The following is a 55,610-nucleotide window of genomic DNA, read 5'->3' as shown; positions in this document are numbered from 1 at the left end:
CTGCGCGTCGCCCGGCTCCACCGGCAAGCCGCCGCAGCGCATGCCGTCGTGGTCCACCACGGTCAGCGCCACCTGCTTGATGCCCAGGCCGGTCAGGCCGATGCGGTCGGCCGCGGCGCGGCTCAGGTCGATCACGCGGCCCATCGCATAGGGGCCGCGATCGTTGATGCGCACCAGCACCTCGCTGCCGTTGACGAGGCTGCGCACGCACACGCGCGTGTTGAAGGGCAGTGTCTTGTGGGCGGCCGTCATGGCGGTCATGTCGAAGCGTTCGCCGCTGGCCGTCTTGCGCTGGTGGAACTGGATGCCGTACCAGGAGGCGCCACCGCGCTCGAAGATGTCTCGCGGGCCGTCGTCGCCGGGCACGCCGTCATCCGGTGTCAGTTCGCCCGTGCCGGACACGGCCAGGTCATAGCGCACCGAGGGCACGCTCGAACGCGCCGCGGCACCGGGCGGCACCGCCAGCGCCTGCGGCAGGGGTTTCAGGCTGCCGCCGCCTTCGGCATCGGTGGCGGGCGGCATGGCGCAGCCCACGAGGGCGCAGGTCGCGGCCACGAGGGCCGCGTGCAGCGCCCCTCGCAGCGACGCTGCCGTCGCTCCGGCCGCGCGCCCTCTCAATCGAGGCGCTCCAGCAGAGCCAGCGTCGCGGTCGACTGGTTCATCGTGTAGAAGTGCATCGCCGGCGCGCCGCCCTCGGCCAGTCGCGCGCACAGGTCCGTGACCACGTCGAGGCCGAACGATTTGATCGACGCCGTGTCGTCGCCGAAGCCCTGCAGGCGCAGGCGGATCCAGCGCGGGATCTCGGCGCCGCAGGCATCCGAGAAGCGCATGAGCTGCGTCGAGCTGGTGATCGGCATGATGCCCGGCACGATGGGCGTGTCGAGCCCCAGCCTGCGCGCGTCGTCGACGAAGCGGAAGTACGCATCGGGGCTGAAGAAGTACTGCGTGATCGCCGAATCGGCGCCCGCCTTCACCTTGGCGGCGAAGGCCTGCAGGTCGGCTTCGGGCGAGCGGGCCTGCGGATGGATCTCGGGGTAGCAGGCCACCTCGATGTGGAAGTCGCGGCCGGTCTCCTCGCGGATGAAGGCGACCAGGTCGCTCGCATACTGGAACTCGCCGCCGATGCCGTAGCCGCTCGGCAGGTCGCCGCGCAGCGCCACCAGGCGCTTGACGCCCATGGCCTTGAGCTCGGCGAGCTGCTCGCGCACCGTGGCGCGCGTGGCGCCGATGCACGAGAAGTGGCTCGCCGCGTCCACGCCCTCGGACAGGATCTCCTGCACCGCACCGAAGGTGCCCTGGTGCGTGGAACCGCCCGCGCCGTAGGTGACCGAGCAGAACTGCGGCTTGCGCGCATACAGCTGCTGGCGCACGGCGCGCAGCTTGACCGCGCCTTCGGGCGTCTTGGTCGGGAAGAATTCGAAACTCAGCGGAAGGCGCACCTGCGTCTCCTTAGGAGCCGTTCGCGTGAACAGCGCGCACGGCGTGAATGAAAAACTCGCGGTTGCCGTCGCCGCCGGCGATCGGGCTGTCGAACCACTGCAGCACGCGCAGGCCGAGGGCCTCGCAGGCGTCGCGCAGGCGCTTCTCGACCACCGCATACATGGCTTCGTCGCGCACGATGCCGCCCTTGCCGACCTGGCCCGGCTGCAGTTCGAACTGCGGCTTGACCAGCATCAGCAGGCGGCCGTCGTCCGCCAGGAACTCGACCACCGCCGGCAGCACCAGCGTGAGCGAGATGAACGACAGGTCGCCCACGATCAGGTCGAAGCGCGACTCGCCTTCTTCCCCGAGGTCGTCGGGCGACAGCGCGCGCGCATTGACACCCTCGATGGGCACCACGCGCTCGTCCTCGCGCAGCTTCGCATGCAGCTGCCCGTGGCCGACGTCGACACCCACCACTTTCGTGGCGCCGCGCTGCAGCAGGCAGTCCGTGAAGCCGCCGGTCGACTGGCCCACGTCGAGGCACAGCTTGCCGGCCGGATCGACACCGCTCGCGGCCAGCGCGCCTTCGAGCTTGAGGCCGCCGCGCGACACATAGCGCGCCTCGGCCGCGTCGACCAGCTCGAGCTCGGCCGACTCGGGCACTTCGTCCTTGTTCTTGGCGACGTTGCGCCACGCGTCGCTCGTGCCCGCGTCGCGCCAGCGCATGCCGCCGGCGATGAGCCGCACGGCCTGCGAACGCGACGCGGCCAGGCCGCGCTCCACCAACAGTTGATCGGCGCGCATGCGCTGTCGATCAGTAGCGGTACGTGTCCGGCTTGTACGGACCGTTCTTGCTCACGCCGATGTAGGCGGCCTGCGCGTCGGTCAGCTCGGTGAGCATGGCGCCGACCTTCTTCAGGTGCAGGCGCGCGACCTTCTCGTCGAGGTGCTTGGGCAGCACGTAGACCTTGCCGGCCTCGTAGGCGTCGGGCTTGGTGAACAGCTCGATCTGGGCGATGGTCTGGTTCGCGAACGACGACGACATCACGAAGCTCGGGTGGCCCGTGCCGCAGCCCAGGTTCACGAGGCGGCCCTTGGCCAGCAGGATGATCTTCTTGCCGTCCGGGAAGGTGATGTGGTCGACCTGCGGCTTGATTTCTTCCCACTCGTACTTCTCGATCGAAGCGACGTCGATCTCGTTGTCGAAGTGGCCGATGTTGCAGACGATGGCCTGGTCCTTCATCTTGACCATGGTGTCGTGCGTGATCACGTCCTTGTTACCCGTGGTCGTCACGAAGATGTCGGCCTTGTCGGCTGCGTACTCCATCGTCACGACCTTGTAGCCTTCCATCGCGGCCTGCAGGGCGTTGATCGGGTCGATCTCGGTGACCCACACTTGCGCCGACAGCGCGCGCAGCGCCTGTGCCGAGCCCTTGCCCACGTCGCCGTAGCCGGCCACGCAAGCCACCTTGCCGGCGATCATCACGTCGGTCGCGCGCTTGATGCCGTCCACCAGGGACTCGCGGCAGCCGTACAGGTTGTCGAACTTGCTCTTGGTGACCGAGTCGTTCACGTTGATGGCGCGGAACAGCAGCGTGCCCTTGGCCGACATTTCGTTCAGGCGGTGCACGCCGGTGGTCGTTTCCTCGGTCACGCCGATGATTTCGGCGGACTTGCGGGTGTACCAGGTCGAATCGACGGCCAGCTTGGCCTTGATGGCTGCATACAGGATGCGCTCTTCTTCGCTGGTCGGGTTGGCCAGCACGCTCTGGTCCTTCTCGGCACGCTGGCCCAGGTGCATCAGCAGCGTGGCGTCGCCGCCGTCGTCCAGGATCATGTTCGGGCCTTCGCCCTTCGAGCCCTTGGGGCCGAAGTCGAAGATGGCGTGGGTGTAGTCCCAGTAGTCCTTCAGCGACTCGCCCTTGATGGCGAACACCGGCGTGCCCTTTTCGGCGATGGCGGCGGCGGCGTGGTCCTGCGTCGAGAAGATGTTGCACGAGGCCCAGCGCACTTCGGCGCCCAGGGCCTGCAGCGTCTCGATCAGCACGGCCGTCTGGATGGTCATGTGCAGCGAGCCCGTGATGCGCGCGCCCTTCAGCGGCTGCGCCTTCGAGAACTCTTCGCGGATGGCCATCAGGCCGGGCATTTCGGTTTCCGCGATGCGGATTTCCTTGCGGCCCCAGGCAGCGAGGGACAGGTCGGCGATCGCCTGGTCGGCGGTCGAAACGGGGGTGGGCTTGAGAACAGCGCTCATGAGAACTCCAACAAAACTGGTTTGAAAGATGCCACTGCGTTCGGGGAAAAGGACTCACCGCGAGAACAGCGGGTGAGCGTGGTTGCGATGTGGATCCGAGCCTCACGCCTGGCGGCGCTGCAACGCTCCTCGGGACGGGGCATTGTAGACGGGGCGAGCGGCCGCGCCAACCTCGGGGATTTGCACCAATTTCGACCATCTTCTGCCGTCTTCGGCTGACATTTGCCAGCCTCAACGTTAAAGCCCCCTCTTTTTACGATTTGCTCAGGTTCGGTTCAGTAGCCAGCCGGCTCGCTGCCGGGCCCATCAGACAAAGAAGAGGGCTCAACATGAGGATGACGAGATATCTCGCGGGTTGTGGACTGGCCGCCTTGCTGGCGGCCTGCGGGGGCGGAGGCAGCAGTGGTGGCGGCGCGGGCGGCGGCCTGCCGCTGGCGGGCCTGGATGCCGGGCAGCAGGCGCAGGCCCCGGCGGCAGCGCCCGAGTCCGCGCCGGCGGCCAGGGCAAGCAAGGCCGCACTGGCCGGCGCCGACGCGCGCAGCGGCACCTACCGCGTCTATGCATCCAACGGCACCCAGCAGCAGCTGGCGCTCGACTTCGACGCCGGCAGCTACACGATGACGGACAACCTCGGCGCGGCCGAGTCCGGCACCTTCGCCGAAGACTTCACCGAGCCCGGCACCTACGTCTTCGCCAGCAGCCGCATCACCACGGCCGCCAACACGGCGCGCTTTCGCGTGGCGGCGGACGTGGTCGTCGGCGCGTTCCCGTTCCAGACGGCGTACTCGAGCCCCGCGGCCTACGCCGCGCAGCCTTTCGTGGCGGCGCGCGACTTCGTCAACACCGCGGCGCTGCTGGACGGCACCTACAACCGCTTCAGCGTGACGCGCAGCCCCGGCGGCGCGCAGGACTCGACGTTGCTGGCCATGCGCCTCTCGGGCAGCGGCACGGTGCTGGAGATGTGCAACGACGCGATCATCTACAAGATCGATCTCTGCCCGGCAGCCTCGAAGCGCACCTATGCGGTAGCGGCCGGCGCCGACGACACCTGGGTCGGCACCAACGTCACCAACAGCAGCGACGTCGCCAACTTCCGCATGGCGCGAATCGGCGGCCAGAACGTCTATCTCGCCGGGGGCGTCAACCTGGCGCCGGCCATGCAGTTCATGCGCATCGCCCTGCCCGAGTCCTCCAGCTGGCCCACCACCCGCGGTGTCGGCGCGTCGACCACGGGCAGCTGGGGCAGCAACCTGATCGACACCGCGAACTCGGTGCGCACGTCCACCGGCACGGACGGCACCTACGGCAGCCTGACGATGCCGGTGGGCGGCACGTTTGCGCAGCAGCCCGAAGGCATCCGGCTCGTCAACGGCAGCGGCACGAGCAAGTACTTCGCCATGCAGAACGGCCTGCTCTCGGTGCTCGTCGGCGCGCGCAACCCGAACACGCAGGGCTACCTGCAGCTCAACCTGATCGACACCGGCGCGGCGCCCGATGCGCGCAACGGCCGCTACAAGGTCTACGCCACCAACGGCACGCGGCAGACGCTGGCGCTGAACCTCGACAGCAAGCGCTACGAGATGACCGACGAAACCGGCACCGTCGCCTCGGGCAGCTTCGCCGAAGACACGGCCGAGGCCGGCAGCTTCGTGTTCGACAGCAGCCGCATCACGAGCCCGGTGAACACGGCGCGCTTCCGGCTGGCCGCGGACACGGTGGTCGGATCGTTCCCGTTCGCGGTTGCGCAGGTCACGCCGGCGAGCTACGGCGTGCGGCCCTTCGTGGCATCGCGCGCGCTGGTGAAGACGCAGGCAGCGCTCGACGGCGTCTACAACCGGCTGGGCATCAACCTGACGGCGACCACCGGCGATTCGTCGATCACGCAGATCCAGGTTGCCAACAGCGGCACCACGCTCTACCTGTGCAACAACGCCACGATCTACCGCATCGACACCTGCCCCTCGGCAACGCTGCTGACCTACACGGTGTCGCCCGGCGCCACCGTCGACACCTGGAACATCGTGAACGTGGCGAATCCGTCGGACCACGGCAGCTTCGCGATCGCAAGGGTGGGCAACGAGAACATCTACCTCTCCGCCGGCATCGTGCCCTCGACGCCCACCACGTCGGTGTTCCGCATCGGCCTGCCCGAACGCGCGGCCTGGCCCACGGTCACCGCGCGCGGCGGCGCCGCCAACGGCGGCTGGGGCAGCACGGCCGTCGACGCATCGAGCTATGCGCGCACCCGTGTGCTTCCCGACGGCACGGCGGGCACGCTGAACGCCACGCTGGGCTCCATGGGCGTCGCCGGCCCGATCAACATGCGCGCGGCGGGGTTCCCCAACTCGACCTTCCATTTCTCGAGCCAGAGCAGCAAGCTGTTCGCGATGGTCGGCGCGCGCAGCCCGGCCACCGGCGGCGCGCTTGAAATCGGCCTGATCGACTGACGCGCCAGCGCGTCGCCCGTCCCGGGGCCGCATGCCGCAACACCGGCATGCGGCCCTTGCTCATTCAGGCCTAAGTCGGCCGCCAGCAGATTCCGGCGCCGCGGCGTACATTGCCCCGACTCCCACTCCGCCGAAAGCACCCATGCCGATCTTCCTGTCCCACAACCGCCGGGCGCTGCTCGCCGCCGCGATCCTCAGCCTGGGCTTCGCCGCGCTGCCGACCGGCGCATCCGCCCAGACCTCCGACCCCGTGCGCATCCGCGGCACCATCGTCCGCGTCGACGCGAAGACGCTCGTCGTGCAGGACCGCGGCGGCGAAGTCGTCTCGCTCGCGCGGCCGGCGGACATGCCGGTGTCGGAGGTCTATCGCATCAAGCTGTCCGACATCAAGCGCGGCAGCTTCGTCGGCACGGCCGCCATGCCGCAGGCCGACGGCACGCAGAAGGCGATCGAAGTGGTGGTGTTTCCCGAGGCCGCGCGCGGCACCGGCGAAGGCCACCGCCCCTGGGACCTGCTGCCAGAGAGCACCATGACCAACGCCACCGTCGCCGACCTGGCCGCGGCGCCGAAGTCCGTGCGCGGCGGCCAGCAGATGCGGCTGACCTACAAGGGCGGCGAAAAGACCGTCATCGTGCCGCCCAACGTGCCGGTGGTCACGTTCCGGCCCGGCACCGAGGCGCTGCTGGTGCCCGGCGCCAAGGTGATGGTGAACGCGCAGGAAAAGAACGGCACGCCCACGGCGCTGCGCGTGACCGCGGGCCGAAACGGCTTCGCGCCGCCGATGTAAGCCATCCAAGGGAAATCCCGCAGGCATTTTTTTCGCGGCGGCATGCCGGTGCGGCGTATCGTGGCGATGGACTTTTGCCGTCCGGCCGGTCCTCGCCATCCATCCGTTCACCGTCACAGGAGATTCCGCACCATGGCCACAGCCAAGAAAGCCGCCGCCAAGAAGACCACCGCCAGCAGTAGCAGCAGCGACAGCACCGCCAGCGCGAAGAAGGCGGCACCGACTGCCGCGGACATGCTCAATCCGCTGAAGGGCATGGCCGACCGGCTGCAGAACCTCAACCTGACCGGTGGCGCCGGCAAGCTGCTGGAAAGCGGCCGCAAGGACCTGGCGGCGCTGATGCAGGCAAACGAGAAGTCCTACCAGGGCCTGCAGACCGTGGTGCAGCGGCAGACCGAGATGATCAAGCACGCCATCACCGAATGGCAGACCGCCGCCAAGGAAATGCCGGGCAAGGATCCGAAGGAAAACCTCGCCAGGCTCGACGAGCTCGGGCGCCAGTCGTTCCAGCGCGCCATCGACGACATCAAGGAGCTGGCCAACCTCGCCGCCAAGTCGCAGGCCGACGCCTTCGACTTGGTGCGCCAGCGCATCCAGTCCAACGTGGATGAAGTCACGAAGATGCTGCAGCGCAAGTAAGTAGCAAGCCCGGCCGGCTCATGACCACCGTATCGCCACCCGTCGAGCGGCGCACGCCCGCCAACGGCGTCGAAATCGCCTGGAACAGCTTCGGCGACCCCGGCGCGCCGCCGCTGCTGCTGGTCATGGGCCTCGGCGCCCAGATGGTCGCGTGGGACGACGCCTTCTGCGCCCGCCTTGCCGAGGCCGGCGGGCACCGCGTGATCCGCTTCGACAACCGCGACATCGGCCATTCGACGCACCTGTCGTACCTGGGCGTGCCCGACATCCAGTCGCTGATGGTGCAGGCCATGGCCGGCCAGCCGCTGCAGGTGCCCTACACGCTGCGCGACATGGCGGACGACTGCATCGCCCTGCTCGACGCGCTGCGCATCGAGCGGGCGCACATCGTCGGCGCCTCGATGGGCGGCGCCATCGGGCAGGAGCTGGCCATTCACTATCCGCGGCGGATGCGCTCGCTCACCAGCATCATGTCGACCACCGGCAACCCGGCGCTGCCGCCGCCCACGGCGGAAGCGATGGCGGTGCTGTTCTCGCCCGCGCCGACCACCTTCGACGCCTACATGGCGCACCACGCGAAGGTGTGGCGCGTGCTGCGCGGGCCGTCGTCCTTTCCACTCGACGAGGCGCGCGACGCGGAACGCGCCCAGCTGGTCTTCCTGCGCGGGCTCAACCCGCCCGGCGTGGCGCGCCAGCTCGCGGCCATCCTCGCGTCGGGCAACCGCAAGCCCGCGCTGCGCGACGTGCGCATGCCGACGCTGGTGATCCACGGCGACGCCGACCCGCTGGTGCCGGTGGCCTGCGGGGTCGACGTGGCCGACGCGATTGCGGGCGCTTCCCTGCTGCGCATACCGCGCATGGGCCATGCGCTGCCGATGGAAATGTGGCCGCAGATCATCGACGCCATCGCGGCGCACACGGCCCGCCACCAGAACGACTGACGATCCACTCGACCAAGGGAGCGCACAAATGACCAGGTTCTCCCCGCTCGACCCGATGGCCATGTGGCGCGAACTCACGGCCCAGTGGGAGAAAAGCACCAACGAGTTCGCCAACGAGACCATGGCCTCGGACCCGTTCCGCCAGGGCATGCACGGCGGCATGAACGCCTCGCTCACGGCGCAGAAGGCGCTGGGCGACCTGATGGCGCGCTACCTCACCATGCTGAACCTGCCGACGCGCGCCGACATCCAGGCGCTGGGCGATCAGCTGCAGCGCATCGACGACCACCTGGCGCGCATCGCCCGCGCGACCGAAGGCGCGCAGGGCCCGATCCCGCCGCCCCGGGCCGACGCGACGCCCCGGCCGCGCCGCACAAGGCAACCACCGGCCGCCACGCCCACGCCCCCGAAGAAGGCCGCTGCCCGAAAGCGCGCCCCATGATGCCCACCACCGAGACGCTCGCCCTGCCCGACATCGGCGCCGAAATAGAGCGCGCGATCCAGCGCAACATCAAGGGACTCGAGTTCCTCGCCTCGGCCGCACCTGCCGTCGGCCAGACGCCGAAGGACGAGATCCACCGGCGCGGCACGCTGAGCCTGTACCACTACCGCCCGCTGGTCGACGAGATCTACCGCGTGCCGGTGCTCATGGTCATGGCCACCACCAACCGCGCCTACATCTTCGACCTGGCGCCGGGCCAGAGCATGGTCGAGTACCTGCTGCTGAAGGGCTACGACGTCTACGTGATGGACTGGAACGCGCCGCGCCCGGACGAGAAGCGCCTGCGCATCGAGGACTACGTGCTCGACTTCATTCCCGATTCGGTGCGCCGCGTGCAGGAAGACTCGGGCGAGGAAGACGTCACCATCGCCGGCTACTGCATGGGCGGCGTGCTTTCCACGCTCTACGCGGCACTGCACCCCGACGGTCCTATGAAGAACCTCGCGCTCTTCACCACGCCCGTCGACTTCAGCCGCATGAAGCTGTTCCATGCATGGTCGGACCGCCGCTTCTTCGACGTCGACCGGCTGATCGACGCCGTGGGCAACGTGCCGCCCGAGATGCTGTTCGCCTCCTTCGACATGCTGCGCCCCGCGGGCCGCGGCGCGGGCGTGGTGCAGCTGTGGGACAACATGGACAACGACGAGTTCGTCAAGTCGTACCGCATGTTCGACCGCTGGGGCGCCGAGATGCTGCCGCTGGCCGGCGAATACTTCCGCCAGACCGTGAAAGAGCTCATGTGGGACAACAAGCTCCACAAGGGCGAACTGGTGCTCGGCGGCCGCAAGGTGCGGCTGGAGAACATCAAGGTGCCGGTGCTGCATGCGCTCGCGCAGCACGACCACATCGTGCCGTACGAGGCGGGGCAGCCGCTCATTGCCGGCATCAGCTCGGCCGACAAGGAAGAAGTGGTGCTCAAGGGCGGCCACGTCAGCCTTGCCGCCGGCCCCAACGCGGTGCGCAGGCTTTGGCCCAAACTCGACGACTGGCTGGGAGTGCGATCGACATGACCATCACCGCCGTTTCCGATTCTTTTTCGCGGACCTATCCGCGCACGGTGACGAGCAGCGAAGGCAACATCGTCCTGCGCCTGATGACCGCGGACGACGCGCCCGCCGTGCTGGCCTTCGCACACGCCCTGCCCGCGCACGACCTGCTCTTTTTGCCGCGCGACATCACCCAGCCCAAGGTGATGAACGCCTGGGTCCGTGCCATCGAGCGCGGCGACATCGACAGCGTGCTCGCCGTGCGCGACGCCGCGGTGCTCGGCTGTGCAGCGGTGATCCGCGATCCGCACTCGTGGTCCAGCCACGTGGCCGAGCTGCGCGTGCTGGCCGCGCCCGAGCAGCGCGGCAGCGGCCTGGGCCAGCGGCTCGCGCGGGAGGCCTGCGCGCTGGCCATCGAGCGCGGAGCGGAAAAACTCGTCGCCCGCATGACCGTCGACCAGCGCAGCGCCATCGCCGTCTTCCAGGCCCTGGGCTTTCGCCCCGAGGCGCTGCTGAGCAAGCACGTGAAGGACTGGCAGGGCGTGACGCATGACCTCGTGGTGCTGAGCCACGACGTGGCGCGGTTCGAGGCGCAGATGCGGGCGTATGGGATGAACGAAGCGCTCGGAGCCTGAGAGAAGCAGGCGTCCGCGGGGGTGCTTCGCCGGGGCCAGACGGGGCGCAAACCGCCGCCCTTCTAAAATCGCGGCATTCCCCTGCCCGATTGCCCATCTTGTCTTTTGTTGCCGAAACCCGCCGCCGTCGCACCTTCGCGATCATTTCCCACCCTGACGCCGGCAAGACCACGCTGACCGAAAAGCTGCTGCTTTTCTCGGGCGCGATCCAGATCGCCGGCTCGGTGAAGGCGCGCAAGGCCTCGCGCCATGCCACCTCCGACTGGATGGAAATCGAAAAGCAGCGCGGCATCTCGGTGGCCTCGTCGGTCATGCAGATGCTGTACCGCGACCACGTCATCAACCTGCTCGACACGCCCGGCCACAAGGACTTCTCGGAAGACACCTACCGCGTGCTCACCGCCGTCGACTCGGCGCTGATGGTGATCGACGCGGCCAACGGCGTGGAAGCGCAGACGCGGCGGCTGATCGAGGTCTGCCGCCAGCGCGACACGCCCATCATCACCTTCGTCAACAAGATGGACCGTGAAGTGCGCGAGCCGCTGGACATCCTGGACGAGGTGGAGCGCGAACTCGGCATGCCCTGCGTGCCCATGACCTGGCCCGTGGGCCAGGGCAAGACTTTCCGCGGGATCATGAACCTGCGCACGCAGGCCATGACGGTGTTCGAGTCGGGCAGCGAGCGGCTGCCGCAAGACTTCGAGACCATTCCGCTGAGCGAGCGCGACACGCTCGCCAAGCGCTTCGGCGCCGACTTCGAGACCGCCATGGAAAGCATGGAACTGGCCACCGGCGCATCGCCCACCTGGGACCGCGAGGCCTTCCTGGCCGGCAAGCAGACGCCCGTGTTCTTCGGCTCCGGCGTGAACAACTTCGGCGTGATGGAAGTGCTCGACGCGCTGGTCGACCTGGCGCCTTCGCCGCAGTCGCGCACCAGCACCACCATGGTCAACCGCCAGCCGGTGGTGAAAGAGATCCAGCCCGAGGACAAGGACTTCGCGGGCGTGGTCTTCAAGGTGCAGGCCAACATGGATGCCAACCACCGCGACCGCATCGCCTTCGTGCGCATGGCCTCTGGCAAGTACACGCCCGGCATGAAGCTCAAGGTGCAGCGCACCGCCAAGGAACTGCGCCCCACCAGCGTCGTGACCTTCATGAGCCAGCGCCGCGAGGCGGTCGAAGAGGCCTACGCGGGCGACATCGTGGGCTTCACCACCCACGGCGGCGTGCAGCTGGGAGACACCATCACCGACGGCGCGAGCCTGCAGTTCACCGGCCTGCCCTTCTTCGCGCCCGAGCTGTTCATGACCGTGATCCTGAAGAACCCGCTGCGTACCAAGCAGCTCCAGCAGGGCCTGGCCCAGCTCGGCGAAGAGGGCGCCATCCAGGTGTTCCGCCCAGAGATCGGCGGCCCGATGCTGCTGGGCGCCGTCGGCCAGCTGCAGTTCGAAGTGGTGCAGCATCGCCTGAAGGCCGAGTACGACGCCGACGTGCGGCTCGAAGGCTGCCAGTACACCGGCGCGCGCTGGATCACCGCCGACACCCCGGCCGAGCTGCGCGAGTTCGTCAACGCCTATCCGCAGCGCATGGCCAAGGACGCGGCGGACACGCTGGCTTTCTTGTGCACGTCGCCGTACGACGTGCGGCTGGCGCAGGAGCGCTTTCCGAAGATCCACTTCCATCCGCTGCGCGAGCATGCGGGGTTGGCGCTGCAGAGCGCGGGCTAGCAAATGCAGGGCACATTCTTGCTGCGTCTCTGTCTGGCGGCGACACTAGCTTTGCCAACTGCGTGGGCGCAAGACCCTGCCGGCGACAGCGAGAAGCCCCGGCAGCTCGCCGCGCAAATTGCAGCTATCGAGGCCAATGCAAAACTGGTCCAGGATCGGATCGGCGCAACTTCTGGCGTTGACTTCGACTTCACGCCGGAATCCGTGAAATGGCTCGATGGATTCATTGAGAGAACGCGTACCGGCGTAACGAATCCTGCAGGGCTCACGCAGGTCTTAGGCTCTTACCTCGGAGAGGCGATCCGCAGAAAGTACAACTGCACCTGGATGCAGGGTGGATCGCTCCAATGCGATACCGGATTCTTCGTGCATCCTTTTGGCAAGGTAGCCAAGCAGCTGGCCAACGGCAGCGAGGACTCCATCTACTCGTTTTACGAAGTTATTCCCGTGCTACTTGCAAAGCATCGGGACGAGAACGCCGCTACCAAGAAGCAGTGAGCTGAGCGCCCCGCCCTTCCTGACGGATCAGCTCCCGGTCGACGCATAGTGGCGCAACCCGAAGCGCCACACGCCGAAAGCCGCCGCGAGGAACACAAAGCCCGCGAGCGGTGACACGAGCCCCATCCACGCGGGCGCCCCGAGCGGATCGGGCTTGCCCAGGATCGCCAGCGCCGGGTAGTACGCCACGCAGGCCAGCGGCACGATGAATGTCAGCACGCGCCGGAACCACTGCGCATACAGCGCCAGCGGGTACTGCGCCGCCTGCACGCCGCCGTAGGTCAGCACGTTGGCGATCTCCAGGCTTTCGACGGTCCAGAACGACAGCGTGCCCTGCAGCACCAGGATGCCGAGGAACAGCGCCGCGCCTCCGGCCAGTGCGAACAGCGCGATGCCCACGGCGGACGGCGTCCACGAGATGTTGGCCTGCACCGTCGCGAACACCAGCACCAGAATGCCTTGCAGCAGGCGGCCCGCGCGGCTGATGCGGAAGTCGTGCCCCATCAGTTGCAATGCCACTGGGCGCGGGCGGAGCAGCAAACGATCGAAGGCGCCAGTGCGCAGGAACTCGGTGCCGAGCGTGTCGAAGCCGCGCCCCAGCGCGTCGGCCACGGCGAACATGCAGTTCACGAGCCCGTAGAACAGCGCAACTTCGCCGAGATGCCAGCCCTGCACTTCACCGAAGCGATGGAACAGTGCCCAGACGGCGATGACCTCGATGCCTGTGCCGAGGAACTGTCCCGTGGTCAGCATCAGCGCGGAGGCTGGATAGCGTGCCTGGCCGCTGAGGGAGGCTGCGATGAGCCTTATGAGGAGGCGGAGCGATCCCATTTGTTCAGTGGCTCCGAATTGCTTTGCGTGTGTTCTGGGTGCGTGCGCAGGCCACCGGGTAGCTCCCTCCGCGAATGTCCCCCGCCCTTCGGGCTCCTCCTTTATTTCGCTGCGGGAGCCACCCGGCGCCCTGCGCACAATGGACGCTGCCGTCGTGCTCGCCGATCAACCAGTGCTCTGAACGATCGCGCCGGCTGGGTGCTCTGCGCAGCGAAATAAAGGAGGAGGCCGCAGGCCGGGGGACATTCGCGGAGCAGAGTACCCAGGCGGCGTGATCGCGCCACGAAAGCATCGAACACACAGCCAAGAACTCAACCACCCTGCACCTCCAGCCGCCGCATCGTCCGCTGCATCGCCATGCGGCCGAACACGACCAGCACCACGATCCAGAACGACTGCAGCCCCAACCCAGCCATGGCCTGCCAGCCGCTCATCAACCCGAAATAGATCCGCGCGGGAATGTCGACCACACCCGCGAACGGCTGCAGCAGCAGCGCCGTCTGCCATGCGTCCGGCAACAGCACCAGCGGCAGCAGGTTTCCAGAGAACACGATGACCACAGGCCCCGCCAGCGCGTTGATGCCACGCTCGTTGAGCGCCGCGGTCGCCGCGATGTTGAGCAGCATGACCATCGACGTGGACAGCAGCAGCGCCAGCACCGCGGACGCGAGAAATGCGACAGCCGCCGAAAAGCTCGCCGGCGGCTGCCAGGCCCAATCGCCCAGTCCGACCAGCGGCAGCGCGATGCCCGCGAAGGCCGCCATCAACGCCACGCGCGGCAACACGCGCGCCGCGATCCAGCCCGCGCTGCGCGCGAACCACAGCGCATAGGCATCGACCGGCCTCAGGCGGTCATAGGCCACCGCGCCGGTGCGCACGGCCTGGGCCACCTCAGGGTCGCCGAGCCACGGCACCAGCACCAGCAAGCCCTGCGAGAGCCAGCTGTAGGTGATCGCCTGCGTCAACGACATCGGCGTACCCACCATCGACGAGCCGCTGTAGAAGGCGGCCAGCACCATCACCTTGATGCCGCCCCACCAGCACTGCGTGCCGAAACCCGCGAGCGCGGCCGTGCGGTACTGCAGCATCTGCAGGAAGCGCGAAGCGAATGCCGCGACATAGGGGCGCGCGAGTTCGCGCAGGGCCGTCGTCACGCTTCGGCCGCTCCGTGCATCGCGTAGAAGCGTGCGATGACGGCCTCGATGGCCAGGCCTTCGAGGCGGATGTCTTCCACCGCATGCCCGGCCGCGATGCGGGCGATCAGCGCGGGCGCCGTCGTCACCGCCGGGTCGAAGTCCAGCACCAGCGTCTGGCCGTCGCGCGAATGCACCCTGGCGCCTTCCACCTGTGCGGGCAGCGCCGCGTCCTGCGCAAAGTCGACCACCAGCCGGCGCTCGGCCATCACCTGCGCGCGCAGCGCCTCGACCGGGCTGTCGGCCAGCACGCGGCCGTGGCCGATGATGATCACGCGCTGCGCCAGCGCCTCGATGTCATGCATGTCGTGCGTGGTCAGCAGCACGGTGGTGCCGCGCTCCTTGTTGGCGCGGCGCACGAAGTCGCGCACCGCCAGCTTCGACGGCGCGTCGAGGCCGATGGTCGGCTCGTCGAGGAACAGGATGTCGGGCTCGTGCAGCAGCGCCGCCGCGATCTCCGCGCGCATGCGCTGGCCCAGCGACAGCTGCCGCACCGGCTGGTCGAGCACGCGTTCCAGGTGCAGCAGCGCGACCAGCTCGTCGCGCGTGCGGCGGTAGCGCACGGGGTCCACGCGGTAGATGTCGCGCAGCAGGTCGAAGCCGTCTCCCACCGGCAGGTCCCACCACAGCTGCGTGCGCTGGCCGAAGACCACGCCGATGCGTCCCACGTGCCGCTCGCGGTCGGCGAAGGGGTCGCGCCCGTCGATCTCCACGCGCCCGCCGTCTGCCCGCAGGATGCCCGCGAGGATCTTGATGGTGGTCGACTTGCCCGCGCCGTTGGGCCCGATGAAGCCCAGCAGCTCGCCGCGCTCGAGCGAGAACGACACGCCCGACAGCGCCTCCACCGTGCGATGGCGGCGGTGCACGAGCCCGCGCAGCGCGCCCATCACGCCGGGGTCGCGCTCGGAGATGCGGTAGGTCTTGAGGAGGTTGTCGACGAGGATGTGAGGCATGAAGGGCGCCGCGCCGGGCCCGATGCGCGGCGGGGGCGGGATGCTACACGAAAAGCGCCGCTACGATCACGCCTCCCCTCATCCTCATCAGCCCTCTCTTGCACGCCATGTCCGCGCCGTCTTCCCTGCCCGCTTCGCCGAACCACCTGCTGCCGCTGACCCGTTGGGAGGCATCGGCGCGCGGCGCGCTGGTGGGCGTCTTCACGGACATCGACGACACGCTGACCAGCGAGGGCGCGATCACGCCGGACGCCCTGCAGGCGCTGGCCGACCTCAAGGCCGCGGGCCTCTCGGTGGTTGCCATCACGGGCCGGCCGGTGGGCTGGAGCCTGCCTTTCGTCAATGCCTGGCCGGTGGATGCCATCGTGGCCGAGAACGGCGCGGTGGCGCTGCTGCCGGCCGACGGCGGCGAGGTCGAGAAGCGCTACCAGCAGGATGCAGCCACGCGCGCCGCCAACTTCGCGCGCATGCAGGCCGTGCTGGCGCGCATCGAGCGCGAGATCCCGGGCGCCGCGCGCGCCACCGACTCGCCGGGCCGCGAGACCGACATCGCCATCGACCACAGCGAGTTCGTCCAGCTCGACGACGCCACCGTCGCGCGGGTGGTGGCGCTGATGCGCGGCGAAGGCATGCACGCCACGGTGAGCAGCATCCACATCAACGGCTGGTACGGCGACAACGACAAGCTCGAAGGCGCGCGCTGGATCGTGCGCGAGCTGTGGAGCCGCACGCTCGACGACGAAATGAACCGCTGGGCCTACGTGGGCGATTCCACCAACGACCAGTTGATGTTCCACACCTTCGCGCACAGCATCGGCGTGGCGAATGTGGCGCGCTTCGTGCCGCAGCTGGCGCACCTGCCGCGCTACGTGACGCAGGGGGAGCGCGGCACGGGGTTTGCCGAAGCGGCACGCGCCGTGCTGGCCGCGCGCCACGCATAGCCACCCGCGCAAGGGCTCATCAAGCCCCAGGCGCCTTCCGCAGCACCGCCCAGTAGTTCCAGACGCCGAAGGCGGCAATCAGCAGCAGCACGGCGGCATAGCCTTCCACCGTGGCCAGCAGGCCGAGCGGCTTGACGAGGAAGCCCGCCAGCATCGCCGGCAGGCTGAACGCGAGATAGCTCACCACGAAGATGGCAGCGAACAGTTCGCCGCGCTCGTGCGACTGCGCCAGCGGCGCCAGCGTCTGCACCAGCGCCGAGAACGCACCGCCGAAGCCCACGCCCGCGACCGCGGTGCCGACGAAGAACAGCGCGAGCGAGCGCGTGGCCAGCGACGCAAGCAGCAGCACCAGCCCGACCGCGATGCTGGCCATGCCGACGATGGCGGGCCGCGGCGCGGCAAGGCGCCCCAGCACCGTCGGCGCGATCGCACCTACACCCGACAGCACCGCCACGGTGAGCCCGTTGACCACCCCGTTGTCGACGTCGAACACATGCAGCATCAGCGACGGCGCCAGCGAGAGATACAACCCGCCGAGCGCCCACACCACGACGAACACCGGCAGGCCGCGCGCGAACTCGGCACGCGCCCGCGCAGGAATCGACACGCGCGGCACCAGCGAAGCCCAGGCGCCGGGGCGGCGCGTGACCGTCTCGGGCATCCACATCACCACCGCCGCGCCGAGCGCGAACACCCCGGCCAGCACGCCGAACACCAGCGCCACGGGCTGGATCGAGAACTTCACCGCCATGCCCGTCAGCAGCGCGCCGAGCGCAAGGCCGGCCATCGGCGACACGCTGGTGATCAGCGCGCCCAGCCGCTTGCGCGATGCCGGCGCGGCCTCGACCACCGCCGCGCTCAGTGCACCGCTCGCAACGCCCGTGGCCACGCCCTGCACCACGCGCGCGACGATCAGCCCGCCGATGTCCTGCGCCAGCAGGAACAGCCCCATCGCCACCGCCTGCAGCGCCAGCGCCCCGAGCACCACCGGCCGCCGTCCGATGTGGTCGGACAGCGAGCCCGCCACCAACAGAGAGATCAGCAGCGCGATCGCGTAGATCGCGAAGGCCACGGTGAGCATCGACGACGAGAAATGCCAGGCGTGCTGGAACACCACGAACAGCGGCGACGGCGCGCTGGCTGCAAAGAAAAAGGCGAACAGCACGGCCGCCAGCAACGGGAATGCCACGTTCCCCGGCAGCCGCCGGGGCTTGGCGCGGACGGCGATGTCGGCAGTGGCAACTGCGAGGTCTGGGCAGGTGGACGGCATGTCGAATCCTTAATGCAACTTTTTTTGCTTTTGTGATTCTAGACTCGAGAACCATCTAAAGCAAATATCTTTGCGTTAAAGTCCGAACATGAACGACGTCACCCTCCCCAACAAGCGTCCCGGCGGCCGCAGCGCGCAGGTGCAGGCGCAGGTGCGTACCGCGCTGGAAGAACTGGTGGCCGAGCAGGGCCGCGAGCGCGTCACCGTGCCGGCCGTGGCGGAGCGCGCGGGCGTCAGCGCGTCGAGCATCTACCGCCGCTGGGGCGACCTGCAGGGGCTGCTGGCCGAAACGGCCACCCATCGGCTGGACCCCAACCGCCCCCTGCCGGACACCGGCACCCTGCACCAGGACCTGGAAGCCTGGGCGCGCGAACTCATCGAGCACCTGGCCAAGCCGTGCAACACCTCATTGCTGAAAGCCGCGGCCGCGCTGGCCAACGGCGATTCGGACACCGACTGCCTGCGCAACCGCCGCAAGGAAGCGCTGGCGCTGGTGGAGCAGGCGCGCGCACGCGGCGAGCGCGCGCCGGAGCCGCAGCAGGTGATCGATCACCTGATTGCGCCGATCGTGTTCCGGCTGGTGTTCGGGGGCGACCCGGTAAAGCCGGAACTGGCGGGGCGGCTGGTGGACGAGCTGTTTGCGATCAGTTCGTCTTGACTTCCTTCGCCAACCCCAGCTTCTCGATCACCGCCTTCTCCCGCACCACCGTGTCCTGCGCGAACTTGGTGTACGTCGCCGAGCTCATGTAGTTCGGCAGCATGTCGTAGCGGCCCAGCGAGGCCACGTAGCTGGGTTCTTCCATCGCCTGCTTGAAGGCGTCGTGCAGCTTCTTCACCACCTCGGGCGGCGTGCCCTTGGGTGCGCCGATGCCGAAGGGCGAGTTCTGCACCACGTCGTAGCCCAGTTCCTTCAGCGTGGGCGCGTCGGGGAACTTGGCCAGGCGCTTGTCGCCCCAGGTGTTGAGCACGCGCAGCTTGCCGGCCTCGACCTGCGGCGCGAAGCCGGTGCTGTCGGCGGCGGCCATCAGCTGGCCGCTGACCACCGCGAGCATCAGGTCTGCGCTGCCCTTGTAGGGCACATGCTGCAGCTCGATGCCGGCCTTCTGCGCGACGATTTCGGTGGTCAGGTGCGGGCTGGTGAGCGTGCCGGTGGAGCCGTAGGTGAGCTTGCCGGGGTTGGCCTTGGCGTAGGCGACGAAGTCGGCCCAGGTCTTGAAGGGGCTGTCGGCCGGCACCACGATGCCGAAGGCGTAGCCGGTGACGTTCAGCACATAGGTGATGTCCTTCAGCGGATCCCAGTTGATCTTGGTGGTGTAGCCCAGGCGGAACACGCCCAGCGGGATCTGCGCGACGGTGTAGCCGTCGGGCTGCGCTGTCTGCAGCGCCTGCGCGGGCAGGGTGCCGCCGGCGCCGGGCTTGTTGTCGATGATCACCGGCTGGCCGAGGATCTTGCTCGCGTTGTCGGCAAGCTGGCGCATGGTGATGTCGGTCGGGCCGCCCGCCGGGAAGGCGATGACCAGCTTGACCGGCTTGGTGGGAAAGCCCTGCGCGAAAGCCGCCAGGGGAGAGACGAGGCCGCACGCGGCAACGAGAGAGGCGGCACAAATGAAAGTGGAGCGGCGGAGCATGGCTGACTGGATCCTGACTTGGAAAAGCGCCGATTGGGCCTCGCCCGGTGCGCGAAGGCAATCGGGACTGCCCTGATTTCCCGCCCGGCAAGGGGTGATTCGGGCGATCCGAGTCACCTGCGCGTCAGCCGGCCGGCGGCTATGCCTGCCCGAAGCCTTCGAGCACGTTCACCGCGTTGATGCCCACCTCGGCCACCGCATAGCCGCCCTCGAACACGAACACCGTCGGCAGACCGGCGCGCGCCAGGTCCTCGCCCATGCGCAGGTAGTCGTCGCTCTTCAGCTTGAAGCCGGAGATCGGGTCGCCCTCGAAGGTGTCGACGCCGAGCGAGACCACGAGCGCGCCGGCCTTCACCTCGGCGATGCGGGCCAGCGCGGTCTTCAGCGCCGCGCGCCAGGTCGGGAAGTCCGTGCCGCGCGGCAGCGGCAGGTTGTGGTTGAAGCCCTCGCCCCTGCCCGCGCCGCGCTCGTCGGCATGGCCCAGGTAGTAGGGGTAGTCGGTCAGCGGATCGCCGTGCAGGCTGGCGAAATGCACGTCGTCGCGCTCGTAGAAGATGGCCTGCGTGCCGTTGCCGTGGTGGTAGTCCACGTCGAGCACGGCCACGCGTTCGACGCCCGCGTCACGCAGTGCCTGCGCGGCGACGGCGGCGTTGTTGATGAAGCAGTAGCCGCCGAAGAAATCGGCGCCCGCATGGTGGCCCGGCGGTCGCGTGAGGGCAAAGGCCGCGCGCTCGCCGCCGATGACGCGCTGCGCAGCCGTCCACGCACAGGCCGCACCATGCCGCGCCGCCGCCCAGCTGCCGGCCATCAGCGGCGTACCGGAGTCGAACGAGAACAGCCCCATGCGCGCCGGAAAGCTCTTCGGCAGCACGTCTGTGCGCATGCCGCGCGTGGGCCAGTACGACGGCAGCGCATCGCGCGACACGTTGGCGGGGTCCAGCGCCACCCACTCGTCCCAGGCATGCGCGATGAAGTCCAGGTAGCGCGGCGCATGCACCCTGGCCAGCAAGGCTTCGTCGAACGCATCGGGCGCCTGCAGCGTGCCGAGCTGACGACGCTCGAGTTCATGCCTCACATGGTCGACGCGTGCGGGCACCTCGAAGCACGGCACGAGTTCGCCGCGGAACATCTCGACTTTGCCCTGATGAAGAACGTGCTGGTCGTTGTAGATGGTGAGCATGGATGAAGAAAGGCAGCATCTGCGGTGGTGAAGCCGCCCATCATGCCGCACGCCGCAGCACCGCCCGGCGCCGGCCCGAGGCCGTGAGGCCGAACAGGTCCTTCGGGTCGTCCAGCTCGGGCACCAGCGCGATCTGCTGGCCGATGCCGCGCTCGGTGGCAATGCGCTGGATGTAGCGCAGCGCGGTGTAGTCCTCCAGCGCGAAGCCGACCGAATCGAACAGCGTGACCTGCCCCGGGCTCTCGCGGCCGGGCACTTCGCCCAGCAGCACGCGCCACAGCTCGTGCACCGGGAAGTCGGCCGCCACCTGCTGGATCTCGCCCTCCACGCGGGTCTGCGGCTCGTACTCGACGAACACGCGCGCGAGCCGCAGCACGTCGGGGTGCAGCTCTGTCTTGCCGGGCGAGTCGCCGCCCACGGCGTTGATGTGCATGCCGGGCTCGATCATGTCGGGCGTGAGCACGGTCGCGCGGCCCTGGTAGGCGGTGACGGTGGTGACGATGTCGGCACCGCGCACGGCATCGGCCACGGAGCGCGCGCGCACGATCTCCAGCGGGGTGCAGGCAGAGAGATGGCGCACCAGCTTGTCGGTGGCGTGCGGGTCGGTGTCGAACACGCGCACTTCCTCGATGCCCAGCAGCGCATGGAAGGCCAGCGCCTGGAACTCGCTTTGCGAGCCGTTGCCGATCAGCGCGAGGCTGCGCGAATCGGGCCGCGCCAGCGCCTTTGCGGCCATCGCCGAGGTGGCGGCCGTGCGCAGCGCGGTGGTGAGCGTGAGTTCCGACAGCAGGACGGGGTAGCCCGTGTCGACCTCGGCCAGCACGCCGAAGGCCATGACCGTGGGCAGACCGACCTGCGTGTTGTGGGGATGCCCGTTGACGTACTTGAAGGCATAGGCACCGTCGTCGGCCACCGGCATCAGCTCGATCACGCCGAGGTGCGAATGGCTGGCCACGCGCGCTTTCTTGTCGAACTCTCGCCACCGCAGGAAGTCGTCGCGCAATGCGTCGGCCAGGGCCTCGAGGAATTGCGGAACGCCGGTCTCGTCCACCAGGCGGACCAGGCTGTGAACATCGATGAAGCGGGTCATGACATGGCTCCTTGCGTGGCCCACGGCACGGCGCTTCACCCCTTCACATGGTCTCCACCATGGCTGATTCAGGATGCGCCTGCGCCAAGGGTTGAAGCCATTGTGCGCCTGCTTGCAGGGCATTGCGAGCCCTGTCGGTGGCGTCTCTTCAGTCGTGCCTGTGCTCTTCGATGTTGCGCTCAAGAAAGCGCCAGAGCCGCTCGTCTTCGCTGAAGGCCACGTTGAAGCGCAGCCAGCCGGTGGGATGCGGGTTGACCAGGAACAGCTGGCCCGGGCCGAGCATGATTCCTTCTGCCGCGGCGCGCCGCGAGAGCTCGGAGCTGTCGGCGATGTCCGGGTGCCGGGCCCACAGGTACATGCCGGCCGCTGCTTCATGGAACAGCTCGAAGCCCAGGCCACCCAGCCGCCTCGCGACGCTGCCTTGCGCCTGCGCGAGACGATCGCGCAGGGCCTTGAGATGCTTGCGCCAGCGGCCGTCGGTCACGGTGCCGAAGGCCAGGCGCTCGGTGATGTCGGACGAGGTGAGGCCCGAGATCATCTTGAGCTGCGCCAGGTCTTCGAGCAGCTCCGGCTGCGCGACCACATAGCCCACGCGGATGTTCGGCGAGATGGTCTTCGAATAGCTGCTGACGTAGACCACGCGGCGCAACTGCCCCAGGCTGGCGAGCGAGGGGCGCATCGATGCGTCCATCTCGGCGTAGATGTCGTTCTCCACCAGCGTGAAGTCGTGCGCCTGGGCTAGTTGCAGCAGTTGCACCAGTTGCGGCAGCGAGGCCATCGAGCAGGTCGGGCTCTGCAGCCGGGGCTGGGTGAAGAAGGCCTTGGGCCGGTGCACCGCGAGCAGCGCCTCGAGCGCGGGCATGTCGTAGCCCGTAGGGGTGCGCGGCACACCAATGATCTCCACGCCCAGGAAGCGCAGCATGAACATCAGGTTCGGATAGCCCGGGTCGTCCACCAGCACCGAGTCGCCCGGCTTCAGCAGGCGGCGCGCGACCAGGTCCAGCGCCTGGCTGGAGCCCTGGGTCAGCAGCACCTGGGCGGCCTCGACCACGATCTGCTGCTCCGACAGCGCCTCGGCCGTTGCCATGCGCAGCGCCATGTGGCCGAAGGGCAGGCCGTAGCCGCCGATGTCGGTGCCTTCGGAAGCCAGGTGGCGCAGGCTGCGGCGCATGCCGTCCTCGAACAGCCAGTCGTGTGGCAGCCAGCCGCAGCCGGGCTTGAGCGGGAGGTTGCGGTTCTCGAAGATCTGCTGCAGATACCAGCGGGCGTCGAAGCGGGGGTCCGGGCGGGGCACGCTGTTGGTGCCGGAGGCGCTGTCTTCGCTGCGCCGCTTGACGAAGAAGCCCGCATTGGCGCGCGAGACCAGCAGGCCCTGCGCCACCAGCCGGTCGTAGGCCTCGACCACCGTGAAGACACTCACGCCGTGCGCCGCGGCAAAGGCGCGGATCGACGGCAGCTTGCTGTCGGCCTTGAGCTTCTGGGAGCCGATCAGTCCGCGCAGCCCTTCAACGATCTGGCTGACCAGCGGCGTCGGCTGTTCGGGGCGAAGAATGAGCATCGGGGGGTGTCTCCGGCAGACCGGCCTGCACCATATTGAGGAAAGTATGTACAGGATACAAGACCAGTACAGTCTTTCCGGCGATCACTTCCGGTGTACATGGCTGGATCGATTCGCGCGACCTAGAGTGCCGGCATTCCTTCTTCACTGCACCAAAGCACAGGTCGTACCATGCAACGCGAACCCCACCTCAGCAACGCCGCCCTCATGGCCCGCCGCAGCGCGGCCGTCGCCCGCGGCGTCGGCCAGGCCCATGAAATCTTCGTCAGCCGGGCCGCCAACGCCGAACTGTGGGACGTCGAGGGCCGCCGCTACATCGACTTCGCTGGCGGCATCGCGGTGCTCAACACCGGCCACTGCCACCCGGAGATCAGCGCCGCAGTCAAGGCACAGGTAGATCTTTATTCGCACACCTGCTTCCAGGTGGTGGCCTACGAGCCCTATGTGGAGCTGGCCGAGCGCCTGAATGCACTGGCGCCGGGCGCGTTCGCGAAGAAATCGATCTTCCTGAGCACCGGCGCCGAGGCGGTGGAGAACGCGGTCAAGATCGCCCGCGCCCACACCCGGCGCCCCGGCGTGATTGCTTTCACCGGCGGCTACCACGGCCGCACGATGATGACGCTCGGCCTCACCGGCAAGGTGGCCCCCTACAAGGTCGGCTTCGGCCCCTTCCCCGGCGAGGTGTTCCATGCGCTGTACCCGAACGCGCTGCACGGCGTGAGCGTGGACGATGCCCTGCACTCGGTCGAGCTGCTGTTCAAGAACGACATCGAGCCCGAGCGCGTGGCGGCCTTCATCCTGGAGCCGGTGCAGGGCGAAGGCGGCTTCTACGTGGCGCCCAACGACTTCGTCGAAGGCCTGCGCGCGCTGGCGGACCGCCACGGCATCCTGATCATTGCCGACGAGGTGCAGACCGGCGCGGGCCGCACCGGCACCTGGTTCGCCAGCGAGCAGTGGCCCGTGGCGCCCGACCTGATCACCACCGCCAAGTCGATGGCGGGCGGGTTTCCCATCTCCGGCGTGGTGGGCCGCGCCGAGGTGATGGACGCCCCCGCGCCCGGCGGCCTGGGCGGCACCTATGCCGGCAGCCCCATCGGCTGCGCCGCTGCGCTCGCGGTGCTGAAAGTGTTCGACGACGAGCAACTGCTGGCGCGCAGCCGGGCGCTGGGCGAGCGGCTCACGGCCGGGCTGCGCCGCATCGCGGCCGACGTGCCGGCCATCGGCGACGTGCGCGGGCTCGGCGCCATGGTGGCCATCGAGCTGTTCGAGCAGGGCGACACGTCGCGCCCCGATGCCGCGCTGACCCGCAAAGTGGTCGCGGAGGCCGCGCGGCGCGGGTTAATCCTGCTGTCGTGCGGCACCTACGGCAATGTAATTCGCGTACTGGTGCCGCTCACGGCATCCGACTTGCTTGTGGACGAAGGCCTGGCGCTTCTCGCGGACAGCTTCGCCGCACTGCGCTGATCGACCGATCCTTTCCTGAAATCCTCCATGACAGCAGAACCCTTGGTGCGCTTCCAGCGCGTCCAGAAGACCTACGACGGCGAACACCTGGTGGTGCGCCAGCTCGACCTGGACATTCACCGTGGCGAGTTCCTGAGCCTGCTCGGGCCTTCGGGGTCGGGCAAGACCACCACGCTGATGATGCTGGCGGGCTTCGAGTCGCCGACCTCGGGCGAGATCCTGCTCGACGGCAAGCAGATCACCGGCACGCCGCCGCACAAGCGGAACTTCGGCATGGTCTTCCAGAACTATGCGCTGTTCCCGCACCTGAGCGTGGGCCAGAACGTGGCCTATCCGCTGACGGTGCGCAAGGTGCCCAAGGACGAGCAGCAGCGCCGCGTGCAGCGCGCGCTCGACATGGTGCAGCTGCGCGGCATGACCGACCGCCTGCCCGGCCAGCTCTCGGGCGGCCAGCAGCAGCGCGTGGCGCTGGCGCGCGCGCTGGTGTTCGAGCCCCAGCTGGTGCTGATGGACGAGCCGCTGGGCGCGCTGGACAAGCAGCTGCGCGAGCACATGCAGCTCGAGCTCAAGGACCTGCACCGCCAGCTGGGCGTGACCTTCGTCTACGTGACGCACGACCAGGGCGAGGCGCTCACCATGAGCGACCGCGTGGCGGTGTTCAACGAAGGCGTGATCCAGCAGCTGGACACGGTCGACCGGCTGTACGAGACGCCTTCCAACCGCTTCGTGGCGGGCTTCGTCGGCGACAACACGGTGCTCAAGGGCCAGCTGGGCCGGGGCGGCGAGCAAGCAGAAATGAAGCTGCCCGACGGCCGCGTGCTGCATGGGCTCAACGTCAGCGGCGCCGCGGCGGGCGCGGCCGTCGAAGCCTGCATCCGCCCCGAGCGGGTGGTGCTGCACCGGCAGTCGGCCGCGCCGCAGGGCGCCAACATGCTCGCCGCCGAAGTGGCGCGGGTCATCTACTTCGGCGACCACCTGCGGCTCTTGTGCAGCGTCGGCGGCGACCAGGCCGAAGCCACCGTGAAGCTGCCGCTGAACGGCCTCGAAGGTGCCGGCGCGCCGCAGGCCGGCGAAGCGGTGGTGCTCGAGTTTCCGACGGCGCATGCGCGCATCTATGCCTCCTGAACCCGGCCAGTTGTTCTCCCGTTTCCTTTCTTTGCTTTCATCACACAGGAAGACCTCCACCATGAAAAAGACACTCCTCGCCTGCACCGTCGCCGCCAGCTTCGCGCTGCCGGCCTTCGCCCAGCAGCAGCTCACCGTGGTCAACTTCGGTGGCGCCAACGCCAATGCCCAGAAGAAGGCCTACTACGAGCCTTTCGAGAAGACCGGCACCAAGATCATTCCGGTCGAATACAACGGCGAGCAGGCCAAGATCAAGGCCATGGTCGAGACGAAGAAGGTCACCTGGGACGTGGTCGAGGTCGAATCGCCCGACGCGGCGCGCGGCTGCGACGAGGGCCTGTTCGAGAAGCTCGACTATTCCAGGATCGGCAGCAAGGCCGACTTCCTGCCGGCCGCGGTCACCGACTGCGGCGTGGGCCTGTTCGTGTGGTCGACCGTGATGGCCTACAACGGCGAGAAGCTCAAGACCGCGCCCAGCAGCTGGGCCGACTTCTGGGACGTGAAGAAGATCCCCGGCAAGCGCGGCATGCGCAAGGGCGCGCGCTACAACCTCGAGTTCGCGCTCATGGCCGACGGCGTGAAGCCGGCCGACGTCTACAAGGTGCTCGGCACCAAGGAAGGCGCAGACCGCGCGTTCAAGAAGCTCACCGAACTCAAGCCGAACATCCAGTGGTGGGAAGCCGGCGCGCAGCCGCCGCAGTTCCTGGTGGCCGGCGACGTGGTGCTGACCACCGTCTACAACGGCCGCATCGACGCGGCCAACCGCGAAGGCCGCGACCTCAAGATCTACTGGCCGGGCGGCATCTACGACCTCGACTACCTGGTGATCCCGAAGGGCGCACCGAACAAGGAGGCCTCGCTGAAGTACATCCAGTTCGCGATGCAGCCGGCCAACCAGGCTGTCTATGCGCAGAACATCGCCTACGGCCCCACCAACACCAAGGCGCTGGCTTCGCTCAGCAGCAAGGTGCTGGCCGATCTGCCGACCTCGTCGACCAACGCCAAGGATGCGCTGCAGTTCAACGTCGGCTTCTGGGCCGACCAGGGCGAGGCGCTCGAGAAGCGCTTCGCATCCTGGGCCACGCAGTAAACAGGCAAACGAGCGAGCGCGAAAGAGTCCATGCACGCGGCAACGTCTGTCCCCCTGGTTTCAGCAGAAGCGCCGCCTGGCGAACTGCGGCGCGCGCTGGCACGCGCCGAAGCCCGCCGAAAGTGGCGCGCGTTTGCGCTCACGGTGCCGCTGCTGGTGTTTCTGCTGCTGACGCTGCTGGTGCCCATCGTGGCGCTGCTGCAGCGCGCGGTGGAAAACCCCGAAGTGGCCAACGCGCTGCCGCGCACCGTGCGCGCGCTCGACGGCTGGAACCGCAAGGAGGCGCCCGCGCCGGCGGCCTTTGCAGCCATCGCGGCCGATCTCGGGCAACTGCCCGACAGCTCCGACGCGGGCGCCCTGGCGCGCCGCCTCAACACCGAGATCGCCGGCGCCCGCTCGCTGGTGATGGGCACCTTCCGCGCATTGCCGATCGCGGGCACGCCGGAAGAGGTCAAGGCGCGCATGCTGGAGCTCGACCCGCGCTGGGGCGAGGCGCCGTACTGGCAGGCGATTGCCAAGAACGGCTCGCGCTGGACGCCCGACTACCTGCTCGCCTCGGTCGATCTGCGGCGCGACGTGGCCGGCGAGGTCGAGCGCATGCCCGCCGACCAGCGTGCCTTTGCCGGCATCCTGCTGCGCACCTTCGAGATCAGCGCCGTGGTCACCTTCTTCTGCCTGCTGCTGGCCTATCCGCTGGCGTGGTGGCTGTCGACGCTGCCTGCGCGCAAGGCCAACGTGCTGATGATCCTGGTGCTGGTGCCGTTCTGGACTTCCATTCTGGTGCGCGTGGCGGCCTGGATCGTGCTGCTGCAGTCCGAGGGGCTGGTCAACCGGGGCCTCATGGGCATCGGCCTGATCGACCATCCGCTGGCGCTGCTGTTCAACCGCACCGGCGTGATCATCGCGATGGTGCACATCCTGCTGCCCTTCATGATCCTGCCGCTGTACAGCGTCATGAAGAGCGTGCCGCCCACCTACCTGCGCGCGGCCGTCTCGCTGGGCAGCTCGCCGCTGGCGGCCTTCTTCCGCGTGTACGTGCCGCAGACCTACCCGGGCATCGGCGCCGGCGCGCTGCTGGTCTTCATCCTGGCCATCGGCTACTACGTGACGCCGGCGCTGCTCGGCGGCGCGGACGACCAGATGCTGAGCTACTACATCGCGCGCTACACCAACGTCGAAATCAACTGGGGCATGGCGTGCGCGCTGGGCTCCGTGCTGCTGGTCGCCACGCTGATTCTGTACGCCGTGTACCGCCGCATCGGCAAGGCCGAGCTGAGCCTAGGTTGAGCCGCAAGAAAGACAGACAAGCATGCTGAAGCTTCCCCAATTCCCGGCCTATGCCACCTTCGCCGACAAGCTCGGCTGGTGGCTGGTGCGCGCCGGCTGCGTCGCGGTGCTGGCCTTCCTGCTGGCGCCGATCCTGGTGGTGATTCCGCTGTCGTTCTCCGACAGTTCGTTCCTGGCCTACCCGATTCCCGGCTGGTCGCTGCGGTGGTATCGCAATCTTTTCGAATCGCCCGAGTGGGCGCGCGCGGCGCGCAACAGCTTCATCGTCGCGCCGGCCGCCACGGTGCTGGCCACCGTGCTGGGCACGCTGGCGGCGGTGGGGTTGTCGCGCACGAGCTTCGCCTTCAAGGGCCTGCTCATGAGCGTGCTGATCTCGCCGATGGTGGTGCCTATCGTGGTGGTGGGCGTGGCCACGTATCTCTACTTCGCGCCCATCGGGCTGGCCGACACCTACTTCGGGCTGATCGTGGTGCATGCGGCGCTGGGCGCGCCTTTCGTTCTGACCACCGTGCTCGCCACGCTGGCCGGCTTCAACCAGAACCTGGTGCGCGCATCGCTGAGCCTGGGCGAAACGCCGTTCAGGACCTTCATGCGCGTCACGCTGCCGGTGATTGCGCCGGGCGTGATCTCGGGCGCGCTGTTCGCCTTTGCCACTTCGTTCGACGAAGTGGTGGTCACGCTGTTCCTCGCGGGGCCGGACCAGGTCACGCTGCCGCGCCAGATGTTCACCGGCATCCGCGAGAACATCTCGCCCACCATCGCCGCAGTGGCGACGCTGCTGATCATCTTCACCACCACGCTGCTGCTTGCGCTCGAATGGCTGCGCGGCCGGCGGCGCTGAACCCGCACACGATGCCCACCAACACAACACCGAACCAGCCGCTGGGCGGCAACACGATGCCGCGCTTCGCCGGCCCCGGCACGATGATGCGGCTGCCCTCGGCAACGTCCCCGCAGGGGCTGGACGCCGCGTTCATCGGCGTGCCGCTGGACATCGGCACTTCCAACCGGCCGGGGGCGCGCTTCGGACCGCGCCAGATCCGTGCGGAGTCAGCATTGCTGCGGCCCTACAACATGGCCACCGGCGCGGCGCCTTTCGACAAGCTGAACGTGGCCGACCTGGGCGACGTGCCGATCAACACCTATTCCCTCGACAAGTCGCTGGGCATCATCTCGGACTTCTACGACACGGTGCTGGCCGCCGGCTGCGCGCCGCTGACGCTGGGCGGCGATCACACCATCGCGCTGCCGATCCTGCGCGCGGTGGCGCGCAAGCATGGCCCGGTCGCGCTGGTGCATGTGGATGCGCATGCGGACGTGAACGACGACATGTTCGGCGAGCGCATTGCGCACGGCACTCCATTCCGGCGCGCCGTCGAAGAGGGCCTGCTGGCCTGCGACAAGGTCTGGCAGATCGGCCTGCGCGGCACCGGCTATGCGGCGGACGATTTCGACTGGCCGCGCGAACAGGGCTTCACCGTGGTGCAGGCGCACGAGGTCTGGTATCAGTCGCTGGCGCCGCTGATGGCGCAGGTGCGCGAGCGCGTCGGGCCTGCGCATCCGGTGTACATCAGCTTCGACATCGACGGCATCGATCCTTCGTTCGCCGGTGGCACGGGCACGCCGGAAATCGGTGGACTCACAGTGCCGCAGGCATTGGAGATCGTGCGCGGCTGCCGCGGGCTGAACGTGGTGGGCGCCGACCTGGTGGAGGTCAGCCCGCCGTACGACACGAGCGGCAACACCGCGCTGCTCGGGGCCAATCTGCTTTACGAAATGCTTTGCGTGCTTCCGGGCGTGCCTTTCCGCTGACACCGGGTGCTTGCCCCGGCTACTCATTTCCTTAGAGACAACACGACACCATGGACACGAAGACATCTCCCCTCGCCCTGCTGAACGACCCGACCCTGCTCAAGACCGATGCGCTGATCGCCGGCGAATGGATTGCGGGCGCGAGCCGCTTCGACGTGAACGACCCGGCCACCGGCCGGAAGCTGGTCGACGTGGCCAACCTCACGCGCGCGGACGCCGCGCACGCCATTGCTGCCGCCAACAAGGCGCTCGCCGCCTGGCGCGGCAAGACGGGCAAGGAGCGCAGCATCGTGCTGCGCAAGTGGTTCGACCTGCTGATCGCCAATACCGAAGACCTGGGCCGCCTGATGACCGCCGAGCAGGGCAAGCCCTTTGCCGAGGCCAAGGGCGAGGTCGCCTACGGCGCGAGCTTCATCGAGTGGTTTGCGGAAGAAGCCAAGCGCGTGAACGGCGAGGTGCTGCCGCAGTTCGACAACAACCGCCGCCTGCTGGTGATGAAGCAGCCCATCGGCGTGTGCGCGGCGATCACGCCGTGGAATTTTCCGCTGGCCATGATCACCCGCAAGGTGGCGCCGGCACTGGCCGCGGGCTGCACGGTGGTCATCAAGCCGGCCGAGCTCACGCCATTGACCGCGCTGGCCGCCGCGGAGCTGGCCGTGCGGGCCGGCATTCCGGCGGGCGTGCTCAACGTGCTTACGGCCGACAGCCGGAACAGCATCGCGATCGGCAAGGAGCTGTGCGAGAGCGACATCGTGCGCCACCTGAGCTTCACCGGCTCCACCGAGGTGGGCCGCATCCTGATGAGCCAGTGCGCGCCGACGGTCAAGAAGCTGTCGCTGGAGCTGGGCGGCAACGCGCCCTTCCTGGTGTTCGACGATGCGGATGTGGATTCGGCGGTCGAAGGCGCGATCGCGAGCAAGTACCGCAACGCCGGCCAGACCTGCGTGTGCGCGAACCGGCTGTATGTGCAGGAGGGCATCTATGACGCCTTCGTCGAGAAGTTCGCGGCCAAGGTCAAGGCACTCAAGGTCGGCAACGGTTTTGACGACGGCGTGGTGCAGGGCCCGCTGATCGAGGATGCGGCCATCGACAAGGTGCAGCGCCATGTGGCCGACGCCATTGCCAAGGGTGGCAAGGTGCTGGCGGGCGGCCACAGGATGCAGGGCCAGTTCTTCGAGCCGACCGTGATTTCCGAAGCCACCCCCGACATGCTGTGCGCACGCGAAGAAACCTTTGGCCCCTTCGCGCCCGTGTTCCGCTTCAAGACCGAGCAGGACGGCATCGACGCAGCGAACAACACCGAGTTCGGCCTGGCGAGCTACTTCTACACGCGCGACGTGGGCCGGATCTTCCGCGTGGCGGAAGCGCTGGAATACGGCATGGTCGGCATCAACGCCGGCGTGATCGCCACCGAGCACGTGCCCTTCGGCGGCGTGAAGCAGTCGGGCCTGGGACGCGAAGGCTCGCACCACGGCATGGACGACTACGTGGAGATCAAGTACCTCTGCCTGGGCGACATCCAGAAGTAAGAGGAGCAGGAGGGGAGCGGGGGCGAGCCCCCGCCCGGTCCTATCGCGCCAGCACTGGCGCCAGGGCCACGCCGGTGTGCGTGCCCAGCCGCACCACATCTTCCGGCGGCGCCGCCGCGACGATGCGCCCGCCCGCGTTGCCGCCCTCGGGCCCGAGGTCGAGGATCCAGTCGGCCTCGGCGATCAGGTCGAGGTCGTGCTCGATCACCACCACGCTGTGGCCGCCGTTCACCAGCCGGTGCAGCACGTGGATCAGCTTCTCGACGTCGGCCATGTGCAGGCCCACGGTCGGCTCGTCGAGCACGTACAGCGTGTGCGGCGGCTTCTGGCCGCGGCGGGTGATGTCGTCGCGCACCTTGCTGAGTTCGGTCACCAGCTTGATGCGCTGCGCCTCGCCGCCCGACAGCGTGGGCGATGGCTGCCCCAGCGTGAGGTAGCCCAGGCCCACGTCCTTCAGCAGCTGCAGCGGATGGGCGATGTTGGGCATGCTCGCGAAGAACTCGACGGCCTCGTCGACTTCCATCTTCAGCACGTCGCCGATGCTCTTGCCGCGCCAGCTCACGGCCAGCGTCTCGGGGTTGAAGCGCGCGCCGTGGCAGACCTCGCAGGGCACCTTCACGTCGGGCAGGAAGCTCATCTCGATGGTGCGCACGCCCGCGCCCTCGCAGCCCGGGCAGCGGCCTTCGCCGGTGTTGAAGCTGAAGCGCGCCGGGCCGTAGCCGCGCGCCTTGGCTTCGAGCGTGTCGGCGAACAGCTTGCGGATGGTGTCCCAGAAGCCGATGTAGGTGGCCGGGCAGCTGCGCGGCGTCTTGCCGATGGGCGTCTGGTCGACCTCGAGCACGCGGTCGATGGTCTCGTAGCCGTCGACCTTCTTGCAGCCGGCCCACGCCGGGCGCTTGCCGGCAGCGTCGGCGTCGCGGCCCGCCTTGGTCATGCGCTGCACCACGATGCCCTGCACGTTGGCCAGCAGCACGTCGCGCGCGAGCGTCGACTTGCCCGAGCCGCTGACGCCGGTGACCACCACCAGGCGGTGCAGCGGCAGCGTGGCGGTCACGTCCTGCAGGTTGTGCAGGTCGGCGCCATGCACGGTGAGCCATTCGCCGTTCTCCTCGGCCTTCGGGTCGGGCGAGGGGATCGACCGGCGTGCCTGCAGCGGATGCCGGATGGCATCGCGCAGGTAGCGGCCGGTCTGCGAATCGCCGGCATTCTGGATGTCGGCCACCGAGCCTTCGGCCACCAGCCGGCCGCCGCGCTTGCCCGCGCTCGGGCCGATGTCGATGATGTGGTCGGCGCGGCGGATGGTGTCTTCGTCGTGCTCCACCACCACCAGCGTGTTGCCCTTGTCGCCCAGCTTGTGCAGCGCGTTCAGCAGGATCTGGTTGTCGCGCGCATGCAGGCCGATGGTCGGCTCGTCGAGCACGTAGCACACGCCCTGCAGGTTGCTGCCGAGCTGTGCCGCCAGGCGGATGCGTTGCGCCTCGCCGCCGGAGAGCGTTGGCGCGCCACGGTCGAGCGTGAGGTAGCCGAGGCCCACTTCCTCGAGGAATTCGAGCCGGCTCTTGATCTCGGGCACCAGGTCGCGCGCGATCTCGGCTTCGCGGCCCGTGAGCGCCAGCCCTTCGAACCACTGCCGCACCTCGGTCACGCTCATGCGTGCCAGCTCGGTGATGCCGATGCCGCCCGTGCCGTCGGCCGCGGTGCCGAAGCCCACGGCGCGGGCCGTGGCGTTCAGGCGCGTGCCCTCGCAGGTCGGGCAGACCACGTCGGCCAGGTCTTCCACCTCGGGTTCGGCGAAGGTCTGCTCGCGGCCCTTGTTGTCGTCGTCGCGCACGGAGTCGTCGAACACCTTGCGCTGGTCCTTGCTGAGCTTGACACCGGTGCCCACGCAATCGGGGCACCAGCCGTGCTTGCTGTTGTAGCTGAACAGGCGCGGATCGAGTTCGGCATAGCTGGTGCTGCACACCGGGCAGGCACGCAGCGTGGAGAACACGTTCACGCGGCCGATGCCCACGGCGGACACGCCCGCCATCATCGCGGCGCGCAGGCCGTCGAGTTCGCTCAGCACATGCACCACGCCCTTGCCGTGTTCGAGCGCCCTGGTCAGCGCCTCGCGCAGCTCGGTCTCCTTCGAGGGCAGCACGTCGAGGCTGGCCACCGGCAGCTCGATGCTGTGCTCCTTGAAGCGGTCGATGCGCGGGAAGCCGGTGGTCGGCAGGAAGTCGCCGTCCACGCGCAGGTGCGTGAAGCCGCGCGGGCGGGCCCAGTCGGCCAGCTCGGTGTACACGCCCTTGCGGTTGCTCACCAGCGGCGCGAGCAGGCCGATGTGCTGGCCCTTGAAGTTGCGCATCAGCTGCGCGGCGATGCTGTCGGGCGTCTGCGGCTGCACGGCGGCGCCGTCGTGAATGCAGTGCTGGATGCCCAGCTTCACGTACAGCAGCCGCAGGAAGTGCCACACCTCGGTGGTGGTGCCCACCGTGCTCTTGCGGCCGCCGCGCGACAGGCGCTGCTCGATGGCCACGGTCGGTGGAATGCCGTACACCGCGTCCACCTCGGGCCGGCCCGCGGGCTGCACGATGCTGCGCGCATAGGCGTTGAGCGATTCGAGGTACCGGCGCTGCCCTTCGTTGAAAAGAATGTCGAACGCGAGCGTCGACTTGCCCGATCCGCTCACGCCGGTCACCACGCTGAACTTGCCGCGCGGAATGTCCACGCTCAGGTTCTTCAGGTTGTGCTCGCGCGCGTTGACGATCTCGATGGCGTTGCTGCCCGGCGCCGTCTTCGCGTTGGCGATGTAGCGGCGCGCGGCGCGCTCGGCCACCTTGTAGGCATCGGGGCCGATGGCCAGTTCGTAGTCGGCCAGCGCGGCGCCGGTGAGCGATGCGCGGTTCTCGCGCAGCTGCTCGGGCGTGCCTTCGGCCACCACCTGGCCGCCGCCTTCGCCGCCTTCGGGGCCGAGGTCGATGAGCCAGTCGCTCGCGCGGATCACGTCGAGGTTGTGCTCGATCACGATCAGCGAATGCCCCGCGTCCAGCAGCTTGCGCAGCGCGCGCATCAGCCGCGCGATGTCGTCGAAGTGCAGGCCGGTGGTCGGCTCGTCGAACAGGAACAGCGTGCCCTTGCGCGCCACCGACTGCTTGCTCGCGGTCGCGTTCTTCGCGGCCTCGGCCAGGAAGCCGGCGAGCTTCAGGCGCTGCGCCTCGCCACCGCTCAGCGTGGGCACGGGCTGGCCGAGCTTGACGTAGTCCAGGCCCACGTCGGAAATCGGCTGCAGCACGCGCAGCACGTCGCGGTCGGCCTCGAACACCGCCGCCGCCTCGGCCACGGTGAGGTCGAGCACGTCGGCCACGTTGTAGCTCTTGCCCTTGCGCTCCACGCGCACTTCGAGGATCTCGGGGCGGTAGCGCTTGCCGTCGCAGTCGGGGCAGCGCAGGTACACGTCGGACAGGAACTGCATCTCGACGTGCTCGAAGCCCGAGCCGCCGCAGGTCGGGCAGCGCCCGTCGCCGGAGTTGAAGCTGAACTTGCTCGCGGTGTAGCCGCGCTGGCGCGAGAGCGCCGCGGTGGCGAAGATTTCGCGGATGGCGTCCCACGCGCCCACGTAGCTCGCGGGGTTGGAACGCGCGGTCTTGCCGATGGGCGACTGGTCGACGAACACCACGTCGCCGAGGTGATCGGCGCCGAGCATGCGGTCGTGCGCGCCGGGCGTTTCCGTGGCCTTGCCGAAGTGGCGCATGAGCGCGGGCGCCAGCACGTCCTGGATCAGCGTCGACTTGCCCGAGCCGCTGACGCCGGTAACGCACACCAGCCGCGCCAGCGGGAACTCGACCGTCACGTTCTTCAGGTTGTGCTCGCGCACGCCTTCGAGGATGAGCCGGTGCGTGTTCTCGCTCACCAGCCGCTTGAAGCCCATGCCGATCTTCTTGCGCCCGCCGAGGTACTGGCCGGTGAGCGTGTCGGCGTCGCGCAGCTGGTCGGTGGTGCCGTCGAACACGATCTGCCCGCCGCGCGCGCCGGGGCCGGGGCCCATGTCGATCACGCGGTCGGCGGCCAGCATCACGGCCGGGTCGTGCTCCACCACCACCAGCGTGTTGCCCGCGTCGCGCAGGCGCAGCATGGCTTCGGTGATGCGGTTCATGTCGCGCGGGTGCAGGCCGATGCTGGGCTCGTCGAGCACGAAGAGCGTGTTGACCAGCGAAGTGCCGAGCGCGGTGGTGAGGTTGATGCGCTGCACTTCGCCGCCGGAGAGCGTGCGGCTCTGGCGGTCCAGCGTGAGGTAGCCGATGCCGACGTCGTGGAGGTAGCGCAGGCGGGTGGTGATTTCTTCGAACAGCAGCTTCAGCGCCTGGGCCTCGCCCTGTCTTGCACCTTCCCCCGCTGGGGGAAGGTTGGGATGGGGGCTCTCGGCCTCATTCGAGGCAGCCGGGCTTGCTAGCGCCGCCTGCCCCCACCCCTGCCCTCCCCCGGAGGGGGAGGGAGCCATTCCCTGGCCCATGCGGTCGAAGAACCTCCGCAGCCTCTCGATAGGCAGCAGCATCAGGTCATGCAGGCACAGCCCCGGCAGCGCCTCCAGCTGCGCGCGGGTCCACTTCGCGCCGGTCGGCATGAAGCGCTTCTCGGGCGGCAGCACCGCGTCGGCGTCTTCCTTGCTGCCGATGCGCCAGATGAGGCTGTCGAGCTTCAGCCGCGCGCCGCTGCAGGTCGGGCATTGCGTGTAGCTGCGGTACTTGGACAAGAGCACGCGGATGTGCATCTTGTAGGCCTTGCTCTCCAGGTAGGCGAAGAAGCGGCGCACGCCGTACCACTGCTTGTTCCAGTTGCCTTCCTTGTAGTTGGGCGTGCCCTCGATCACCCAGTGCTTCTGCTCGTCGGTGAGCTTGTTCCAGGGCGTGTCGCGCGGAATGCCTGCCGTCTCGGCATGGCGCATGAGGTCGTCCTGCGCTTCTTTCCAGGCGGGCGTCTGGATGGTCTTGATGGCGCCGGCGCGCAGCGTGAGCTTGTCGTTCGGAATCACCAGCCCCAGGTCGACGCCGATCACGCGGCCGAAGCCGCGGCAGGTGTCGCAGGCGCCCACGGCCGAGTTGAACGAGAACATCGACGGGATCGGGTCGGCGTAGCGGATGTCGCTCTCGGGGCAGTGCAGGCCGGTCGAAAACTTCCACACGTCGGTTGCAGCGTTTTCCTCGGCTCCCGTGGCATGCACGGTGACGCGCCCGCTGCCGCGCTTGAGCGCGACCTCGATGGCCTCCACCACGCGCGAACGCTCGGCGCTCGAGGCGCGGAACCGGTCCGCCACCACGTCGAGCACCTTGCGCGGGCCGGTGGGCGTGGCCACCTCGCGCTCAGCCTGCACACGCGTGAAGCCGCTGGCCGACAGCCACTGCGTGACTTCCTCTGCCGTGGTGCTCGCGGGCAGCTCGACCGGGAAGGTGACGACCAGACGTGGGTCACCCGCGGCGGCCGCGCGCTCGACGATCTGCGCATAGATGCTGTCTGGCGAGTCGTGCCGCACCGGCAGCGCGGTCTCGCGGTCGAACAGGTTGGCCGCGCGCGCGAACAACAGCTTCAGGTGGTCGTTCAGCTCGGTCATGGTGCCGACCGTGGAACGCGAGGAGCGCACCGGGTTGGTCTGGTCGATGGCGATGGCGGGCGGCACGCCCTCCACCTTGTCGACCGCCGGCTTGTCCATGCGATCCAGGAACTGGCGCGCGTAGGCGGAGAAAGTCTCCACGTAGCGCCGCTGTCCTTCGGCATAGAGGGTGTCGAACACGAGGCTCGACTTGCCCGAGCCGCTCGGCCCGGTGACCACGGTCATTTCGCCGGTGCGGATGTCGAGGTCGAGGTTCTGGAGATTGTGCTGGCGCGCGCCGCGAATCCGGATGGAGCCCTGTGTCATGAATGCCTTGAGGGGTGGGGCAAACATTCTAGGGAGTGGTCCATGACGGGTTTGCGCAGTAGGTCACAAGGTCCGTGCCCGCGCAGGGGTTTGTCCGAATGGAGTTCGAGACACTTCTGGAAACAAATACGACGTTTGCTTACGCCAATTCACGCACCGCTTCCCAGCCCTGTTCCGAAAGGTTTCCATGACGAAGACGCGCACGCTTTGCGCCTCAGCCCTGCTGGCTTTCAGCGCCGTCGGCGCCTCGGCCCAGCTCCTGATCGGCCAGACCGCAGGCATGACCGGCTCGGTGGCCGCGAGCGTGAACGAGACCATCGGCGGCGCTCAGCTGGTGATCGACGCGGTCAACGCGCAGGGCGGCATCCACGGCGAGAAGATCGAGGTGTTGCGCATGGACGACGGCTTCGACGTGAAGCGCGCCGGCGACAACGCCCGCGCGCTGATCGAGGACAAGAAAGTGCTGGCGCTGTTCATGAGCCGGGGCACGCCGCATTCGCAGGCCATCATCCCCTGGCTCGACAAGTACGACGTGGCGCTCATCGGCCCTTCGACCGGCGCGATGGTGCTGCACAAGCCGCTGCAGAAGCATGTGTTCAACGTGCGCGCCACCTACCAGCGCGAGGCGGAGAAGGCGGTGCAGCACCTGCTGACCATTGGCCTCACCCGCATCGCGGTGGTGTACGTGACCGACTCGTTCGGGCAGGACGCGCTCGAGGGCGCGATGGCCGGCTTCACCAAGGGCGGGGCCAAGCCGACCGCGACCATTCCGGCCGACCGCGACAAGCCCGACTACAAGACCATCGTGCCGGCCATCAAGGAGGCCAACGCACAGGCCGTGGTGTGGATCGGCTCGGGCGTCGCGGTGGTGGACGGCATCAAGGCGCTGCGCGCGGCGGGCTCGGCGGCGCAGGTGGTCACGCTGTCGAACAACGCCTCGTCGGGCTTCATCAAGCAACTGGGCGATGCGAGCAAGGGCGTGATCGTGACGCAGGTGTTCCCTAACGAACGCTCGCTGGGCCAGCCGATGGTGAAGGAAGCGCTGACGCTGGCGCAGGCCAAGGGCCAGGCGGAGCTGTCGCCGGCCGCGCTCGAGGGCTTCGCGTCGGCCAAGGTGCTGGTGGAGGCGCTGCGCCGCGCCGGCCCCAAGCCCACGCGAGCCAAGGTGACGGCCGCGCTGGAGACCATCAAGGGCTTCGACCTGGGCGGCGGGCTGGAGGTGAGCTACTCGCCGCAGGACCACAGCGGCATCGACTTCGCCGACCTGTCGATCATCAGCGACGGCCGCTTCAAGCGCTAGCCAGCCAGTTCCGCGAACCTACTTCGGCGCGGCGGCCGGCGCGGGCTCGTGCGTGGCGGTGTCGCCGCCGTGCTTCTCGCCCGACATGTCGACCTTGTCGCCGGCCTTGGAAATCACGAACAGGGCGAGTGCGGCAAAAGCGATGAAGCCGACGACGATCTTCCACATGGGTCTGGTCTCCTGAAAACTGGGGGATGAAGGGAAAGGGCTCAAGAAAAAGGCTTCATGCGGGGTGGCATGAAGCCTCTTTGTTGAACGGAGGGCGTTGCGCCCTCCTGCTTGCGGCGGACTCAGTCGTTGGCGTAGATGTCCACGTCCTTGGTCTCGCGGATGAACAGCGTGCCGATCACCAGCGTGATGCCCGCGATGATGATCGGGTACCAGAGGCCGTTGTACATGTTGCCGGTGGAAGCCACGATGGCGAAGGCGGTGGTCGGCAGCAGGCCGCCGAACCAGCCGTTGCCGATGTGGTACGGCAGGCTCATGGAGGTGTAGCGGATGCGCGTGGGGAACATCTCGACCAGCATCGCGGCGATCGGGCCGTAGACCATGGTCACCAGCAGCACCAGCCAGAACAGCAGCAGCACCGTCAGCACCTTGTTCATCTTCGCGGGGTCGGCCTTGGACGGGTAGCCCGCGACCTTCAGGTCTTCGGCCACGCCCTTCTTGAAGGCGGCAATTTCCTTGGCGGAGTTCTCGTCGAACTTGAGGTTCACCACGTTGCCGATGGGCGCCTCGACGGTCTTGTCGCCGATCTTCACCACGGCCTTGGAGCCCGGCGCGCCGGCCACGTTCTCATAGCTCACCGAGTTCTGCACCAGGTAGCGCTTGGCGATGTCGCACGAGCTCTTGAAGTCGATCTCGCGGGCCACCGGGTTGCCCTGGAACGAGCAGGTCGCCGGGTCGGCCGTCACCGTCACGCCGGCGGTGGCCTGTGCGCGGGCCAGGTCGGGGTTGGCGGCTTCGGTCAGCATCTTGAAGACCGGGAAGTAGGTGACCACGGCCAGCAGGCAGCCGGCCATGATGATCGGCTTGCGGCCGATCTTGTCGGACAGCGTACCGAAGATCACGAAGAAGGGCGTGCCCAGCAGCAGCGCCGCGGCGATCATCAGGTTGGCCGTGGTCGCGTCGACCTTCAGCTGTGCCGTCAGGAAGAACAGCGCATAGAACTGGCCCGAATACCAGACCACCGCCTGACCGGCCGTCAGGCCCACCAGCGCCAGGATCACGATCTTCAGGTTCTTCCACTGGCCGAAGGACTCGGACAGCGGCGCCTTCGAGGTCTTGCCCTCGGCCTTCATCTTCTGGAAGGCGGGCGATTCCGACAGCGTCAGGCGGATCCACACCGAGATGCCCAGCAGCAGGATCGACACCAGGAACGGAATGCGCCAGCCCCAGTCGTTGAACACCGCTTCGCCCAGGCCTTCGCGCACGCCCAGGATCACCAGCAGGCTCAGGAACAGGCCGAGCGTGGCCGTCGTCTGGATCCACGAGGTGTAGGCACCGCGCTTGCCGTGCGGCGAGTGCTCGGCCACGTAGGTGGCGGCACCGCCGTACTCGCCGCCGAGCGCCAGGCCCTGCAGCATGCGCAGCGCGATCAGGATCACCGGCGCCGCGACGCCGATGGTCGCGTAGCTGGGCAGCAGGCCGACGATGAAGGTCGACAGGCCCATGATCAGGATCGTGACCAGGAAGGTGTACTTGCGCCCGATCATGTCGCCCAGGCGGCCGAACACGATGGCACCGAACGGACGCACCAGGAAGCCGGCGGCGAACGCCAGCAGCGCGAAGATGAAGGCCGCGCCCGCATCCAGGCCGCTGAAGAACTGCTTGGCGATGATCGCGGCCAGCGAGCCGTAGAGGTAGAAGTCGTACCACTCGAACACGGTGCCGAGCGACGAGGCGAAGATGACTTTCTTCTCCTCGGCTGACATGGGCCGGGGGGCCGGATGCGGCACTCCCCGCGAATCTAGTGTGGCTGCCATTTGGTCGTCTCCTGTGTGTATGCGTCCATGCGGTTCCCCGATTCCGGAGACCGTGAGGCATTCTTGGAGGCGCGACTGACCCGAGGCTTTCGCGAAACTGAATCGGCGCTTACGGATTAGGGTGAAACCCGCGCAGTGCGTTTCAGCTTGTAAGAAATCGGACCCTTGCTCGGGTTTGTCCTCAGCCCGGCTTGCTGCTGCGCAGCAGCGACGGGCGCTGGTCGGCCGCGGTCCATTGCGGACCGTCGAACCATGCGTCGCCGCTCAGGTAGGCACGCAGCATCGCGAGGCCGTCGAAGCCCCAGAACAGGCGCCCGTCGACCACATAGGCCGGCGTGCCGAACACGCCCAGCTGCAGCGCCTCTTCGGTGTTGCGCTTGAGCAGGGCCTTGCTCTCGTCGCTGTTCGCGTCGCGCAGGGGCTCGAGCTGCGCGGTGAGCGCGGCAAGGCGCGCGGAGTCTCTCGCTTCCTCGCCGCCGCGCCACACATGGCGAAAGACGGTCTCGGCCACGAGGCGGCTGATGGTGCCGTCGTCGCCGGTCGACAGCGCGAGCCGCAGGTGCGCCAGCGGGTTGTACGGATGCGAGGCGGGCATCTCGATCCGGATGCCGTGCGCGTGGCCCAGCCAGAGCACGTGGCGGTAGGTCCAGCTGCGCTTGGACGGAATCTCCGCCGGGCCGAGCTGGCCGTGCTGCTTGAGCAGCGCGCCCAGCAGCACCGGCTTGTAGGCCACGCTGTAGCTCAGCCCTTCGAGCGCCTCTGGCAGGTGCTCGAACGCAAGGTGCGCGTAGGGCGAGATGAAGTCGAGATAGAAGTCGATGTGCTTCATGCGGCGTGGTCTCCTGGGGCGCGCCAGATGCCGGCGAGCGCCCGCAACTCTATCGCGCGCCACACATGGCGCCGGGTCTCGTCTTCCATCTTGCTCCAGCCCGCGATTTCGGGAATGGTGCGCAGGCAGCCTTCACAGAAGCCGCTCAGGCGGTCCATGCGGCACACCGACGAGCAAGGCGAGGGCACGTCTTCGGCCATGGCCTGCACGGCCACGGCGCGCTCGGCCAGCGTCTGCGCTTCGCCGAAATTCACACCACGTCCGCCACCGGCGCGCCGGTGAGCTTCTCGAGGTCTTGCGGGCGCAGCTGGAACACCGCATGCGGATGGCCCGCCGCGGCCCAGATTTCCTCGAAGCGGAACAGCTCGCGGTCGATCAGCACCACCGGCTTGGTCAGGTGGCCCACTGGCGACACGCCGCCGATGGTGAAGCCGGTGCGCGCCTTCACGAAGTCGGCGTCGGCGCGGCCGGTCTTGCCGATCAGCGCATCGACCTTCTTCTCGTCCACGCGCTTGTCGCCCGAGGTGATGACCAGCACCGCTACCTCGTCGCTCTTGCGGCGGAAGATGATGCTCTTGGCGATCTGCCCGACGGAAATGCCGAGCGCGTCGGCCGCCTGCTGCGCGGTGCGGCAGGCGTCATCGAGCATGCGTGGCGAATGGGGATGGCCGGCGTCCTGCAGCACGCGGGAAACGCGCTGGACGCCTTCGGGGAGGGAGTGGAGTTCGGAGCCGCACATGGGATTCGAATCTATCAGGCGCTGCGCTTGAAGAGGAACAGGAACGCGCCCATGCTCATGAGCACGCCGCCGAAGACGCGGTTCTGCGCGCGCCGGGCGCGCACGCTGCGCAGCACGCCCTGCAGCCGCGCGGCCAGCCAGGCGTAGCCGTGCATCACGGTCACGTCGACCATCACCGTCGTGGCCAGCAGCACCAGCAGCTGCAGCCACAGCGGGCGCGTCGGCTGGATGAACTGCGGCAGCACCGCGGCCATGAAGACGATGCCCTTGGGGTTGGTCACGTTGGTGAGAAAGCCGCGCAGCACGCGCTGGGGCGCCGTGAGGTCGGGCTCGCGCGCGGCCTCGCCGCCGTCGGCATTCGCCGCCGGCGCCACGGGCGCGCGCCATTGGCGCCAGCCCAGCCACAGCAGGTAGCAGGCGCCCACCACCTTGATTACCGTGAAAGCGGTGGCCGAGGCGGTGAGCACCGCACCCACGCCGAGGCCGGCCACCAGCAGGATCACCGCCAGCCCCAATTGCAGCCCGACGATGGTCGCGGTGGTGCGACGCACGCCGTAGCTGAGGCCGTGGCTCATGCTGAGCACAGCGCCAGAACCGGGCGACACCGCGATGACACAACTCGCCACCAGGAATGCGAGCCAGACATGCAGGTCCATGCTTCAACCCGCCCGCTTGGTGCGGATGGCCTTCGACGCGCGCGAGTTCGGCTCGCGGCCCAGTGCCTCGCTGATGTACACGCCCGCGTCGATCAGCCTGTCGAGATCGATGCCGGTCTCGATGCCCATGCCGTGCAGCATGTAGACCACGTCTTCCGTTGCCACGTTGCCCGTAGCGCCCTTGGCGTAGGGGCAGCCGCCCAGGCCGGCCGAGGACGACTGGAAGTTCCACACGCCCAGTTCGAGCGCCGCCAGCGTGTTGACCAGCGCCTGCCCGTAGGTGTCGTGAAAGTGCCCTGAAATGGCGTCGACTTCGAAGTGCGCCAGCGTGGCTTCCATTGCCGCCTGCACCTTGCGCGGCGTGCCCACGCCGATGGTGTCGGCCACGTCCACGCGCTGCACGCCGATGCCCTTCATCAGCTGCGCGAGATAACCGACCTTGGCCGGCGCGATATCGCCTTCATAGGGGCAGCCCACGGTGCACGACATGGCACCGCGCACACGGATGCCCTTCTCGAGCGCCGCGGCCACCACGGGCGCGAAGCGCTCGATGCTCTCGGCGATCGAGCAGTTGATGTTCTTCTGGCTGAAGGCTTCGCTGGCGGCGCCGAACACCACGATCTCGTCGGGCCACTCCTCGCGCGGCGCGGCGATGGCGGCCTCGAAGCCCTTCATGTTCGGCGTGAGCACCGAGTAGCGCACGCCGGGCTGGCGGCGGATGCCGTGCATCACCTCGGCGTTGTCGGCCATCTGCGGCACCCACTTCGGACTCACGAAGCTGGTGACCTCGATCTCCTTCAGGCCCGCGTCCTGCAGGCGGTGCACGAGGCCGATCTTCACTTCGGCCGAGACCGGCTGCTTTTCGTTCTGCAGGCCGTCGCGCGGGCCGACGTCGACGATCTTGACTTGGGTGGGGAGTTTCATGGGATGTCTCTTGTATCGCGGGAGGATGGAAGACCGCCTTCGATTGTCCGACACCTGCCAATGCCCTGCTCGCCGCACGAGTCCCGCGAGGTAGCAATGCGCGCCTGCGAGGTTGCAAATGGTGCCAGCCGCGCGGCTCAGTAAGACTTGGGCAGCCCCAGCGCCTTCTCTGCGATGAAGTTCAGGATCATCTGCGGGCTCACCGGCGCGATGCGCGGTATGTAGCTCTCGCGCAGCAGCCGCTCCACGTGGTATTCCTTGGCATAGCCCATGCCGCCGAGCGTGAGCACCGCGTTCTGGCAGGCATCGTGCGCCGCCTCGGCCGCGAGGTACTTGGCGGCGTTGGCCTCGACGCCGCAGGGCTGGCCCGCGTCGTACAGCGTGGCTGCCCTGAGCATCATCAGGTCGGCCGCCTCCAGGTTGGCCCAGGCGCGCGCCAGCGGGTGCGCCACGCCCTGGTTCTGGCCGATGGGCCGGCCGAACACGACCCGCTCCTGCGCGTACTGCGAGGCGATGCGCAACGCCGCGCGGCCGATGCCGATGGCTTCCGCCGCGATGAGGATGCGCTCCGGGTTGAGCCCGTGCAGGATGTATTCGAAGCCCCTGCCCTCCTCGCCGATGCGGTCTTCTTCAGGCACCGCGAGACCGTCGATGAAGAGCATGTTGGAGTCCACCGCCGCGCGGCCGAGCTTGTGGATCTCGCGCACCTCGACCTTGCTGCGGTCCAGCGGCGTGTAGAAGAGCGTGAGGCCTTGCGTGGGCTTCTTCACCTGGTCGAGCGGCGTGGTGCGCGTGAGGATCAGCATGCGGTCGGCCACCTGCGCGGTCGAGATCCAGATCTTGCGGCCGTGCAGCAGGTAGCCGCCATCGGGCTGGCGCACCGCCTGCGTCTTGAGGCTGGTGGTGTCGAGCCCCGCATCGGGCTCGGTCACCGCGAAGCAGGCCTTCTCGGTGCCGGCGATGAGCGGCGGCAGGAAGCGCTGGCGCTGTTCCTCTGTGCCGAACACCACCACCGGGTTGAGCCCGAAGATGTTCATGTGCACCGACGACGCGCCCGACATGCCCGCGCCCGACGCACTGATGGCGCGCATCATCAGCGCCGCCTCGGTGATGCCGAGGCCCGCGCCCCCTTGCGCCTCGGGCATGGCGATGCCGAGCCAGCCGCTGCGGGCCACGGCGCGATGGAACTCGTGCGGGAACACGGCGCGGTCGTCATGGTCGCGCCAGTAGTCGGCCGGGAAGTCTTCGCACAGGCGCTCGATGGCCGCGACCAGCGAGCGCTGGTCATCGTTCAGGGAAAAATTCATTCGCTGTCTTTCGTTGGTTCCGGTTGCAGCGTGACGCCGCGCGCCAGCATGCGTTCGATGCTCTCGTCGTCGTAGCCCGCCTCGCGCAGCAGCTCCACGCTCTGCTCCCCGATGCGCGGCGCGGGGCGGCGTATGGCGGTGGGCGTGGCGCTGTAACGGCCGACCGGCGCGAGGGTGCGGATGCGCCCTTCGCTCGGATGGTCGAACTCGGGATAGAAGCCCACGGCACGCAGGTGCGGGTCGTCGAGCAGGCTGTCGGTGCTGTGCAGGCGCGCGACCGGAATGTCGGCCGCCGCCAGCGCGGCGAACCATTCGTCGCTGGTGCGGGTGGCCATCACTTCGGCAACGAAGGCGTACACGGCGCCGATGTTCGCGGCGCGCGCGGTGTGCGTGCCGAACATGGGCGAGTCGCGCAGCTCGGGCCGGCCGATCACGTCGAAGAAGGCCTGCCAGTGCTTGTCGTTGTAGATCAGCACGCTGAGGTGCCCGTCCGAGGTCGCATAGGGCTTGCGGTGCGGCGCGAGCAGGCGCGCGTAGCCGGTGGGGCCGAGCGGCGGCTCGAAGCTGTGGCCGCCGAGGTGATCGCCCATGACGAACTGCGAGAGCGCCTCGAACATCGGCACCTCCACCGCCTGGCCCTTGCCGGTGCGCTGCGCATGCAGCACGGCGGCGAGCAATGCGATGGCCGCCTGCAGCCCCACCGCGCGGTCGGCCAGCGTGACGGGCGCGTAGCGCGGCTCACCGCCGCTTTGCTGCGCGAACAGCGAAGCGATGCCGGCCGCGCCTTGAATCAGGTCGTCGTACGCGGGCTTGCCGGCGTAGGGGCCCTGCTCGCCGTAGCCGAAGGCGCCGAGGTAGACGATCTTGGGGTTGGCCGCCGCCACGGCTTCGTAGCCGAGCCCGAGCCGCGCCATCGCCTGCGGTCGCGTGTTGTAGATCAGCGCATCGCAGCCCGCCGCCAGCTTCAAGCAAGCCTCGCGGCCCTCGGGCTGCTTGAGGTCGAGCACGATGGAACGCTTGTTGCGGTTGAGGTGTATCGCCATCGCACCCATGCCCGCGTGGCGCATCGGCCCCACGGCGCGCAGGTTGTCGCCACCGGGCGGCTCCACCTTGACGATGTCGGCGCCGAGGTCGCCGAGCGTCTGGGTGGCGTAGGGGCCCATCACCACGGCCGTGAGGTCGAGGATGCGGATGCCTTGGAGAGGTCCGGATGTATTCATGTCTTTGCGTTGGCTCCTTCCCCTTCTGGGGGGAGGGAGAAATTCAGCTCGCTCATTCGGGTTGAATGCCGGCCGCCTGGATGAGCTTCTTCCACTTCGCCAATTCAGACACCGTGAACGCCCCCAGCTCCTCCGGCGTGCTGCCAAAGGCATCGAAGCCCAGCTTCGCCACGCGCTCGCGGAAGACCGCTCCGTTCGCCATGTCCGACAGCACCTTGTTGAGCTTCAGCACGATGTCGCGCGGCGTGCCGGCCGGTGCGAACACGCCGTTCCACGAGGTGATGTCGAAGCCTTTCAGCTCCGGCGTGTCGGCCAGCGGCGGCAGCTCGGGGAAGAGCTTGGTGCGCTCCTGCGTGGTGACGGCAATCGCGCGCATCTTGCCGGCCTTCACCGTTGCAAGCCCCGCGGCGAGGTCGACCACCATCATCGACACCTGCCCGCCGATCAGGTCGGCAATCGCGGGCGGGGTGCTCTTGTAGGGCACGTGCAGCATCGGCACGCCGCTCATGCGCGACAGCGTGGCGCCGCTCACGATGCCGGTGCTGTTGCCGCTCGCGTAAGTCAGCTTGCCGGGATGCGCGCGGCCCCAGGCCAGCAGCTCGGCCACGCTCTTCACCGGCAGGTCGTTGTTCACCACCAGCATGAACGGCAGGTTGCCCATGCGGCTGACAGGCGCGAAGTCTTTCACCGGGTCGTAGGGCAGCGACTTCATCAGGCTCGGGTTGGCCGAGTGCGTGGTGTTGGTGGTCATGAACAGCGTGTAGCCATCTGGCGGCGCCTTGGCCACGGCTTCCGCGCCGATCACGCCGTTGGCGCCAGCCTTGTTGTCGACGATGACCGAGCCCTTGAGCGCATCGCCGAGCATCTGCCCGGTGATGCGCGCCACAGCGTCGGTGCCGCTGCCGGCTGCGAAGGGCACGACGATGCGTATCGGCTGCTTCGGGTAGCCGCCGTCCTGCGCGAAGGCCCAGGGCGCCGCACTGGCCAGGCCCGTGGCGGCACCGATGGAAATGAAACGGCGGCGGCTTGCCACCACGACCGATTTCTCGGTCGCGTTCTTCGTTGTCTGCATTTGCTTGTCTCCGGGTTGTTGTCGCTTCAGGGCCGGATCACGCGCTCCGGCGATTCCTCGTACGGCGGGCTGTAGATCACCAGCACGCGCACCGGCTCGTCGCTCACCACCGTGAAGGTGTGCATCGCGTCGGCCGGAAAAAAGCAGCTGTCTCCAGGGTGCAGCTCCTGCCGCTGTCCGCCCACCTCGGCGACCGCGCGGCCTTCGAGCATGTAGCAGACCTGCTCGATGCCAGGGTGCGCATGCGGCAGCGCGCCCTTGCCCTTCTGGATGTGGCCGACCAGCACCTCGAGCTGCTTCGCGCCCACCGTCTCGGGGCCGATCAGCCGCTTGTTCAGCGTGCCGGTGTGGTTGGCGGGGTGGTAGCCGGCGATGTCGGCTTCTCGAACGAAGTAGCGGGCGGTGGAGGTGGTCATCGGGGGTTCTCGGTCTTGGGTTCGATGGCGAGGCAGGCGGAGCGCAGCATCGCGGCGATGTCTTCGATGCGCGGCTCCATGCGGTAGCGCGGGCCCGCGACCGAGATGGCATAGGCCTCGCCGCCGATGCGCAGCGGCCAGGCCAGGCCGATCAGGTCGGGAATGCTTTCGCCGAGGTTGCCGTACCAGCCGCGCGCGGCGCCGCGCTGCAGCTCGGCTTCGATGGCTTCGGCGGTGGTGAGCGTGGCTTCGGTCAGCGGCGCGAGCGCCATGCCGCCCAGCAGCTTGCGGCGCGCCTCGGGTTCGAGCGTGGACAGCAGCGCGCGGCCCAGCGAATTGGCATAGGCCGGGCGCGTCTCGCCCGACTCGGCGGAATAGCGGATGGCTTGCGGTGCGCTCAGCACCTCCAGGTACACCACCTGGCCCGCGTCGCGGAATTTGCCGAAGACCACCGTCTCGCGTGCCGCGTCGCGCAGTTCTTCCAGCGTGGCCTTCACCCGGTCGAGCACCGGGTCGTGGGCGGCGATGACCTGCGCCATCGCCAGCAGCCGACCGGTCGGGTAGTAGCCCTGGCGGCGGCCGGTTTCATACATGTAGCCCTGCTCTTCGAGGGTGCGGATCAGCCCCAGGCAGCTGGACACCGGCATGTCGAGCAGCCGCGCCATCTCCGAAAGCGCCAGCGGCTGCTTCTCCCGCGCGAACAGCTCGACGATCTCGATCACCCGAAACGCAGTTTTCACAGTCATGAAAAGATTTTCATGTTTGTGAAAAACTCGCGCTTCAGGGTTTCCCCTGCCCGCGCCGAATTCCGGCAGCGTTGGAAGCGGCGGCGCCTGCCTTCAGTAGCCGCGTGCCGGGTCGACCACGCCGGCGATCGGAAGGCCCTGCTCCATTGCGCGGATCTTCCCGGCGATCTGGGCGATGGACTCCTCGCGCAGCGTGCGCGCCGAGCCGTGCGGCGTCACGGTGATCTTCGGATGGCGCCAGAAGGCATGGTCGGCAGGCAGCGGCTCGACCTGGAACACGTCGAGCGTGGCGCCCGCGAGTTCACCGGCGTCGAGCATCGGGATCAGGTCGTCTTCCACCAGGTGGCCGCCACGCGCGATGCTGATCAGATAGCCCTCGGGCTTGAGCTTGCCGAGCGTCTTGCGGTTCAGGATGCCGCGCGTGGCCTCGGTCAGCGGCAGCAGGTTGACCAGCACGCGCGTGGACGACAGGAACTCGTCGAACTGCGCCTCGCCGCTGAACACCTGCACGCCGTCGATGTCCTTCGGCGTGCGGCTCCAGCCGAGCACCGGGAACTCGAACTGCGCCACGGCCCTGGCCACGCGCTCGCCCAGCACGCCCAGGCCCATGATGCCGACCGGGAAGTCGCGCCGCAGCTTCGGCTTGCGATAGCTCCACTTGCCCTCGCGCGCGTCGGCCTCGTAGGCGTCGAACTCGCGGAAGTGGCGAATCAGCGTGTGGCACACGTACTCGGCCATCTGCACCGACATGCCCGCGTCGTCGAGCCGCACGATGCGCGTGTGCGCCGGCACCTTGAGCTTGAGCAGCGCATCGACGCCCGCGCCGATGTTGAAGATGCCGCGCAGCTGCGGCTGCTCGTCGATGAGCTCCTGCGGCGGCGCCCACACCACGGCATGGTCGGCCTGCGGAGCGCCGGGCTTCCAGGGCTCGATGACGGCATCGGGGAGTTCGGCCTTGAGGCCTTCGATCCAGGGTTCTGGGCGGTTGTCGGTGAGGTAGACGGTGATTCGCATGGGCCGAATCTTAGTGAAGCCGCTGACGCGGCGCGCACGGATGGCTATGCTCGAACGACCCACATCATCAGGAGACACCAATGATCAAAGTCAGCGTGATGTACCCCCACACCCCAGGCGCACGGTTCGACCACGACTACTACCGCGACAAGCACATGCCGATGCTGAAGGCCCGCATGGGCGACGCCTGCCTCTCGTACACCATCGACAAAGGCCTGGCCGGCGGCGCACCGGGCTCCGCGCCCACCTACGTCGGCATGTGCCACGTGTTCAGCGAATCCGTCGAAGCCTTCCAGAAGGCCTTCGGCCCGCACATGAAGGAGATCATGGGCGACGTGAAGAACTACACCGACATCGCGCCGGTGATGCAGATCAGCGAAGTGGTGGTGGGCTGACGCGGGTCAGCGCGCCAGCTTCACCCACCGCTGAACCGAAGGCCGCTGCCACTGCCGCGCCGCATACGCGGCCAGCCGCTGCGGCACTTCGTCCCCGTTCAGCACCAGCCGATTCAGCACCAGCCGATTCAGCATCAGCGCCAGATCCACATCGGCGATCGACCATTCCCCGAACAGGTTGTGCGCATCGGCGGGCAGCAGCGCCTCCACCGCGTCGAACAGCGACTTCGCCGAGGCCTGTGCCGCCGCGGACAGCGGCGCGCTCGACGGCCTGAAGAACACGACCTCGGTTGGCCGCTCCTGCCGGATCGGCATCAGGTCGCTGCGAATCCAGGCCTGCAGCTGGCGCGCCCTGGCCTTGGCGCGCGAGTCCTTCGGATACAGCGGCGTACCCGCAAAGACTTCGTCGATGTATTCCGTGATGGCCGACGATTCCGACAGCGCGAAGTCGCCCTGCACCAGCGTCGGCACGCGCTGCGTCAGCGACAACTGCGAGAAACCAGACGCGCGGTGTTCGAGCGCCGCCAGATCAACGGGCACCATCTCGAAGTCAATCTGCTTTTCATGCAGTGCGACGAACACGGACATGGCGTAAGGGCTTGCGAACTGCGCGTCCACGTAGAGACGGATCGGGTCCTGCATCGGGAATGGCTCCTGGGTTTGACGGCAGGCCCGACCGCGGGCCTCACGCCATCTTAGAACGCCGGCGGCGCCACAGCACCCGCACCAGCCACCCCAGCGGCAGCACCACCAGCACCAGCCACGGCAGCACCGCCGCGATGAAGGTGATGAGCGCGCCCACGCTCTCCGCCAGCACCGAGCCCGCGTTGCGCAGCGCTTGCCGCATCGGGCTGTAGCCGTCGCCGTTGCTCACCAGTGCGCGCTTGGGCGTGAACTGGATCTGGATGTGCTGCTTGCTGGTCTCCTGTGCCAGCACCTTGCGCTGCGTGGCGATGGCGTCGAGCTCGGCCTGGGTGTCCGACAGCGTGCGCTGGATCGACAGCAGGTCGGCCATGGTGCGCTTGGTGACGGTGTCGCGCAGCATGACGCGCAGGCTGTCGCGGAACTCGGTGCGGTTCTTGATGCGGGCTTCGACGTCGATCACCTCGGCGGTCTTGTCCTCGCTGGTGGTGGTGTGCGAAACCACGTTCGCCACGCCGGCCAGGCCGCCGAGCAGCTTGTCGACATCGGCGGGCTCCACGCGCATCTCCAGCATGGCGTTGCCGGGCTGCTGGGGCGTTTCGCGCAGCAGCGAGGACGACAGCAGCTCGCACTTGAGCGTGCCGCACAGGTCGCGCACCTTGCCCCATGCGTCGGCCAGTTGCTCCGCCGGCACCTCGACGCTCAAGTCCTGCCGCACTGCCAGGAAGCGCTGCAGCGGCGAGTCTTGTGGCGACGCCTCGGCCGCCGACGGCTCCGCGGCCGTGTCGGCCATGCGCGAGCGCGACTCCTTCATCGCCATGCCACCGCCGTAGCCGGCGGCGGCCTGCATCGGCGCGGGTGGCGCCGGCCGTGCGAGCGATTCGTCGCGCCCGTTGGTGCGGCCGCAGCCGGCCAGCGACAAGGCTGCCGCCAGGGCCAGCAGGGCGAGGCCCGAGCGATGGCGGGCGAAGAAGAAAGAGCCGAAAGGCCTGCGAGCGGTCATGAAAATCCCTTTGAAAGAATGACTACCGCAGCTGATACGGGCCAGCGCCCGGAACGGGGTTAAGCCGTTGCCGCGGCCATTCGCAACAATTCGTCGCCTTCGGCCACCTGCTCGCCGGGAGTGAACATCAGCTCCTCCACGGTGCCGTCGGCCGGCGCCGCGATGGTGTGCTCCATCTTCATGGCTTCCATCACTGCGAGCGGCTGGCCGCGGCTGACCTTGTCGCCGGCCTTGACGGCGAACGACACCACCTTGCCGGGCATCGGCGCGGTGAGCCGACCGCCTTCGGCCTGGGCGTCGCCGGCGTGCGCGAGGCGGTCGATGGTGGTGATCCTGGTCGCGCCCTTCGATGCGAAGACGTGGGCCGTGGCGCCGTCGAGATGCACGTCGAGCGTCTGGCGCATGCCGGCGAACTCGACCTCGAATTCGCCCGACGGGAACTGGCCGATGACCAGCGGACCCTCGGTGCCGCCGGCTTCCAGCCACAGGCCGCCGTCGCGCTTGTAGGTGAGCACGGTGGTCTGCTCCGCGCCACGGAACTCGAAGTCGAAATGACGCCGGTACTCGCCAAGCGAGCGCCAGCCGTCGCGGCGAGCGAAGGGGTCGGGCATCTTGCCGGGCCATTCGGTGACCAGCGTGCGCGTGATGGCGGCGGCCGCGGCCAGCGGCAGGCCCAGCGCCTCACGGTCGAACAGCACCGCGCGCTCGCGCTCGATCAGCGCAGTGTCGAGGTTGGCCCTGGAGAACGATTCGGTCGCCAGGATGCCGCGCAGGAACTGCACGTTGGTCTGCACGCCCACGATCTGCACCTGCGCCAGCGCGGCGTCGAGCCGGGCCAGCGCCTCTTCGCGCGTGGCGCCGTGCACGATGAGCTTGGCGATCATCGAGTCGTAGAAGGGCGAGATCTCGCCGCCCTCGCGCACGCCGTCGTCGATGCGCACGCGGCTGCGCTGGAAGGCCGTTGCCTGAGGCTTGCGGTACACGCGCAGGGTGCCGGTGGCGGGCAGGAAGTTGTTGTCGGGATTCTCGGCGCAGATGCGCGCCTCGATGGCGTGGCCGTGGATCTTCAGGTCGGCCTGCTTGGCGGGCAGCACTTCACCCGAGGCCACGCGCAGTTGCCATTCGACGAGATCGAGCCCGGTGATGGCTTCGGTCACAGGGTGTTCGACCTGCAGGCGCGTGTTCATCTCCATGAAGAAGAAGTTCATCTCGACGGAATCGGCCCCCACGCTCGGCACTGCCGTGTCCTCGCTGCCCCCCGAGGGGGCGCTCGCTTGCTTGGGGCGGCCCGGCGCGGCGCGAGTTTCGCGCTGCTCGACGATGAACTCGACGGTTCCGGCGCCCACGTAGTTCACGGCACGCGCCGCAGCCACGGCGGCATCGCCCATCTGCTTGCGCATCGCCTCGGTCATGCCGGGCGCGGGCGCTTCTTCCAGCACCTTCTGGTGGCGGCGCTGCACCGAGCAGTCGCGCTCGAACAGGTAGACGTAGTTGCCGTGCGTGTCGCCGAACACCTGGATCTCGATGTGGCGCGGGCGCTGCACGTATTTCTCGATCAGCACCGCGTCGTCGCCGAAGCTGTTGATGGCTTCGCGCTGGCAGGAGGCGAGCGCGGCGGCGAAGTCTTCCGCCTTGTCGACCGCGCGCATGCCCTTGCCGCCGCCGCCCGCGCTGGCCTTGATGAGCACCGGGTAGCCGATGCGGTCGGCCTCGCGCTGCAGCAGTTGCGGGTTCTGGTCGTGGCCGTGATAGCCGGGAACCAGCGGCACGCCGGCTTTTTCCATCAGTTGCTTCGACTCGGCCTTCAGCCCCATCGCCTTGATGGCCGAGGGCGGCGGGCCGATGAAGACCAGGCCTGCGTCGGCACAGGCTTGCGCGAACTCTTCGTTCTCGCTGAGGAAGCCGTAGCCCGGGTGCACCGCCTCGGCGCCCGTGGCCTTGGCGGCTTCGAGGATCTTTTCCCAGCGCAGGTAGCTGTCTTTCGGGGCGCTGCCGCCGAGGTGCACAGACTCGTCGCAGGCGCGCACGTGGTTGGCATGCGCGTCGGCGTCCGAGTACACGGCAACCGTGCGAATGGCCATGCGGCGCGCGGTTGCCGCGACGCGGCAGGCGATCTCGCCACGGTTCGCAATGAGGATCTTCTTAAACATTCGGAGTGTCTCCCGGAGGATTCTTTTTCAGTTGAAACGCGGGCACCACGCCCGGATCGGGTCGGCCGCTGAAGATGCGGGCCACGCGGGCGAACAGCGCCTTGAGGAAACGCCAGCTCTTGCGGATGAGCCACACGCTCAGCACAAGCACCAGCACGAACAGCACGAGAAAGACGAAAGGGTGCGCCACCGCGAGCCACAGGCCCGCGGGCACCATGGAATCTTCGACCAGCGATGCGCCCACGTTCGAGAACGGCTCGGGCGAGGTGTTGATGGCCGCGCGCGTGGTGGCCTTGGCCGCATGCGCCGTGGCCGCGAAGCCGCCGCCCAGCAGCGCCGCGACGATGGCCATCACGCCGTGGTCGGCGCCGAACACGCTGGCCGCGAGCGCGGCGCCAGCCGGGATGCGGATGGCGGTGTGCACCACGTCCCACAGCGAATCGAGGCCGGGGATCTTGTCGGCGAAGAATTCGATGAACACCATGAAGCCGCTGACCGCAATCACCACCGGATGCGCCAGTAACTGCAGCCCGCTGGGCAGCGGCACCCAGCCGAAGTAGCCGACGACGCCCGTCAGCAGAACGACCAGGTAGAGCCGCACGCCGCTGGCCCAGCCGATGGCGGCGGCCAGTGCGATGAGCTGGGGCATGTCGAGGCTGGTGTTCATGGCGGCGGCCCTGTCTCAGTCGAATTCGATGGTGCCGGCTTCCATGGAAGCCACGAGGTCCGCGAGCCATGCCTCGACCGACGCATGTTCGACGGGACGGTCTTCGTCGGCTTTCCAGAAGGCGATGAGCTGCCCCGGCTGCCCGCCGCCTTCGGCATCGATGTCGACGCACAGGTAGCTGCCGCCGCCGTTCGACAGAAAAGGCACCCAGCCGCGCCGCCAGGTGGCGGCGTCTTCGAAGTCGGTGCCGATCATGTCGTCGAGCATCTCCTTGGTGTCGGCGATGTCCTCGAGCGCGCTGAACATGCGGTTGTCCTGCAGGCTGTCGAAGCTGCTGTTCGGCTGGCCGTTGCGCCAGCGGTAGAGCGCGCGAAAAGCCTCCGGCAGCTTCAGCGAGAACTTCGCTTCGAATGCGTCGAGCGCGGCGTCGCTCACGCCGGGCTGCAGCACCGCGTGGTAGTCCGCGCGATGGGCGGCCAGCCACGCATCCATGCGTTCGATGAGTGCGTCGTGCGTCATGGTGCTCAGGCCTTGTTCGTTTCCAGCCACGAGGGCTTGCGCTTCTGCAGGAAGGCCTGCACGCCCTCGCGGCCCTCGTCGCTCGCGCGGATGTCGGCGATGCCCTCGACCGTCTTCGCGATCAGCGCGTCGTCGATCTCGCGACCGGCAACGTCGGCAATCAGCTGCTTGCAGGCGCGCACTGCGGCGGGGCTTGCACCGGTCAGGGCCTTCAGCAGTTCGTCGACTTTCGCATCGAGCGCATCGGCTGCGACCACTTCATGCACGAAGCCGATGCGGTGCGCCTCGGCGGCAGTGAAGCGCTCGGCCGTGAGGAAGTAGCGCTGCGAAGCGCGGGCGCCCAT

At 68.2% G+C, this 55,610-nt stretch carries 52 protein-coding genes and 1 riboswitch (2 of these 53 only partly in view); of the genes, 20 read left to right on the top strand and 32 right to left on the bottom strand.

What is annotated here, in order from left to right; genetic code table 11:
- From ACWV14_RS04930 to ahcY, 4 genes are all read right to left on the bottom strand, one after another.
- Positions 1–522, bottom strand: partial view of a septal ring lytic transglycosylase RlpA family protein gene (locus tag ACWV14_RS04930; protein ID WP_454907823.1) — the 5' portion only. It extends 93 nt beyond the left edge of the window; the window shows 522 of its 615 coding nt (coding positions 1–522); it begins with the start codon at positions 520–522; its stop codon lies beyond the left edge, outside the window.
- A 92-nt stretch (positions 523–614) separates the two neighbouring features.
- A complete protein-coding gene (gene metF, locus ACWV14_RS04925) occupies positions 615–1,439 on the bottom strand; it encodes a methylenetetrahydrofolate reductase [NAD(P)H] (protein WP_422084892.1) in 825 nt (274 codons plus the stop codon).
- Between the two features lie 10 nt (positions 1,440–1,449).
- On the bottom strand, positions 1,450–2,226 hold the full coding sequence (locus ACWV14_RS04920) for a TlyA family RNA methyltransferase (RefSeq protein WP_454906289.1): 777 nt from the start codon (positions 2,224–2,226) through the stop codon (positions 1,450–1,452).
- A 10-nt stretch (positions 2,227–2,236) separates the two neighbouring features.
- Positions 2,237–3,676 (bottom strand): adenosylhomocysteinase, encoded by a 1,440-nt coding sequence (gene ahcY, locus ACWV14_RS04915; RefSeq protein WP_454906291.1) that lies wholly within the window; start codon positions 3,674–3,676, stop codon positions 2,237–2,239.
- A 67-nt stretch (positions 3,677–3,743) separates the two neighbouring features.
- A riboswitch (S-adenosyl-L-homocysteine riboswitch) is annotated at positions 3,744–3,813 on the bottom strand.
- A gap of 192 nt (positions 3,814–4,005) precedes the next feature.
- Between ahcY and ACWV14_RS04910 the strand changes: the two genes are divergently transcribed.
- The 9 genes from ACWV14_RS04910 (at position 4,006) to ACWV14_RS04870 (ending at position 12,838) form a co-directional block, all read left to right on the top strand.
- Positions 4,006–6,123, top strand: a complete 2,118-nt coding sequence (locus ACWV14_RS04910) for a hypothetical protein (RefSeq protein ID WP_454906293.1) — start codon at positions 4,006–4,008, stop codon at positions 6,121–6,123.
- A 142-nt stretch (positions 6,124–6,265) separates the two neighbouring features.
- Positions 6,266–6,910 (top strand): hypothetical protein, encoded by a 645-nt coding sequence (locus ACWV14_RS04905; protein WP_454906295.1) that lies wholly within the window; start codon positions 6,266–6,268, stop codon positions 6,908–6,910.
- Positions 6,911–7,042: 132 nt separating this feature from the next.
- On the top strand, positions 7,043–7,549 hold the full coding sequence (gene phaP / locus ACWV14_RS04900; RefSeq protein WP_422084887.1) for a TIGR01841 family phasin: 507 nt from the start codon (positions 7,043–7,045) through the stop codon (positions 7,547–7,549).
- Positions 7,550–7,569: 20 nt separating this feature from the next.
- Complete coding sequence (locus ACWV14_RS04895; RefSeq protein WP_454906297.1) at positions 7,570–8,490, top strand: alpha/beta fold hydrolase; 921 nt, start codon at positions 7,570–7,572, stop codon at positions 8,488–8,490.
- A 28-nt stretch (positions 8,491–8,518) separates the two neighbouring features.
- Positions 8,519–8,932: a hypothetical protein gene (locus ACWV14_RS04890; RefSeq protein ID WP_454906299.1), complete on the top strand. Its 414-nt coding sequence runs from the start codon at positions 8,519–8,521 to the stop codon at positions 8,930–8,932.
- Positions 8,929–10,002, top strand: coding sequence for an alpha/beta fold hydrolase (locus ACWV14_RS04885; RefSeq protein WP_454906301.1), 1,074 nt, complete (start codon positions 8,929–8,931; stop codon positions 10,000–10,002). The genes ACWV14_RS04890 and ACWV14_RS04885 overlap by 4 nt, the downstream gene beginning before the upstream one ends.
- Positions 9,999–10,613, top strand: coding sequence for an N-acetyltransferase family protein (locus ACWV14_RS04880; RefSeq protein ID WP_454906303.1), 615 nt, complete (start codon positions 9,999–10,001; stop codon positions 10,611–10,613). Before ACWV14_RS04885 ends, ACWV14_RS04880 begins: the two co-directional genes overlap by 4 nt.
- 98 nt (positions 10,614–10,711) lie before the next feature.
- Positions 10,712–12,340 (top strand): peptide chain release factor 3, encoded by a 1,629-nt coding sequence (locus tag ACWV14_RS04875; RefSeq protein ID WP_081269679.1) that lies wholly within the window; start codon positions 10,712–10,714, stop codon positions 12,338–12,340.
- Between the two features lie 3 nt (positions 12,341–12,343).
- Positions 12,344–12,838 (top strand): hypothetical protein, encoded by a 495-nt coding sequence (locus ACWV14_RS04870; protein WP_454906305.1) that lies wholly within the window; start codon positions 12,344–12,346, stop codon positions 12,836–12,838.
- Positions 12,839–12,865: 27 nt separating this feature from the next.
- Here ACWV14_RS04870 and ACWV14_RS04865 read toward each other — a convergent pair whose 3' ends face one another.
- The 3 genes from ACWV14_RS04865 to ACWV14_RS04855 form a co-directional block, all read right to left on the bottom strand.
- A complete protein-coding gene (locus ACWV14_RS04865) occupies positions 12,866–13,669 on the bottom strand; it encodes an ABC transporter permease (protein WP_454906307.1) in 804 nt (267 codons plus the stop codon).
- A gap of 311 nt (positions 13,670–13,980) precedes the next feature.
- Positions 13,981–14,757: an ABC transporter permease gene (locus tag ACWV14_RS04860; protein ID WP_454907824.1), complete on the bottom strand. Its 777-nt coding sequence runs from the start codon at positions 14,755–14,757 to the stop codon at positions 13,981–13,983.
- 62 nt (positions 14,758–14,819) lie between these two features.
- On the bottom strand, positions 14,820–15,815 hold the full coding sequence (locus ACWV14_RS04855) for an ABC transporter ATP-binding protein (RefSeq protein WP_454906309.1): 996 nt from the start codon (positions 15,813–15,815) through the stop codon (positions 14,820–14,822).
- A gap of 107 nt (positions 15,816–15,922) precedes the next feature.
- Between ACWV14_RS04855 and ACWV14_RS04850 the strand changes: the two genes are divergently transcribed.
- Positions 15,923–16,756, top strand: coding sequence for an HAD-IIB family hydrolase (locus ACWV14_RS04850; protein ID WP_454906311.1), 834 nt, complete (start codon positions 15,923–15,925; stop codon positions 16,754–16,756).
- Between the two features lie 19 nt (positions 16,757–16,775).
- Here the strand turns inward: ACWV14_RS04850 and ACWV14_RS04845 are convergent, their stop codons facing one another.
- Positions 16,776–18,026 (bottom strand): MFS transporter, encoded by a 1,251-nt coding sequence (locus ACWV14_RS04845; protein WP_454906313.1) that lies wholly within the window; start codon positions 18,024–18,026, stop codon positions 16,776–16,778.
- 88 nt (positions 18,027–18,114) lie between these two features.
- On the opposite strand from ACWV14_RS04845, the gene ACWV14_RS04840 reads away from it, so the two are divergent.
- Positions 18,115–18,684 (top strand): TetR/AcrR family transcriptional regulator, encoded by a 570-nt coding sequence (locus ACWV14_RS04840; RefSeq protein ID WP_454906315.1) that lies wholly within the window; start codon positions 18,115–18,117, stop codon positions 18,682–18,684.
- Here ACWV14_RS04840 and ACWV14_RS04835 read toward each other — a convergent pair.
- From ACWV14_RS04835 to ACWV14_RS04820, 4 genes are all read right to left on the bottom strand, one after another.
- On the bottom strand, positions 18,671–19,654 hold the full coding sequence (locus ACWV14_RS04835; RefSeq protein WP_454906317.1) for a Bug family tripartite tricarboxylate transporter substrate binding protein: 984 nt from the start codon (positions 19,652–19,654) through the stop codon (positions 18,671–18,673). The two genes, ACWV14_RS04840 and ACWV14_RS04835, sit on opposite strands and share 14 nt — an antisense overlap.
- Before the next feature lie 139 nt (positions 19,655–19,793).
- Positions 19,794–20,834 (bottom strand): histone deacetylase family protein, encoded by a 1,041-nt coding sequence (locus tag ACWV14_RS04830; RefSeq protein ID WP_454906319.1) that lies wholly within the window; start codon positions 20,832–20,834, stop codon positions 19,794–19,796.
- Between the two features lie 40 nt (positions 20,835–20,874).
- Positions 20,875–21,924 carry an ornithine cyclodeaminase gene (locus ACWV14_RS04825; RefSeq protein WP_454906321.1) on the bottom strand — a complete coding sequence of 350 codons (1,050 nt, stop codon included), beginning with the start codon at positions 21,922–21,924 and terminating at the stop codon, positions 20,875–20,877.
- A 148-nt stretch (positions 21,925–22,072) separates the two neighbouring features.
- On the bottom strand, positions 22,073–23,482 hold the full coding sequence (locus ACWV14_RS04820) for an aminotransferase-like domain-containing protein (RefSeq protein ID WP_454906323.1): 1,410 nt from the start codon (positions 23,480–23,482) through the stop codon (positions 22,073–22,075).
- Between the two features lie 171 nt (positions 23,483–23,653).
- Here ACWV14_RS04820 and gabT point away from each other — a divergent pair, with 171 nt between their 5' ends.
- From gabT to ACWV14_RS04785, 7 genes are all read left to right on the top strand, one after another.
- Entirely contained in the window at positions 23,654–24,946 is a 1,293-nt protein-coding gene (gene gabT, locus ACWV14_RS04815) for a 4-aminobutyrate--2-oxoglutarate transaminase (protein ID WP_454906325.1), read from the top strand.
- 27 nt (positions 24,947–24,973) lie between these two features.
- Entirely contained in the window at positions 24,974–26,071 is a 1,098-nt protein-coding gene (locus tag ACWV14_RS04810) for an ABC transporter ATP-binding protein (protein WP_454906326.1), read from the top strand.
- 61 nt (positions 26,072–26,132) lie between these two features.
- Positions 26,133–27,161, top strand: coding sequence for an ABC transporter substrate-binding protein (locus ACWV14_RS04805; protein ID WP_454906328.1), 1,029 nt, complete (start codon positions 26,133–26,135; stop codon positions 27,159–27,161).
- A 30-nt stretch (positions 27,162–27,191) separates the two neighbouring features.
- Positions 27,192–28,448 carry an ABC transporter permease gene (locus tag ACWV14_RS04800; protein ID WP_454906330.1) on the top strand — a complete coding sequence of 419 codons (1,257 nt, stop codon included), beginning with the start codon at positions 27,192–27,194 and terminating at the stop codon, positions 28,446–28,448.
- A gap of 22 nt (positions 28,449–28,470) precedes the next feature.
- A complete protein-coding gene (locus tag ACWV14_RS04795) occupies positions 28,471–29,289 on the top strand; it encodes an ABC transporter permease (protein WP_258352781.1) in 819 nt (272 codons plus the stop codon).
- 11 nt (positions 29,290–29,300) lie between these two features.
- Positions 29,301–30,260, top strand: a complete 960-nt coding sequence (gene speB / locus ACWV14_RS04790) for an agmatinase (protein WP_454906333.1) — start codon at positions 29,301–29,303, stop codon at positions 30,258–30,260.
- Positions 30,261–30,310: 50 nt separating this feature from the next.
- The gene (locus ACWV14_RS04785) at positions 30,311–31,789 is read left to right on the top strand and encodes an NAD-dependent succinate-semialdehyde dehydrogenase (RefSeq protein WP_454906335.1); all 1,479 of its coding nucleotides are present in this window, start codon (positions 30,311–30,313) and stop codon (positions 31,787–31,789) included.
- A gap of 40 nt (positions 31,790–31,829) precedes the next feature.
- On the opposite strand, the gene uvrA is transcribed toward ACWV14_RS04785, so the two are convergent.
- Positions 31,830–37,682, bottom strand: coding sequence for an excinuclease ABC subunit UvrA (uvrA, locus tag ACWV14_RS04780; RefSeq protein WP_454907825.1), 5,853 nt, complete (start codon positions 37,680–37,682; stop codon positions 31,830–31,832).
- 187 nt (positions 37,683–37,869) lie between these two features.
- Here uvrA and ACWV14_RS04775 point away from each other — a divergent pair, with 187 nt between their 5' ends.
- Positions 37,870–38,982, top strand: a complete 1,113-nt coding sequence (locus ACWV14_RS04775) for an ABC transporter substrate-binding protein (RefSeq protein WP_454906337.1) — start codon at positions 37,870–37,872, stop codon at positions 38,980–38,982.
- 18 nt (positions 38,983–39,000) lie between these two features.
- Here ACWV14_RS04775 and ACWV14_RS04770 read toward each other — a convergent pair whose 3' ends face one another.
- The 13 genes from ACWV14_RS04770 to ACWV14_RS04710 form a co-directional block, all read right to left on the bottom strand.
- Positions 39,001–39,150 (bottom strand): hypothetical protein, encoded by a 150-nt coding sequence (locus ACWV14_RS04770; protein WP_422084876.1) that lies wholly within the window; start codon positions 39,148–39,150, stop codon positions 39,001–39,003.
- Positions 39,151–39,272: 122 nt separating this feature from the next.
- On the bottom strand, positions 39,273–40,967 hold the full coding sequence (locus tag ACWV14_RS04765) for an MFS transporter (RefSeq protein ID WP_454906339.1): 1,695 nt from the start codon (positions 40,965–40,967) through the stop codon (positions 39,273–39,275).
- Positions 40,968–41,148: 181 nt separating this feature from the next.
- A complete protein-coding gene (locus ACWV14_RS04760; protein ID WP_454906341.1) occupies positions 41,149–41,796 on the bottom strand; it encodes a 2-hydroxychromene-2-carboxylate isomerase in 648 nt (215 codons plus the stop codon).
- Positions 41,793–42,050 (bottom strand): DUF1289 domain-containing protein, encoded by a 258-nt coding sequence (locus ACWV14_RS04755; protein ID WP_081269663.1) that lies wholly within the window; start codon positions 42,048–42,050, stop codon positions 41,793–41,795. The genes ACWV14_RS04760 and ACWV14_RS04755 overlap by 4 nt, the downstream gene beginning before the upstream one ends.
- Positions 42,047–42,535 carry a YbaK/EbsC family protein gene (locus ACWV14_RS04750; protein WP_422084873.1) on the bottom strand — a complete coding sequence of 163 codons (489 nt, stop codon included), beginning with the start codon at positions 42,533–42,535 and terminating at the stop codon, positions 42,047–42,049. Before ACWV14_RS04750 ends, ACWV14_RS04755 begins: the two co-directional genes overlap by 4 nt.
- Before the next feature lie 14 nt (positions 42,536–42,549).
- Positions 42,550–43,191, bottom strand: coding sequence for a homoserine/homoserine lactone efflux protein (rhtB, locus tag ACWV14_RS04745; protein ID WP_454906344.1), 642 nt, complete (start codon positions 43,189–43,191; stop codon positions 42,550–42,552).
- Between the two features lie 3 nt (positions 43,192–43,194).
- A complete protein-coding gene (locus tag ACWV14_RS04740) occupies positions 43,195–44,115 on the bottom strand; it encodes a hydroxymethylglutaryl-CoA lyase (RefSeq protein WP_422084871.1) in 921 nt (306 codons plus the stop codon).
- Between the two features lie 137 nt (positions 44,116–44,252).
- Positions 44,253–45,422 (bottom strand): acyl-CoA dehydrogenase family protein, encoded by a 1,170-nt coding sequence (locus ACWV14_RS04735; RefSeq protein ID WP_454906346.1) that lies wholly within the window; start codon positions 45,420–45,422, stop codon positions 44,253–44,255.
- Entirely contained in the window at positions 45,419–46,642 is a 1,224-nt protein-coding gene (locus ACWV14_RS04730; protein WP_454906348.1) for a CaiB/BaiF CoA transferase family protein, read from the bottom strand. Before ACWV14_RS04730 ends, ACWV14_RS04735 begins: the two co-directional genes overlap by 4 nt.
- Positions 46,643–46,694: 52 nt before the next feature.
- On the bottom strand, positions 46,695–47,714 hold the full coding sequence (locus tag ACWV14_RS04725) for a Bug family tripartite tricarboxylate transporter substrate binding protein (protein WP_454906350.1): 1,020 nt from the start codon (positions 47,712–47,714) through the stop codon (positions 46,695–46,697).
- A 26-nt stretch (positions 47,715–47,740) separates the two neighbouring features.
- A complete protein-coding gene (locus ACWV14_RS04720) occupies positions 47,741–48,130 on the bottom strand; it encodes a cupin domain-containing protein (protein WP_198968860.1) in 390 nt (129 codons plus the stop codon).
- The gene (locus ACWV14_RS04715; protein WP_454906353.1) at positions 48,127–48,876 is read right to left on the bottom strand and encodes an IclR family transcriptional regulator; all 750 of its coding nucleotides are present in this window, start codon (positions 48,874–48,876) and stop codon (positions 48,127–48,129) included. Before ACWV14_RS04715 ends, ACWV14_RS04720 begins: the two co-directional genes overlap by 4 nt.
- Positions 48,877–48,969: 93 nt before the next feature.
- Complete coding sequence (locus ACWV14_RS04710) at positions 48,970–49,890, bottom strand: 2-hydroxyacid dehydrogenase (protein ID WP_454906355.1); 921 nt, start codon at positions 49,888–49,890, stop codon at positions 48,970–48,972.
- Positions 49,891–49,970: 80 nt separating this feature from the next.
- Between ACWV14_RS04710 and ACWV14_RS04705 the strand changes: the two genes are divergently transcribed.
- A complete protein-coding gene (locus tag ACWV14_RS04705; protein ID WP_454906357.1) occupies positions 49,971–50,285 on the top strand; it encodes an EthD family reductase in 315 nt (104 codons plus the stop codon).
- Positions 50,286–50,291: 6 nt separating this feature from the next.
- Here ACWV14_RS04705 and yfcF read toward each other — a convergent pair whose 3' ends face one another.
- The 6 genes in view from yfcF to ACWV14_RS04675 are tightly spaced (at most 59 nt apart) and all read right to left on the bottom strand, a layout consistent with a single transcriptional unit that may run on beyond the window.
- The gene (yfcF, locus tag ACWV14_RS04700; RefSeq protein ID WP_454906359.1) at positions 50,292–50,927 is read right to left on the bottom strand and encodes a glutathione transferase; all 636 of its coding nucleotides are present in this window, start codon (positions 50,925–50,927) and stop codon (positions 50,292–50,294) included.
- Between the two features lie 43 nt (positions 50,928–50,970).
- Entirely contained in the window at positions 50,971–51,930 is a 960-nt protein-coding gene (locus ACWV14_RS04695) for a DUF4349 domain-containing protein (protein WP_454906361.1), read from the bottom strand.
- Between the two features lie 59 nt (positions 51,931–51,989).
- Positions 51,990–54,080: an acetyl/propionyl/methylcrotonyl-CoA carboxylase subunit alpha gene (locus ACWV14_RS04690; protein ID WP_454906363.1), complete on the bottom strand. Its 2,091-nt coding sequence runs from the start codon at positions 54,078–54,080 to the stop codon at positions 51,990–51,992.
- Positions 54,073–54,747 carry a DUF4126 domain-containing protein gene (locus ACWV14_RS04685; protein ID WP_454906365.1) on the bottom strand — a complete coding sequence of 225 codons (675 nt, stop codon included), beginning with the start codon at positions 54,745–54,747 and terminating at the stop codon, positions 54,073–54,075. Before ACWV14_RS04685 ends, ACWV14_RS04690 begins: the two co-directional genes overlap by 8 nt.
- A 15-nt stretch (positions 54,748–54,762) precedes the next feature.
- Positions 54,763–55,266 (bottom strand): SMI1/KNR4 family protein, encoded by a 504-nt coding sequence (locus tag ACWV14_RS04680; protein ID WP_454906367.1) that lies wholly within the window; start codon positions 55,264–55,266, stop codon positions 54,763–54,765.
- Positions 55,267–55,271: 5 nt separating this feature from the next.
- A protein-coding gene (locus ACWV14_RS04675) for an enoyl-CoA hydratase/isomerase family protein (protein WP_454906369.1) crosses the window boundary here: on the bottom strand, positions 55,272–55,610 show its 3' portion. 462 nt of this gene lie beyond the right edge of the window; only the last 339 of its 801 coding nucleotides appear in the window; its start codon lies beyond the right edge, outside the window; it ends in the stop codon at positions 55,272–55,274.

It is taken from the genome of Variovorax durovernensis, from assembly GCF_977011995.1.
The sequence above is the reverse complement of the archived record's forward strand: the minus strand, read 5'-3'. Positions and strand labels throughout refer to the sequence as shown.

Excerpts from the sequence above, each read along its gene's own strand:
- ACWV14_RS04920 (WP_454906289.1), bottom strand. The coding sequence starts at position 2,226 with ATGCGCGCCGATCAACTGTTGGTGGAGCGCGGCCTGGCCGCGTCGCGT.
- ahcY (WP_454906291.1), bottom strand. The coding sequence starts at position 3,676 with ATGAGCGCTGTTCTCAAGCCCACCCCCGTTTCGACCGCCGACCAGGCG.
- ACWV14_RS04910 (WP_454906293.1), top strand. The coding sequence starts at position 4,006 with ATGAGGATGACGAGATATCTCGCGGGTTGTGGACTGGCCGCCTTGCTG.
- ACWV14_RS04905 (WP_454906295.1), top strand. The coding sequence starts at position 6,266 with ATGCCGATCTTCCTGTCCCACAACCGCCGGGCGCTGCTCGCCGCCGCG.
- phaP (WP_422084887.1), top strand. The coding sequence starts at position 7,043 with ATGGCCACAGCCAAGAAAGCCGCCGCCAAGAAGACCACCGCCAGCAGT.
- ACWV14_RS04895 (WP_454906297.1), top strand. The coding sequence starts at position 7,570 with ATGACCACCGTATCGCCACCCGTCGAGCGGCGCACGCCCGCCAACGGC.
- ACWV14_RS04890 (WP_454906299.1), top strand. The coding sequence starts at position 8,519 with ATGACCAGGTTCTCCCCGCTCGACCCGATGGCCATGTGGCGCGAACTC.
- ACWV14_RS04885 (WP_454906301.1), top strand. The coding sequence starts at position 8,929 with ATGATGCCCACCACCGAGACGCTCGCCCTGCCCGACATCGGCGCCGAA.
- ACWV14_RS04880 (WP_454906303.1), top strand. The coding sequence starts at position 9,999 with ATGACCATCACCGCCGTTTCCGATTCTTTTTCGCGGACCTATCCGCGC.
- ACWV14_RS04870 (WP_454906305.1), top strand. The coding sequence starts at position 12,344 with ATGCAGGGCACATTCTTGCTGCGTCTCTGTCTGGCGGCGACACTAGCT.
- ACWV14_RS04865 (WP_454906307.1), bottom strand. The coding sequence starts at position 13,669 with ATGGGATCGCTCCGCCTCCTCATAAGGCTCATCGCAGCCTCCCTCAGC.
- ACWV14_RS04860 (WP_454907824.1), bottom strand. The coding sequence starts at position 14,757 with ATGCTGCAGTACCGCACGGCCGCGCTCGCGGGTTTCGGCACGCAGTGC.
- ACWV14_RS04855 (WP_454906309.1), bottom strand. The coding sequence starts at position 15,815 with ATGCCTCACATCCTCGTCGACAACCTCCTCAAGACCTACCGCATCTCC.
- ACWV14_RS04850 (WP_454906311.1), top strand. The coding sequence starts at position 15,923 with ATGTCCGCGCCGTCTTCCCTGCCCGCTTCGCCGAACCACCTGCTGCCG.
- ACWV14_RS04845 (WP_454906313.1), bottom strand. The coding sequence starts at position 18,026 with ATGCCGTCCACCTGCCCAGACCTCGCAGTTGCCACTGCCGACATCGCC.
- ACWV14_RS04840 (WP_454906315.1), top strand. The coding sequence starts at position 18,115 with ATGAACGACGTCACCCTCCCCAACAAGCGTCCCGGCGGCCGCAGCGCG.
- ACWV14_RS04835 (WP_454906317.1), bottom strand. The coding sequence starts at position 19,654 with ATGCTCCGCCGCTCCACTTTCATTTGTGCCGCCTCTCTCGTTGCCGCG.
- ACWV14_RS04830 (WP_454906319.1), bottom strand. The coding sequence starts at position 20,834 with ATGCTCACCATCTACAACGACCAGCACGTTCTTCATCAGGGCAAAGTC.
- ACWV14_RS04825 (WP_454906321.1), bottom strand. The coding sequence starts at position 21,924 with ATGACCCGCTTCATCGATGTTCACAGCCTGGTCCGCCTGGTGGACGAG.
- ACWV14_RS04820 (WP_454906323.1), bottom strand. The coding sequence starts at position 23,482 with ATGCTCATTCTTCGCCCCGAACAGCCGACGCCGCTGGTCAGCCAGATC.
- gabT (WP_454906325.1), top strand. The coding sequence starts at position 23,654 with ATGCAACGCGAACCCCACCTCAGCAACGCCGCCCTCATGGCCCGCCGC.
- ACWV14_RS04810 (WP_454906326.1), top strand. The coding sequence starts at position 24,974 with ATGACAGCAGAACCCTTGGTGCGCTTCCAGCGCGTCCAGAAGACCTAC.
- ACWV14_RS04805 (WP_454906328.1), top strand. The coding sequence starts at position 26,133 with ATGAAAAAGACACTCCTCGCCTGCACCGTCGCCGCCAGCTTCGCGCTG.
- ACWV14_RS04800 (WP_454906330.1), top strand. The coding sequence starts at position 27,192 with ATGCACGCGGCAACGTCTGTCCCCCTGGTTTCAGCAGAAGCGCCGCCT.
- ACWV14_RS04795 (WP_258352781.1), top strand. The coding sequence starts at position 28,471 with ATGCTGAAGCTTCCCCAATTCCCGGCCTATGCCACCTTCGCCGACAAG.
- speB (WP_454906333.1), top strand. The coding sequence starts at position 29,301 with ATGCCCACCAACACAACACCGAACCAGCCGCTGGGCGGCAACACGATG.
- ACWV14_RS04785 (WP_454906335.1), top strand. The coding sequence starts at position 30,311 with ATGGACACGAAGACATCTCCCCTCGCCCTGCTGAACGACCCGACCCTG.
- uvrA (WP_454907825.1), bottom strand. The coding sequence starts at position 37,682 with ATGACACAGGGCTCCATCCGGATTCGCGGCGCGCGCCAGCACAATCTC.
- ACWV14_RS04775 (WP_454906337.1), top strand. The coding sequence starts at position 37,870 with ATGACGAAGACGCGCACGCTTTGCGCCTCAGCCCTGCTGGCTTTCAGC.
- ACWV14_RS04770 (WP_422084876.1), bottom strand. The coding sequence starts at position 39,150 with ATGTGGAAGATCGTCGTCGGCTTCATCGCTTTTGCCGCACTCGCCCTG.
- ACWV14_RS04765 (WP_454906339.1), bottom strand. The coding sequence starts at position 40,967 with ATGGCAGCCACACTAGATTCGCGGGGAGTGCCGCATCCGGCCCCCCGG.
- ACWV14_RS04760 (WP_454906341.1), bottom strand. The coding sequence starts at position 41,796 with ATGAAGCACATCGACTTCTATCTCGACTTCATCTCGCCCTACGCGCAC.
- ACWV14_RS04750 (WP_422084873.1), bottom strand. The coding sequence starts at position 42,535 with ATGTGCGGCTCCGAACTCCACTCCCTCCCCGAAGGCGTCCAGCGCGTT.
- rhtB (WP_454906344.1), bottom strand. The coding sequence starts at position 43,191 with ATGGACCTGCATGTCTGGCTCGCATTCCTGGTGGCGAGTTGTGTCATC.
- ACWV14_RS04740 (WP_422084871.1), bottom strand. The coding sequence starts at position 44,115 with ATGAAACTCCCCACCCAAGTCAAGATCGTCGACGTCGGCCCGCGCGAC.
- ACWV14_RS04735 (WP_454906346.1), bottom strand. The coding sequence starts at position 45,422 with ATGAATTTTTCCCTGAACGATGACCAGCGCTCGCTGGTCGCGGCCATC.
- ACWV14_RS04730 (WP_454906348.1), bottom strand. The coding sequence starts at position 46,642 with ATGAATACATCCGGACCTCTCCAAGGCATCCGCATCCTCGACCTCACG.
- ACWV14_RS04725 (WP_454906350.1), bottom strand. The coding sequence starts at position 47,714 with ATGCAGACAACGAAGAACGCGACCGAGAAATCGGTCGTGGTGGCAAGC.
- ACWV14_RS04720 (WP_198968860.1), bottom strand. The coding sequence starts at position 48,130 with ATGACCACCTCCACCGCCCGCTACTTCGTTCGAGAAGCCGACATCGCC.
- ACWV14_RS04715 (WP_454906353.1), bottom strand. The coding sequence starts at position 48,876 with ATGACTGTGAAAACTGCGTTTCGGGTGATCGAGATCGTCGAGCTGTTC.
- ACWV14_RS04710 (WP_454906355.1), bottom strand. The coding sequence starts at position 49,890 with ATGCGAATCACCGTCTACCTCACCGACAACCGCCCAGAACCCTGGATC.
- ACWV14_RS04705 (WP_454906357.1), top strand. The coding sequence starts at position 49,971 with ATGATCAAAGTCAGCGTGATGTACCCCCACACCCCAGGCGCACGGTTC.
- yfcF (WP_454906359.1), bottom strand. The coding sequence starts at position 50,927 with ATGCAGGACCCGATCCGTCTCTACGTGGACGCGCAGTTCGCAAGCCCT.
- ACWV14_RS04695 (WP_454906361.1), bottom strand. The coding sequence starts at position 51,930 with ATGACCGCTCGCAGGCCTTTCGGCTCTTTCTTCTTCGCCCGCCATCGC.
- ACWV14_RS04690 (WP_454906363.1), bottom strand. The coding sequence starts at position 54,080 with ATGTTTAAGAAGATCCTCATTGCGAACCGTGGCGAGATCGCCTGCCGC.
- ACWV14_RS04685 (WP_454906365.1), bottom strand. The coding sequence starts at position 54,747 with ATGAACACCAGCCTCGACATGCCCCAGCTCATCGCACTGGCCGCCGCC.
- ACWV14_RS04680 (WP_454906367.1), bottom strand. The coding sequence starts at position 55,266 with ATGACGCACGACGCACTCATCGAACGCATGGATGCGTGGCTGGCCGCC.